General features: G+C 67.5%; 54 protein-coding genes and 2 pseudogenes (1 of these 56 running past the window's edge). 32 read left to right on the top strand and 24 right to left on the bottom strand.

Annotated features, from left to right (window positions below):
* Positions 1–276: 276 nt before the first annotated feature.
* Positions 277–840 carry a helix-turn-helix domain-containing protein gene (locus AB0H21_RS25810; protein WP_358521123.1) on the bottom strand — a complete coding sequence of 188 codons (564 nt, stop codon included), beginning with the start codon at positions 838–840 and terminating at the stop codon, positions 277–279.
* A gap of 74 nt (positions 841–914) precedes the next feature.
* Here AB0H21_RS25810 and AB0H21_RS25805 point away from each other — a divergent pair, with 74 nt between their 5' ends.
* Positions 915–1,586: a DsbA family oxidoreductase gene (locus AB0H21_RS25805; protein ID WP_358521122.1), complete on the top strand. Its 672-nt coding sequence runs from the start codon at positions 915–917 to the stop codon at positions 1,584–1,586.
* Between the two features lie 361 nt (positions 1,587–1,947).
* Positions 1,948–2,052: pseudogene (locus AB0H21_RS25800) on the top strand (ISAs1 family transposase); the annotation flags it as partial.
* A gap of 111 nt (positions 2,053–2,163) precedes the next feature.
* Here the strand turns inward: AB0H21_RS25800 and AB0H21_RS25795 are convergent.
* Positions 2,164–2,316 (bottom strand): hypothetical protein, encoded by a 153-nt coding sequence (locus AB0H21_RS25795; protein WP_358521120.1) that lies wholly within the window; start codon positions 2,314–2,316, stop codon positions 2,164–2,166.
* 50 nt (positions 2,317–2,366) lie between these two features.
* Between AB0H21_RS25795 and AB0H21_RS25790 the strand changes: the two genes are divergently transcribed.
* The 9 genes from AB0H21_RS25790 (at position 2,367) to AB0H21_RS25750 (ending at position 9,528) form a co-directional block, all read left to right on the top strand.
* The gene (locus tag AB0H21_RS25790) at positions 2,367–3,023 is read left to right on the top strand and encodes a metalloregulator ArsR/SmtB family transcription factor (RefSeq protein WP_358521117.1); all 657 of its coding nucleotides are present in this window, start codon (positions 2,367–2,369) and stop codon (positions 3,021–3,023) included.
* The gene (locus tag AB0H21_RS25785; RefSeq protein ID WP_358521114.1) at positions 3,020–3,313 is read left to right on the top strand and encodes a sulfurtransferase TusA family protein; all 294 of its coding nucleotides are present in this window, start codon (positions 3,020–3,022) and stop codon (positions 3,311–3,313) included. Before AB0H21_RS25790 ends, AB0H21_RS25785 begins: the two co-directional genes overlap by 4 nt.
* A gap of 307 nt (positions 3,314–3,620) precedes the next feature.
* Positions 3,621–4,049 carry a hypothetical protein gene (locus tag AB0H21_RS25780; protein ID WP_358521113.1) on the top strand — a complete coding sequence of 143 codons (429 nt, stop codon included), beginning with the start codon at positions 3,621–3,623 and terminating at the stop codon, positions 4,047–4,049.
* On the top strand, positions 4,046–4,534 hold the full coding sequence (locus tag AB0H21_RS25775) for a methyltransferase domain-containing protein (protein WP_358521111.1): 489 nt from the start codon (positions 4,046–4,048) through the stop codon (positions 4,532–4,534). The genes AB0H21_RS25780 and AB0H21_RS25775 overlap by 4 nt, the downstream gene beginning before the upstream one ends.
* The gene (locus AB0H21_RS25770) at positions 4,519–4,653 is read left to right on the top strand and encodes a hypothetical protein (protein WP_358521108.1); all 135 of its coding nucleotides are present in this window, start codon (positions 4,519–4,521) and stop codon (positions 4,651–4,653) included. The genes AB0H21_RS25775 and AB0H21_RS25770 overlap by 16 nt, the downstream gene beginning before the upstream one ends.
* A gap of 38 nt (positions 4,654–4,691) precedes the next feature.
* Positions 4,692–5,924, top strand: coding sequence for a low temperature requirement protein A (locus AB0H21_RS25765; protein ID WP_358521107.1), 1,233 nt, complete (start codon positions 4,692–4,694; stop codon positions 5,922–5,924).
* Positions 5,921–6,460: a 2Fe-2S iron-sulfur cluster-binding protein gene (locus tag AB0H21_RS25760; protein WP_358521105.1), complete on the top strand. Its 540-nt coding sequence runs from the start codon at positions 5,921–5,923 to the stop codon at positions 6,458–6,460. The genes AB0H21_RS25765 and AB0H21_RS25760 overlap by 4 nt, the downstream gene beginning before the upstream one ends.
* Positions 6,457–7,437, top strand: coding sequence for a xanthine dehydrogenase family protein subunit M (locus tag AB0H21_RS25755; RefSeq protein ID WP_358521103.1), 981 nt, complete (start codon positions 6,457–6,459; stop codon positions 7,435–7,437). The genes AB0H21_RS25760 and AB0H21_RS25755 overlap by 4 nt, the downstream gene beginning before the upstream one ends.
* 15 nt (positions 7,438–7,452) lie before the next feature.
* Positions 7,453–9,528, top strand: a complete 2,076-nt coding sequence (locus AB0H21_RS25750) for a xanthine dehydrogenase family protein molybdopterin-binding subunit (protein WP_358521101.1) — start codon at positions 7,453–7,455, stop codon at positions 9,526–9,528.
* A gap of 5 nt (positions 9,529–9,533) precedes the next feature.
* On the opposite strand, the gene AB0H21_RS25745 is transcribed toward AB0H21_RS25750, so the two are convergent.
* Positions 9,534–10,430: an AraC family transcriptional regulator gene (locus AB0H21_RS25745; RefSeq protein ID WP_358521099.1), complete on the bottom strand. Its 897-nt coding sequence runs from the start codon at positions 10,428–10,430 to the stop codon at positions 9,534–9,536.
* Between the two features lie 274 nt (positions 10,431–10,704).
* The gene (locus AB0H21_RS25740) at positions 10,705–11,247 is read right to left on the bottom strand and encodes a carboxymuconolactone decarboxylase family protein (protein WP_358521097.1); all 543 of its coding nucleotides are present in this window, start codon (positions 11,245–11,247) and stop codon (positions 10,705–10,707) included.
* Positions 11,248–11,490: 243 nt separating this feature from the next.
* On the opposite strand from AB0H21_RS25740, the gene sigJ reads away from it, so the two are divergent.
* Positions 11,491–12,468, top strand: coding sequence for an RNA polymerase sigma factor SigJ (gene sigJ / locus AB0H21_RS25735; RefSeq protein WP_358521095.1), 978 nt, complete (start codon positions 11,491–11,493; stop codon positions 12,466–12,468).
* 37 nt (positions 12,469–12,505) lie between these two features.
* Here sigJ and AB0H21_RS25730 read toward each other — a convergent pair whose 3' ends face one another.
* Both AB0H21_RS25730 and AB0H21_RS25725 read right to left on the bottom strand, forming a co-directional pair.
* Positions 12,506–14,050, bottom strand: coding sequence for an MFS transporter (locus AB0H21_RS25730; protein WP_358521093.1), 1,545 nt, complete (start codon positions 14,048–14,050; stop codon positions 12,506–12,508).
* Between the two features lie 67 nt (positions 14,051–14,117).
* The gene (locus tag AB0H21_RS25725; protein WP_358521090.1) at positions 14,118–14,801 is read right to left on the bottom strand and encodes a helix-turn-helix domain-containing protein; all 684 of its coding nucleotides are present in this window, start codon (positions 14,799–14,801) and stop codon (positions 14,118–14,120) included.
* A gap of 34 nt (positions 14,802–14,835) precedes the next feature.
* Between AB0H21_RS25725 and AB0H21_RS25720 the strand changes: the two genes are divergently transcribed.
* On the top strand, positions 14,836–16,050 hold the full coding sequence (locus tag AB0H21_RS25720; RefSeq protein WP_358521087.1) for an acyl-CoA dehydrogenase family protein: 1,215 nt from the start codon (positions 14,836–14,838) through the stop codon (positions 16,048–16,050).
* 105 nt (positions 16,051–16,155) lie between these two features.
* Positions 16,156–16,950 carry an SDR family oxidoreductase gene (locus AB0H21_RS25715; RefSeq protein ID WP_358521084.1) on the top strand — a complete coding sequence of 265 codons (795 nt, stop codon included), beginning with the start codon at positions 16,156–16,158 and terminating at the stop codon, positions 16,948–16,950.
* A gap of 40 nt (positions 16,951–16,990) precedes the next feature.
* On the opposite strand, the gene AB0H21_RS25710 is transcribed toward AB0H21_RS25715, so the two are convergent.
* From AB0H21_RS25710 to AB0H21_RS25695, 4 genes are all read right to left on the bottom strand, one after another.
* Positions 16,991–17,740 (bottom strand): glucose 1-dehydrogenase, encoded by a 750-nt coding sequence (locus tag AB0H21_RS25710; RefSeq protein WP_358521363.1) that lies wholly within the window; start codon positions 17,738–17,740, stop codon positions 16,991–16,993.
* Between the two features lie 28 nt (positions 17,741–17,768).
* The gene (locus AB0H21_RS25705; protein WP_358521081.1) at positions 17,769–19,304 is read right to left on the bottom strand and encodes an NAD(P)/FAD-dependent oxidoreductase; all 1,536 of its coding nucleotides are present in this window, start codon (positions 19,302–19,304) and stop codon (positions 17,769–17,771) included.
* 5 nt (positions 19,305–19,309) lie between these two features.
* On the bottom strand, positions 19,310–20,158 hold the full coding sequence (locus AB0H21_RS25700) for an alpha/beta hydrolase (protein WP_358521078.1): 849 nt from the start codon (positions 20,156–20,158) through the stop codon (positions 19,310–19,312).
* A gap of 386 nt (positions 20,159–20,544) precedes the next feature.
* Positions 20,545–20,973, bottom strand: coding sequence for a RidA family protein (locus AB0H21_RS25695; protein WP_358521076.1), 429 nt, complete (start codon positions 20,971–20,973; stop codon positions 20,545–20,547).
* Positions 20,974–21,074: 101 nt separating this feature from the next.
* Between AB0H21_RS25695 and AB0H21_RS25690 the strand changes: the two genes are divergently transcribed.
* The 7 genes from AB0H21_RS25690 (at position 21,075) to AB0H21_RS25660 (ending at position 28,755) form a co-directional block, all read left to right on the top strand.
* On the top strand, positions 21,075–21,893 hold the full coding sequence (locus tag AB0H21_RS25690; RefSeq protein ID WP_358521073.1) for a fumarylacetoacetate hydrolase family protein: 819 nt from the start codon (positions 21,075–21,077) through the stop codon (positions 21,891–21,893).
* Between the two features lie 20 nt (positions 21,894–21,913).
* Positions 21,914–22,399, top strand: a complete 486-nt coding sequence (locus AB0H21_RS25685; RefSeq protein ID WP_358521070.1) for a cupin domain-containing protein — start codon at positions 21,914–21,916, stop codon at positions 22,397–22,399.
* Complete coding sequence (locus AB0H21_RS25680; RefSeq protein ID WP_358521068.1) at positions 22,396–23,352, top strand: acyl-CoA thioesterase domain-containing protein; 957 nt, start codon at positions 22,396–22,398, stop codon at positions 23,350–23,352. The genes AB0H21_RS25685 and AB0H21_RS25680 overlap by 4 nt, the downstream gene beginning before the upstream one ends.
* Entirely contained in the window at positions 23,349–25,025 is a 1,677-nt protein-coding gene (locus AB0H21_RS25675) for an AMP-binding protein (RefSeq protein WP_358521066.1), read from the top strand. Before AB0H21_RS25680 ends, AB0H21_RS25675 begins: the two co-directional genes overlap by 4 nt.
* Before the next feature lie 5 nt (positions 25,026–25,030).
* Complete coding sequence (locus tag AB0H21_RS25670) at positions 25,031–27,409, top strand: bifunctional salicylyl-CoA 5-hydroxylase/oxidoreductase (RefSeq protein WP_358521064.1); 2,379 nt, start codon at positions 25,031–25,033, stop codon at positions 27,407–27,409.
* A gap of 62 nt (positions 27,410–27,471) precedes the next feature.
* Positions 27,472–27,879 carry a hotdog domain-containing protein gene (locus AB0H21_RS25665; protein WP_358521062.1) on the top strand — a complete coding sequence of 136 codons (408 nt, stop codon included), beginning with the start codon at positions 27,472–27,474 and terminating at the stop codon, positions 27,877–27,879.
* 24 nt (positions 27,880–27,903) lie between these two features.
* Entirely contained in the window at positions 27,904–28,755 is an 852-nt protein-coding gene (locus tag AB0H21_RS25660) for a PaaX family transcriptional regulator C-terminal domain-containing protein (protein WP_358521060.1), read from the top strand.
* Positions 28,756–28,783: 28 nt separating this feature from the next.
* On the opposite strand, the gene AB0H21_RS25655 is transcribed toward AB0H21_RS25660, so the two are convergent.
* The 5 genes from AB0H21_RS25655 to AB0H21_RS25635 all read right to left on the bottom strand — a co-directional run bounded on the left by AB0H21_RS25655 (position 28,784) and on the right by AB0H21_RS25635 (position 35,621).
* The gene (locus AB0H21_RS25655; RefSeq protein WP_358521058.1) at positions 28,784–30,505 is read right to left on the bottom strand and encodes an acetolactate synthase catalytic subunit; all 1,722 of its coding nucleotides are present in this window, start codon (positions 30,503–30,505) and stop codon (positions 28,784–28,786) included.
* A 26-nt stretch (positions 30,506–30,531) separates the two neighbouring features.
* Positions 30,532–31,701 carry an acyl-CoA dehydrogenase family protein gene (locus AB0H21_RS25650; RefSeq protein WP_358521055.1) on the bottom strand — a complete coding sequence of 390 codons (1,170 nt, stop codon included), beginning with the start codon at positions 31,699–31,701 and terminating at the stop codon, positions 30,532–30,534.
* Positions 31,694–32,887: an acetyl-CoA acetyltransferase gene (locus tag AB0H21_RS25645; RefSeq protein ID WP_358521054.1), complete on the bottom strand. Its 1,194-nt coding sequence runs from the start codon at positions 32,885–32,887 to the stop codon at positions 31,694–31,696. Before AB0H21_RS25645 ends, AB0H21_RS25650 begins: the two co-directional genes overlap by 8 nt.
* Complete coding sequence (locus AB0H21_RS25640; protein ID WP_358521052.1) at positions 32,884–34,278, bottom strand: OB-fold domain-containing protein; 1,395 nt, start codon at positions 34,276–34,278, stop codon at positions 32,884–32,886. Before AB0H21_RS25640 ends, AB0H21_RS25645 begins: the two co-directional genes overlap by 4 nt.
* A gap of 140 nt (positions 34,279–34,418) precedes the next feature.
* Entirely contained in the window at positions 34,419–35,621 is a 1,203-nt protein-coding gene (locus tag AB0H21_RS25635; protein WP_358521050.1) for a helix-turn-helix domain-containing protein, read from the bottom strand.
* A gap of 204 nt (positions 35,622–35,825) precedes the next feature.
* Here AB0H21_RS25635 and AB0H21_RS25630 point away from each other — a divergent pair, with 204 nt between their 5' ends.
* From AB0H21_RS25630 to AB0H21_RS25615, 4 genes are read left to right on the top strand one after another with little or no spacing between them, the layout of a single operon-like run.
* A complete protein-coding gene (locus AB0H21_RS25630; RefSeq protein WP_358521048.1) occupies positions 35,826–36,758 on the top strand; it encodes an SDR family oxidoreductase in 933 nt (310 codons plus the stop codon).
* Positions 36,755–37,207, top strand: a complete 453-nt coding sequence (locus AB0H21_RS25625; RefSeq protein ID WP_358521045.1) for a MaoC family dehydratase N-terminal domain-containing protein — start codon at positions 36,755–36,757, stop codon at positions 37,205–37,207. Before AB0H21_RS25630 ends, AB0H21_RS25625 begins: the two co-directional genes overlap by 4 nt.
* Entirely contained in the window at positions 37,204–37,626 is a 423-nt protein-coding gene (locus tag AB0H21_RS25620) for a MaoC/PaaZ C-terminal domain-containing protein (RefSeq protein ID WP_358521043.1), read from the top strand. Before AB0H21_RS25625 ends, AB0H21_RS25620 begins: the two co-directional genes overlap by 4 nt.
* The gene (locus tag AB0H21_RS25615; RefSeq protein WP_358521041.1) at positions 37,617–39,155 is read left to right on the top strand and encodes a long-chain-fatty-acid--CoA ligase; all 1,539 of its coding nucleotides are present in this window, start codon (positions 37,617–37,619) and stop codon (positions 39,153–39,155) included. Before AB0H21_RS25620 ends, AB0H21_RS25615 begins: the two co-directional genes overlap by 10 nt.
* 263 nt (positions 39,156–39,418) lie before the next feature.
* Here the strand turns inward: AB0H21_RS25615 and AB0H21_RS25610 are convergent, their stop codons facing one another.
* The 5 genes from AB0H21_RS25610 to AB0H21_RS25590 form a co-directional block, all read right to left on the bottom strand.
* Positions 39,419–40,930, bottom strand: a complete 1,512-nt coding sequence (locus AB0H21_RS25610; protein ID WP_358521038.1) for an MFS transporter — start codon at positions 40,928–40,930, stop codon at positions 39,419–39,421.
* 199 nt (positions 40,931–41,129) lie between these two features.
* Positions 41,130–41,774, bottom strand: coding sequence for a helix-turn-helix domain-containing protein (locus AB0H21_RS25605; RefSeq protein ID WP_358521036.1), 645 nt, complete (start codon positions 41,772–41,774; stop codon positions 41,130–41,132).
* A 296-nt stretch (positions 41,775–42,070) separates the two neighbouring features.
* Complete coding sequence (locus tag AB0H21_RS25600) at positions 42,071–43,093, bottom strand: LLM class F420-dependent oxidoreductase (RefSeq protein ID WP_358521034.1); 1,023 nt, start codon at positions 43,091–43,093, stop codon at positions 42,071–42,073.
* A gap of 47 nt (positions 43,094–43,140) precedes the next feature.
* Positions 43,141–44,037: a PaaX family transcriptional regulator C-terminal domain-containing protein gene (locus AB0H21_RS25595; protein WP_358521031.1), complete on the bottom strand. Its 897-nt coding sequence runs from the start codon at positions 44,035–44,037 to the stop codon at positions 43,141–43,143.
* A 64-nt stretch (positions 44,038–44,101) separates the two neighbouring features.
* On the bottom strand, positions 44,102–45,658 hold the full coding sequence (locus AB0H21_RS25590) for a carboxylesterase family protein (protein ID WP_358521028.1): 1,557 nt from the start codon (positions 45,656–45,658) through the stop codon (positions 44,102–44,104).
* Positions 45,659–45,777: 119 nt separating this feature from the next.
* Here AB0H21_RS25590 and AB0H21_RS25585 point away from each other — a divergent pair, with 119 nt between their 5' ends.
* Complete coding sequence (locus AB0H21_RS25585; protein ID WP_358521026.1) at positions 45,778–46,308, top strand: cupin domain-containing protein; 531 nt, start codon at positions 45,778–45,780, stop codon at positions 46,306–46,308.
* A 252-nt stretch (positions 46,309–46,560) separates the two neighbouring features.
* Here the strand turns inward: AB0H21_RS25585 and AB0H21_RS25580 are convergent, their stop codons facing one another.
* Positions 46,561–46,992: a nuclear transport factor 2 family protein gene (locus AB0H21_RS25580; protein ID WP_358521023.1), complete on the bottom strand. Its 432-nt coding sequence runs from the start codon at positions 46,990–46,992 to the stop codon at positions 46,561–46,563.
* 220 nt (positions 46,993–47,212) lie between these two features.
* Between AB0H21_RS25580 and AB0H21_RS25575 the strand changes: the two genes are divergently transcribed.
* The 6 genes and pseudogenes from AB0H21_RS25575 to AB0H21_RS25550 all read left to right on the top strand — a co-directional run bounded on the left by AB0H21_RS25575 (position 47,213) and on the right by AB0H21_RS25550 (position 54,377).
* Positions 47,213–48,388: an acyl-CoA dehydrogenase family protein gene (locus AB0H21_RS25575; RefSeq protein ID WP_358521022.1), complete on the top strand. Its 1,176-nt coding sequence runs from the start codon at positions 47,213–47,215 to the stop codon at positions 48,386–48,388.
* 381 nt (positions 48,389–48,769) lie between these two features.
* Positions 48,770–49,074, top strand: a pseudogene (locus tag AB0H21_RS25570) (hypothetical protein); the annotation flags it as partial.
* Positions 49,075–49,242: 168 nt separating this feature from the next.
* Positions 49,243–50,499 carry an ABC transporter substrate-binding protein gene (locus AB0H21_RS25565; protein WP_358521019.1) on the top strand — a complete coding sequence of 419 codons (1,257 nt, stop codon included), beginning with the start codon at positions 49,243–49,245 and terminating at the stop codon, positions 50,497–50,499.
* A 55-nt stretch (positions 50,500–50,554) separates the two neighbouring features.
* Entirely contained in the window at positions 50,555–53,377 is a 2,823-nt protein-coding gene (locus AB0H21_RS25560; RefSeq protein WP_358521016.1) for an ATP-binding cassette domain-containing protein, read from the top strand.
* Positions 53,374–54,117 (top strand): ABC transporter ATP-binding protein, encoded by a 744-nt coding sequence (locus AB0H21_RS25555; protein WP_358521013.1) that lies wholly within the window; start codon positions 53,374–53,376, stop codon positions 54,115–54,117. The genes AB0H21_RS25560 and AB0H21_RS25555 overlap by 4 nt, the downstream gene beginning before the upstream one ends.
* Positions 54,114–54,377, top strand: coding sequence for a hypothetical protein (locus AB0H21_RS25550; RefSeq protein WP_358521011.1), 264 nt, complete (start codon positions 54,114–54,116; stop codon positions 54,375–54,377). Before AB0H21_RS25555 ends, AB0H21_RS25550 begins: the two co-directional genes overlap by 4 nt.
* A gap of 204 nt (positions 54,378–54,581) precedes the next feature.
* Here AB0H21_RS25550 and AB0H21_RS25545 read toward each other — a convergent pair whose 3' ends face one another.
* The 3 genes in view from AB0H21_RS25545 to AB0H21_RS25535 are tightly spaced (at most 26 nt apart) and all read right to left on the bottom strand, a layout consistent with a single transcriptional unit that may run on beyond the window.
* On the bottom strand, positions 54,582–55,481 hold the full coding sequence (locus tag AB0H21_RS25545) for an NmrA family NAD(P)-binding protein (protein ID WP_358521010.1): 900 nt from the start codon (positions 55,479–55,481) through the stop codon (positions 54,582–54,584).
* Positions 55,482–55,507: 26 nt separating this feature from the next.
* Positions 55,508–56,320, bottom strand: a complete 813-nt coding sequence (locus tag AB0H21_RS25540) for a fumarylacetoacetate hydrolase family protein (protein ID WP_358521008.1) — start codon at positions 56,318–56,320, stop codon at positions 55,508–55,510.
* Positions 56,317–56,444 carry the 3' end of a CoA transferase gene (locus AB0H21_RS25535; protein ID WP_358521006.1) on the bottom strand. The gene runs 2,470 nt beyond the window's last position, so the window shows 128 of its 2,598 coding nt (coding positions 2,471–2,598); its start codon lies off the right edge, out of view — the gene reads right to left on this strand; the stop codon is at positions 56,317–56,319. Before AB0H21_RS25535 ends, AB0H21_RS25540 begins: the two co-directional genes overlap by 4 nt.

The raw sequence follows: 56,444 nt of genomic DNA, 5'->3' as shown, positions 1-56,444 counted from the left end.
CCGCAGACCGAGCACTGCTGGGAGCTGCGGGCCGCCCCGATGACATTGGATGCGCTGGTGGCCGGGTCCGCCGCCTTCATGGAGCGGGTCTGTCCAATCAAATCAATCAACCTGCGACAGAGCCGTCGTTCTTACAGCCCCGGAGAGGTAAGGGCGCGGAGCCGATGCTCCGTGCGGCACAGGACACCCACGACGCGCCCGGCGGGGTTGCAGGACCAGACCTTGGTCAGTGCCAGAGGAGCCGGATCTACCGGGCGACTTAGGCGGAGAGCCGGGCTATGGCGCAGGTGGCAGCCCCGGGGCGACGCCGGTCAGCCACAGGTCCATCAGTCTGAGGCCTCGCACGACGTCTTCGTCGACAACGATCGCGACACTCGTCGCGACGTCGACGAAATCCTCGGCAGTCACCCCGGGAGCCAGCGACTGTGCGACGGGCGAAAGAGCAAGCAGCTGCCGTGTCGCGTCGACGACGCGTCCACGGCATTGTGAATCCGCTATGGGTTCCAGTCCTGCGCTCAACAACGCAGCGCCGAGTCCACGGTCCGTGATGGCCTCTTGGACGAGCCGGTGCGCCCATGCCCGCAGAGCGGACGATGTCGGCTTGTTGCGTCCGAGCTCTTCCACGTACTCGGCCAGTGTGCCTGCCTTCGCGGAGAAGACCTGCCCCAGCAGGTGAGCGCGAGTCGGGAAGTGACGATAGAGCGTTGCGGAACCCACGCCTGCTTCGCGCGCGATCCGGTCGAGGGACACTGCTGGACCGTCTCGGTCGATCACCACCCGCGCGGCGGCGATGATCCGCGCGCGGCTCCTGATGGCGTCTGCCCGCTGTGTTGCTCGCATGCGCGTCTCCGTTGCAATTGGGGAACTTCCCCATATAGTAGGAGATGTGGGGTATCTCCCCACTTACAGGATAGGTGAACGGAGCCATCGTGAAGAGTGCGGTTACGGCCCGAGTGGCTGTCGATGTCTGGGTGGACGTGCAGTGCTCCTGGTGCTACTTGAACAAGCGCCGGCTTGACGCAGCCATCGCCGAGGCCGGTGTACCGGTAGACGTCCGGTACCACTTCTTCCAGCTTGGACCTGATGCACCGGATCGCATCGACAAGGAACGATTCCTTCGCGAAGAACGTGGGATGGACGAGGCGACTCTCCGACAGGGCCAGGCGCATCTGAACAGGCTGGGAAGCGAGTACGGGATCAGCTACGACTGGGATCGCATGCTCCCGACGAACTCGCGCCGCGCGCACCGGCTTCTCTCCTGGGCTCAGGAGGAAGGGCGGCGGTCCGAGATGCTGGACCGCGCCTTCCGCGCCTACTTCACCGAAGGCGCCGATCTCGCCGACCCGGACACCCTGGCTCGACTGGCTGCCGACGCGGGTCTCGATGCTTCGCTTGCACGAGCCGTGGTGGAGTCCGACGAGAGAGACGACTCGCTCGAACGCGACCGAGCAGAGGCACTCCGCCTCGGGCTCACCGGCGTGCCCCTCATCGTGATCGCGCAACGATACGGCCTGTCGGGTGCGCAGTCAGTCGAGGCACTGACGGGGATCCTCCGCCGCGCTGCTTCGGAGGCTGCTCATGGCTGAGGATCCTGGAGTCGGTCTTGTCTCTCTCGCTCAGGGCCCGACGTGTGTCGGCGGTGTCTGCGACGTCGACGTGAGCGTCGAAGCCGCCGCACTGGAGGACAGAACCGAGAGCCAGGGCGCCACCCGCGTCTGGATGAGACATCCCCCGCGGGAGGACTGAATACGGCCCTGGCAGCGGTGGCGCCAGCCCCGTTTTCCGCACATGGCCGATCGTCAGCGGAGATCTCGCGGGTCCCAGGTGATGCGGATCATGTGGCACATCGCCGACCTGCACGGCTCGGGCAGTGGCAAAGAGGTGGCCTACGCCATCACGAACCTGCCCGCTCACCTGGCCGGACCCGCCCATCTGGGCACCTGTGTCCGCCGGCACTGGGGGGTGGAGAACCGCGAGCACTACGTACGGGACGTCACCTTCCGAGAAGATGCCAGCCAGGTGCGCACCGGCCAGTTGCCGCAGGTGATGGCGACCTGCAGGATCCTCGCGATCGGCGCGTTCCGCCACGTCGGACACATCAACATGGCACACGCCCGGCGGCACTACCGAAACGACCCTCGCCGCCTGCTCACCCTATTCGACCTATGAACTCAAATCACCCACGAGCGAGCACATCTTCAACATGCCGGGGCCGGCCGGCTCCGACGGCCGTTGGCCGTACATGCCGGGATGGGTGGCGTAGGTCCGTTGCCAGTGCTCGCGCTGGGCGGCGGCGAGGTCGACGGAATCCTTCACGTAGCTACACTATTCCATGGATTGATGGATCAGACGGATGCGTCGGGTGGATGAGCAAGGTAGAGCTGTACGACGCGTTCGCCGTAGTGGGCAAGGCACTGGCCAGCGGACGGCGGCTTGAGCTGCTGGAACTGCTGGCCCAGGGCGAGCGCCCGGTCGAGGCGTTGGCGAAGGCGGCCGGGCTCGGAATGACCAGCGTCTCCAACCACCTGCAGGTGCTCAGGCAGGCCGGGCTGGTGGCGACTCGCCGGCAGGGCACCCAGGTGTTCTACCGGCTCGCGGGTGAGGACGTGGCCGCGCTGTGGGCGCTGCTTCGCCAGGTCGGTGCCGCCCACCTGGCCCAGGTGGAACACGCCCGCGCCGCCTACCTCGGCCCCGGCGACACCGAACAGCTCACCCTCCGGGAACTCCGGCGACGCATCGCCGACGGCGGGGTGATGCTGATCGACGTGCGCCCGCCAGAGGAGTACGTCGCGGGACACATCCCCGGCGCCCTCTCGGTTCCGTTGGACGAGCTTCTCGAGCGGCTGGAGGACCTGCCCGCCGACGGCACCGTGGTGGCCTACTGCCGCGGCGCCTACTGCGTGCTGGCCCATGAGGCGGTGCGCGCCCTCATCGCTCGTGGCCGCCGAGCCGCCCGTCTGGCCGATGGGATGCTGGAGTGGCGGCTGGCCGGACTGCCGGTCGCCACCGGGAGCGCCGCATGACCGGCGAGCAGGGCGACGCGCCGGTGGTGCTGGACGGGGGAGACCGTCGCTGTGTCGCGCTGCTCATCGAGTTGCGCCGCCTGGTCGAGGGCCTCGCCCCCGGCGCCGTGGTGCACGTGATCGCGAGCGACCTGGCCGCCCCGATCGACCTGCCCGCCTGGTGCCATCTGACCGGCCACGCCTACCTCGGCCCCGTGCCCGGCCACTGTCGCCCTGCCTACGCCGTCCGGGTTCAGACCGGCGCCCGCGCCACCCATGCGCAGGCCCCTTGGCGCCTCACCGGCAACTGAGGAGCGCCAGGGGCGCAGGCTGTGTGGGGCTGCCTCGGCCACGGCAGTTGTTCAATGCTGGCGCGTCGTTGCCTGATTCTGCCCTTTTGGCGAGGGGAGGCGAACACGACCTCGGTGCCCGTTGTGTATCGGGATATGCTCCCGGCGACCAAGCGATCGGTCGTTGTCTCGTCGTGATGTGGTCGGGCGTCGCACCGAATCGGCGTGCGCGAACCTGGGCGCGGCGAGCACGCGCCGGGTGGAACGTAACCGATGCCGTAACGCGGTGCCGGTCGGCGGCAAGGCCGCCTTCTGAAAGGAACCCGTCATGACCTTTCCACGACCGGACCTGGACCCCGAACTGCGCGAGTTCCTCGCCCACATCCCGCCCGGCCCCCAGCTCACCGCCGAGACACTGCCGCAGATACGCCGCCGGGCCGCCATGCCCGCGGAACCGTTCCTGGAGGGCCGCGCGATCGAGCGGCGCGAGGTGAGCATGACCGCCCCGGACGTCGCGCGGATCCCTCTGTCGGTCTTCAGTCCCGCCCGCCGTACCGGCGCGTCGTGCGTCTACTGGATCTGGGCCTACGGCGGCCAGGCCGAACCGCACGTGTGGGCGGGCGGGTTCCACGGCTTCGACGCCCTGCATCCGCGGGCCCGCCTGTCCGTCGCCGCCCGTCGTACCCGCAGTGAGTGGATCGCCCGGATCCTGACGCCGACCGTGTCCTCGACCGCCCTGGAAGGAGCCGGGCGATGACGTCCGGCGACCGCTCGGCGTTCCTGCGCGAGTTCCTGCGCGCCCCCTTCACCGTCGGCGCCGTCGCACCGAGCGGCGTGCCGCTGGCCGACCTGGTCACCGCGCCCGTGCCGCGGGACGGCGGCCCGCTGGTCGTCGAGCTCGGCCCCGGCACGGGCGCGTTCACGGCGATCATTCAGCGGCGGCTGGCCGGTCGCGGCCACCATCTGGCGATCGAGGTCAACGAACGGTTCGCCGAGCGTCTCGCCTCCCGCTACCCGCGGGTGGAGGTCGCGGTGGCCGACGCCCGCGCGCTGGCCGAGACGCTGGCCGAACGCGGTCATCACCAGGCGGACGTGATCGTGAGCGGGCTGCCCTGGGCGGCCTTCACCGCCGACCGGCAGGGCGATCTCATCTCCGCGGTCACCGACGCTCTCGCCCCGCACGGCGCGTTCACCACGTTCGCCTACGCGCACACGCGGCCCGCCGGTTGCGGCAGTCGCTGAACCTGCGCTTCGAGGAGGTCGTGGTCAGCCGGACGCTGTGGGCCAACGTGCCACCCGCGTTCGTCTACTTCTGCCGTCGGCCGCGTGTCCCGGCGCGGCCGTACGCCGTGGCCTCCTAGAGGCCGATCCGGGTACCGAATCTCGCGAAGGATGGATCATGGCTGTGCGAAGCGGGGAACGAGGCCGTGGCAAGCGCCTGCCGGGTGTCCGCACCACCGATGAGAACCATCGGGCGACGCCCTTCGAGCTGTTCTTCGACCTGGTCTACGTCTTCGCGATCACGCGGATCACGGGCTCCATGGCGCACGAGCACAGTGCTCACGGCGTGGTGCGGGGGCTGCTGATGCTCGCGCTGCTGTGGGGCACATGGTCCGGTTACACCTGGCTGGGCAACCATTCGCGGGCCGACGAGGGCCTGCCGCGGGCGGGGATGGTCGTCGCGATGACGGCGATGTTCGTGGTCGGACTGGCCATCCCCGAAGCGTGGGCCGACGGGCCTGGAGACCTGCACGGGCCCCTCGTCCTGGTGTGCGCCTATCTGCTGGTCCGCTGGGTGCATCTCACGGTCTTCGCCGTGGCCGCGACCGGGGACGCCGGGTTGCGGCGCCAGGTCGCGATCACCTGGCTGCCCATGTTGGCGGGCGGAGCCCTGCTGGTGTCCGGGGCGCTGGCAGGCGGCGGGCTCCAGTCGCTGCTGTACGCGGCCGCCGTCCTGGTGGACTGGGTCGGCATCTACCACACCGCCAGGGGCGGCGCCTGGCGGCTGCGCAGCCCTGCGCATCTGAGCGAGCGTCACCACCTGTTCGTCATCCTGGCCATCGGCGAGTCCGTCATCGCCGTCGGCGTCGGCGCCGCCGACCAGCCCATCAGCACGGCCCTGGTGTTCGCGGCCATCTTCGGCTTCGCGATCGCGGTGTGCCTATGGTGGCTTCACTTCGACGTGACGGCGCACGCGGCCGAACAGCGGGTGCGCCGGGCACGGGGCCAGGCAAGGGTCAGCCTGGCCGTCGACGCCTACACCTACGGGCACTTCCCCGTCATCGCCGGCATCCTGCTGGCCGCTCTGGGCGTCGAGGGCGTCATCGCGCACGCGGCCGACAGCAGGCCACTGGGCGCGTTCTTCGCGCTCGCCCTCTACGGCGGCTTCACGCTGTACCTCGCCGGGCATCTGCTCATCGAGCGCCGCATGCACCACACGCTGAGCCGTCCGCGGCTGCTGGCGGCCTGCGCCCTCCTGGCGGCCGCGCCGGCCGCCGTCGTCCTGCCGCCGCTTGCCGGGCTTGCCGGGCTGGTGGCCATCCTCACCGCCCTGATCGTCGTCGAGACCATCCGGTACGCGCGCGCCGCCGTTCCCCCGCCGCCCTGCGGCCCTGAGGAAGGAAGACCATGACACACGAGACCCGCGGCGTGATAGCGCTGCGCGTCAACAACGCGACGCATCGGTTGTGCCTCGACCATCGCAGGACCCTGCTCGACGCGTTGCGCGAGGATCTCGGCCACACCGGTCCGAAGAAGGGCTGCGACCACGGGCAGTGCGGCGCCTGCACCGTGCTGCTGGACGGTCGGCGGGTGGTGTCCTGCCTGACGCTGGCGGTCGCCGCCGAGGGCGCCGAGATCACCACCGTCGAGGGCCTCGCCGCCGATGGCGAACTGCGGCCGATCCAGGAGGCCTTTGTGCGCCTCGACGGCTTCCAGTGCGGTTACTGCACCTCTGGGCAACTGTGCTCGGCCGTCGGGATGCTGGCCGAGCATGCAGCGGGCTGGCCGAGCGCGGTCACCGCCGACGTCTCGCCTGACGGCCCGGTTACCGAGCTGGACGCGGTGGAGGTGCGTGAGCGGATGAGCGGGAACCTGTGCCGCTGCGGCGCGTACCCGTCGATCGTGCGCGCGATCCTCGAAACGCGGGCGGAAGAGGTGACCGGATGAAGGAGTTCGCCTACCGCCGCGTGACAGAGGTCCGGGACGCGCTGGCCGCCGGGCACGGCGGCGCCCGCTACCTCGGCGGCGGCACGAATCTGGTCGACCTGATGAAGTCCGGCGTCGAGACGGCCGCCGAACTGGTGGATGTGCGGTTTCTTCCGCTCGGCGGCATCCGCGAGACGCCTGACGGCGGGTTAGCCGTCGGCGCGACGACGACCAACAGCGACGTCGCGGCGCATCCGCAGGTGCGGCGCCGGTATCCGGCGCTGAGCCAGGCGGTGCTGGCGGGCGCGTCGGGTCAGCTGCGCAACATGGCAACGGTGGGCGGCAACCTGATGCAGCGGACCCGGTGCGCCTACTTCGCCGACCCGTCGCAGGCGTGCAACAAGCGGGTCCCCGGGAGCGGGTGCGCGGCGATCCGGGGGGCGCACCACAACCACGCCATCCTCGGCTGGTCGCCGTGCTGCGTGGCCGTCCATGCCTCCGACATGGCGGTAGCGCTGGTCGCCTTCGACGCGGTCGTGCGCTACGAGACGCTCGACGGCGGGGCGGAGATCCCGCTGGAGAGGTTCTACCCACCCGTCGACGACACGCCCGAACGGGAGACGGCACTGCCCGAGGGAGCCCTGATCACGGAGGTCGTGCTGCCGAGCGCGGCGGTCTCGCCGCGCTCGCGCTACCGGAAGGTCCGCGAGCGCGCGTCCTACGCCTTCGCCACCGCGTCCGTCGCGGCCCATCTGGAGGTCGACCGGGGATCCGTCCGCGGTGTGCGGATCGCCCTCGGGGGTGTCGCGTCGCGTCCCTGGCGCGCTCGCGTCGCCGAGTCCTTCCTGCTGAACGGTCCGGCCACCGCCGATCGGTTCCGCGCGGCCGCCGAGGCCGAACTGGCCGCCGCCGCGCCGCTGCCCGGCAACGGCTACAAGGTCCCGCTGGTGCGCCACCTCATCGCGGCCGTCCTGACCGGCCTGGCCGAGCCGTACTGAAAGAGAGATCTTCGTATGAACACCTCCACACGCGACGGCGCCATCGGGGTCGCCCGCCCCCGGGTGGAAGGACGGGCCAAGGTCACCGGCGCCGCGCGCTACGCCGCCGACGAGCCGGTGCCGGGCCTGGCCCACGGCGCGCTCGTCCTGTCCACGGTCGCCCGCGGGCGCGTCCGCGACATCGACGTCACGGCCGTGCACGACATGCCGGGCGTGCTGGGCGTGATCGACCACACGAACGCGCCCCGGCTCAACCCACAGGCCGGGCACTTCTTCGGCCCGGACGGTGGGCTGCACCTGCTGCAGGACGAGGTGATCCCGCACGCGGGCCGCCCCATCGCCCTCGTGGTGGCCGAGACACCCGAACAGGCCCGCGCGGCGGCCCAGGCGCTGCCGGTGACCTACGACGAGCAATCGCACGACACGTGCTTCTCCGCCGGTCACCCGGCGGGCCGTCCGGCGTTGACGCTCTTCGACGCGCCCGCCGACGTCGGCGACGTGGAAGCCGAGCTCGCCGCCGGCGCGGTGGTCGTCGACGAGACGTACCGCACACCCGAGGAGCACTGCAGCGCCATGGAGCCGCACTCGGCGACCGCGTGGTGGGAGGGCGAACGCCTGCAGGCCGTCGACAGCGACCAAGGACCCTTCCAGATCGCCCTGACCCTCGCCACGCTCTTCCATCTGCCCGCGGAACGGGTGCGCATCCGCGTCGACCACATCGGCGGAGGATTCGGCTCCAAGACGATGTGCGGTCCACAGCTCATCCTGGCAGCGATGGCCGCGACCCGGTTCGGGCGGCCCGTGCGCGTCACGCTGACCCGCACGGAGGTGTTCCTGGCCACCGCGCAAAGGCCGGCCACCGACCAGCGCGTCCGGATCGGAGCCGACGCCGACGGACGCCTGCGGGCCATCCACCACCACGCCGCCTTCGAGATCTCACCGCTCGCCGAGTACATCGAGGGATGCACCGAGCTCACCAAGACGCTCTACGCGGCCCCCGCGATCCGCACCGCGCTCACCGCGGTCCCGCTCGACATCCTGCCGCCGTACTCGATGCGCGCCCCCGGCGCCGCGCCCGGTTCCTTCGCGCTGGAGTCGGCCATGGACGAACTGGCGGAGCGGCTGGGAATGGATCCGCTGGAGCTGCGGCTGCTCAACGAGCCCGCCGTCGGGCCCGTGTCCGGCCTGCCGTTCAGCAGCAGGAACCTGGTCACGTGCCTCGGCGAAGGGGCGCGCCGGTTCGGGTGGGCCTCCCGCGACCACCGGCCGCGCATGCGGCGGGAGGGACCCCTGCTCGTCGGCACCGGCCTGGCCGCCACCTCCTTCAGCATCGGCGCCTTCCCCTCCAGGGCGTCGATCACCGCCGAGCCGGATGGCACGTTCACCGTGGCCATCGGCGCCGCGGACCTCGGCACGGGCGCCCGCACCGCGCTGACCGCGATCGCCGCCGACGCGCTCGCGGTCGGCATCGACAAGATCGGGCTGCGCATCTCCGACAGCGACCTCGGCCCGGCGTGGGGTGCGGGCGGGTCCCGGGGGACGGCATCCTGGGCGTGGGCGATCACCGAGGCAGCGGCCAAGATACGCGGTCCCGAACGGCCGGTGACGGCCACGGCGGACACCGCGCAGTTGCTCGGCGAGCTGGCCTCCCGCGAACGGCACGCCTTCAGCGCCGTCTTCGCCGAGGTCACCGCCGACTCGGCCACCGGCGAGGTGCGCGTGCGGCGGCTGCTCGGAATGTTCGCCGCGGGCCGGGTGATCAACCCGCTCATGGCCCGTAGCCAGGTCATCGGCGGCATGATCGGCGGGCTGTCCATGGCTCTGCACGAAGAAGGCGTCCGCGATCCGGTCACCGGACGGCACGTCAACGCCGACTTCGCCGGCTACCACATCGCCGCCCACGCCGACGTGCCCGACATCGAGGCCGACTTCGTGCCCGACGACGAACCCGGCATCCCCTGGGGCATCAAGGGCGTCGGAGAGATCGGCAACGTCGGCACCGCGGCGGCGATCGCCAACGCCGTCTGGCATGCCACAGGGGTCCGGCAGCGCCACCTGCCGATCCGTCTGGACCGCGTACTGGAGGGCTGACGCGCTCAGCGCATGGCCGCCGTGGCGAAGGCGCGCAGGCGCAGGGCGTCTTCGCTGGGGGATGCGCCGAACTGGCGACGGTACTCGCGGCTGAACTGCGAAGGGCTTTCGTAGCCCACGCGGCGACCGACGGTGGCGATGTCGGCCGGGGCCGCGGCCAACTGGAGTCGCGCCTGCTGAAGCCGGATCTGCTTTTGGAACTGGATCGGGCTCATGGCGGTGACGGCCTGAAAGCTCCGGTAGAAGGCCGAGACGCTCATCCCGGCCAGCCTGGCCACGTCCTCGACCCGGAACGGCTGCGCGTAGTGGTCGCGGATCCACTGCACGGCGCGCGCGACGTGGCTGAGGCTGCTGTCGGGCAGACCGAACTGCCGGACGATCGTGCCCTGGTCGCCGGTGATGAGCCGCCAGAGGATCTCGCGCTTGAAGAGCGGCCCGAGTACGGCGATGTCGTGGGGGCGGTCGAGCAGGCGCAGCAGGCGGACGACGGCGTCTAGGAGCTCGGCCGAGGCGGTGCTGACGGCCAGGCCGGGCGGTGGTTCGGCGCCCACCTTCGGCAGGTCGCCGGGCGCCGCCTGCAGCAGCAACTCGGCGACGGCCGCCGGATGCAGGGTCAGCCCGACTCCAAGCCCTGGCAACTCCGGGCTGGCCTTGGCGAAATGACTCGTCACAGGCAGGTCGACCGAGGCGATGAGGTACTGCCCTTCCTGGTACTCGTAGATGCGCTCACCCAGTGCGAACCGTTTCGCTCCCTGCGCGACCACGGCCAGCACCCTGCCGTACGTCGTCGGCGTCGGAGGCTGGGGTTCGTCCGCCTTGAAGATCAGCACGTCCTCGATGGGGGTTCTCAGATCGGGCCGAGCATGGCGCTTGAGGAGATCGCGCAGTTCGTCGAGGACCACGATGTCGATCCAAGCACCACCCGGGACCCGCGACAAACCCCCGGACTCTCAAGATCACCGCTATGGCTGCGAGATCCGTCCACGGCGGGCACGCGTGACGCGACGCTGTACCTGCTCCAGGCCGCTGGCGTGACGGTGACCGGTGGTACCTGCCCCGGAAGCGGCCCGCCCCGAAGGGACGGGTCGCCCTCGGCGCGCCGCTGGTCCTCACTCGGGAGTCGGCCGTGCTCAGGGTGAGGCACGATCGCGTGTCCTCACCCTGAGCCCGTTGGTGTTACTTGGTGTAGTTCTGTCCGATGGGCTTGCCGGGGATCGGCTTGGCGACCAGGGCGACGGGGATGAAGAAGCAGATCTGGGCGATCACCAGGGTTAGCGTCCAGAGCGCCTTGTCGTCGTAGTGAGCGGATGCCCTGGCGAACAGCTCGTCGGGGACCCGCTCCCCGAACGGGTTCGGGGTGAGGACGGCCTCCACGAGCTCCAGTGCGACCCGTTCGGCGTCGGTGAAGTAGGGGGCGTCCCGCCAGGACGACACGGCGGTGATGCGCTCCTCTGTCTCCCCGGCCTCGCGGAGGCCGCCGCTCTGCCGGACGGTGTGGTACGTGCTGCCAGCGATCTGCCCGGCGCGCAGCTGCACCAGGCCGATGGTGGTCTGCGGAATCAACCCGTTCCCGATGGCCTTGGACATGGCCGCGGCCATTCCCGTGATCTCGGGAAAGAGCTGGATGGGGTCGGGCAGGCGCGACTTGAGGTCGTCGTGCTCGGTCGTCGAGGGTGTCGAGGGTGTCGAGGGTGTCGAGGGTGTCGAGGGTATGGACATCGTGAGGTCTTCCCTTCTGAGTCTCAGCGGTGTTGTGAGGCTTGGGGCCTGGTGGGGGTGGTCTCCGTCACCGAGCGGTCGGCCGCGGGGACGATCACGCGTTCCGACGGTGATCCGCATGCCGGCCCGGTCGCCGAGCCTTCCCGCGTACTGGCTGGTGTCTCAGTAGTCCGACGACACAGCCGCCGGGAATGTGAGGCGACGCGCCGACGTCACATTCAGAGGCGTCATCTCGTCGGTCTGGTGAAGGCAGACACGACCAAGGGAGCCGTCGACACCATGACCACCCGATCCGAGCCAGGACACGGCCGGCCCGATGCGAGCCTGACCGTGATCATGAGCGAGCGGCGTCAGCTGATCAATCTGGCGTACCGGCTCCTCGGCTCCCTGGCCGACGCCGAGGACGTCGTGCAGGAGACCTACGCCCGCTGGTACGCCATGTCCCGGGAGCGGCAGGAGGCCATCGCATCCCCCGGCGCGTGGCTGACGAAGGTCGCCGGCCGCATCTGCCTCGACGTGCTCGGCTCGGCGCGGGCCCGGCGGGAGCGCTACGTGGGAGAGTGGATCCCCGAGCCGCTGCCCGAATCCACGGAGTGGATCAGCGGGCGTCCGGGCGGCGCCACGGCCGACCCGGCCGACCGGGTCACCCTCGACGAGTCGGTCACCATGGCCTTCCTCGTCGTGCTCGAATCGATGACCCCGGCCGAGCGCGTCGCGTTCATCCTGCACGACGTCTTCCGCTACCCCTTCGCCGAGGTGGCCGAGATCGTCGGACGTACCCCGGCGGCGTGCCGCCAGCTTGCCTCCTCGGCCCGCCGTCGCATCCGCGCCGCGCAGGCTCCCGCGACGCCGGCAACCCACCAGGCCCGCATCGTCAGGAACTTCAAGCAGGCATGGGAAGCCAAGGACATCAACGCCCTCATCGGCCTCCTCGCCCCCGACGCTACGGGGATCGCCGACGGCGGCGGCCTGGTCAGCGCCCTGCTTCACCCGATCGAAGGCGGCGAGCAGATCGCGCGCCACGCCGTCGACATCGCCGGCAGAGCGCCCGAGCTGACGATTCTTGAGCGTACGGTGAACGGTCAGCCCGGTCTGGTGGCGCAGCAAGACGGCGTCACCGTGATGGTGATGGCGTTCGACGTCGTAGGCGACCGGATCAAGCACATCTGGGCGGTACGCAACCCCGACAAGCTCCGGCTGTGGACGGAGCCACAGCACTAGGACCAGCGAGCTTCGCAGGCCTCCGAGTCCAGCGCCGTCAATCGTCCGTCGAGTTCCTGCATGACGACTCCACAAGCCGGCGTTGGTCCCGATCGAGGCTCATCGTTTTACTCGTAGGGTCGGCTACATCGAGGCAGTCGTCGGTGGGAGCCGGCGCCGCAGGCACCATCCCGAGTTCGGCGTCCGCCGAGCGTCCAGATGTCGGCTGAGAGCGATTGTCCGGGATGCAGAGCGCCGCGAGGAATGCCGGAATCATCGCGAGGCCGAGGATGAGGAAGCCGATCGTGTAACCAAGCTCGGTGGGGTAGCCCGTCGATCCCACGTGGGCGGTGACGATTCCCGCCATCATGGCAGACCCAACAGATCCGCCGATGGTTCGGATGTTGGCGTTCATTCCGCTGGCCACGCCTGTCTGGTCCCGGGGTACCGACGCGATGATCACCCCGGCCAAGCTCGAGAAGACCAAGCCGGAGCCGGTGCCTTGGGCAGCCGTGGTCACGACAAGATGCCATGTCGTGTCGTGCCAGAGGGCGATGCCCAAGTACGCAAGGCCGAGCACCACAGTGCCGGTGAGCACTACGGGCCGGACTCCGAACCTGGTGACAAGCGGCGCCGTGAAGAGCGCGACGACGAAGCTTCCGATCGCTGATGGCAGGAGTACGTGACCGGACTCGGTGATCGTGGCGCCGAAGCCATAGCCCGTGGAAGCGGGCGTCTGCAGGAACTGGGGAAGGAAGCCGAACGAGGCGAACATGGCGAACCCGACGAAGCCGCCGACTACATTGGCCGTCCAGACTCCGCGCCGTCGCATCATCCGCAGATCGATCATCGGCACGGCGGATCGGTTCTCGACAAGCACCCATCCGACACCGAGGAGGACGGTGACGCCTAGCAACCCGACGATCTTGGGGGAGGTCCACCTCCAAGCACTTCCCTGGCTGAGGCCGAGGAGCCCGGCCACCAACCAACCGGCGAGCAGCAGTCCAGCGACGAGCGGCAGCCGACCGCTCGTGCGTACGGGTGACTCCGGTATGAACAGGTAGGTAGCTCCTGCAGCCGTCATCGTCGTCAGCATCGGAAGCCAGTACAGCCAGTGGTAGCCCAGGTGATCGACGATCGGACCCGCGATGACGATGCCAAGCCCGAAGCCGACGGCGGTCAGCGAGGACAGGATGCTGAGGGCGGCGCGAACTCTGCCGCCGAACTCGTCCCGGACGATGCCGAACGCCAGGGGCACCACGCCGCCGCCCGCCCCTTGCACAACACGGGCGGCGATCAACCAGCCGATCGATGGCGCGATGGCAGCCATGAAGGAGCCCAGCATGAGGGCCGAGAGGGTGAGGCACAGAATGCGGGACTTGCCGACCGCGTCACCGACGCGGCCGAGCAGTGGTGTGGAGATCGAGGCCGACAGCAGGTACGCGGTGAGGACCCACGTGACGGTCCCCTGATCTGTGTCGTACTGCTGCTGTATCTCCGTGAGAACGGGGATCGTCAACGACTGAAGCAAGGTGAAGGACGCAACCGAGATGGCGAGGATCGCGAACGTCAGCCCCGGATTCTGATAGCGACTGGCGCGCACGGCCCTCCTCGGTGTTGCTCGATCAACAAGCTAGGCGCGCCGGCCGATATTTTCAAGTGCGATTTGATTATCTGCTGCTCGAGGCGTCCTTGGCGCCTTGGTCTGCCGGCAGCAGCTGGGACTTCAGTGTCCCCGACAGCCAGTCCGTGAACTCCGAGCGGTCCCACGCTCGCTCGCGATGGAGGGCGTGCCACAGCCGAGGATCGTTGAACACCCAAAGGATGTCGGCGGCGCGCTCCTTGGTCATGCCGGGAGCGAGATCCCCGCGCTCAAGTAGCAAGTCAACGATGTTCGCTGCTCCGACGTATCTGCCTGAGTCGAGCTCGTCGAGCATGGCACGTAGTTCGTCGGAGTCGGAGCTTGCGGTCACGAGCGCTGAATGGATCGACGAGACCGCTTCGAAGACCTCCGCAAGCACCTCTGCGTAGACATGAAGGACCTCTTCCGGCGTCGCGGCCTGTCTTGCTCGCTCGCCGAGCGGACCTTCGCGCGGATGGCGCGGATCGTCGCCTCCCACGACGGCGGCGTGATAGGCGGCGCGCATCAGAGCCGGCTTGCCGCCCACCGAGTTGAAGATCGTGGCCCTTGCGACTCCGGCTTGCCGGGCGATGGCGTCGATGGACGTCCCGCCGTATCCGTCGCGAGCGAACAAGTCCTGTGCGGCGCGGATGATGGCGAATCGAGTAGCGCGCGCGCCCTCCTGGCGGAGGTCGGATCGGTAGGGGCGGTTGACGTTCGCTTCTCGATTCATCAGACTGCAAGTCCAATCAATTAGGGAGTACAGCATGGTGGATATCACGAAGGTCGCACCGGCGGACGACCTGATGGCTCGGTTACGCGCAGTCGTCGAGGCGCCCGAGTACGCGGCGCGCGTCGTCGCCTCGGATCGCGAAGGCTGTATGGCGATCGACAACGTGCGGGAGTTGCAACGTATCGGGGTCACAGGCCTCCCCCTGAGCGATGAGTTCGGCGACGGCGGACCTCCTGTCGCGCTGCTGATCGATGTAATGGAGCTTCTCGGGAGGCATGACGCCTCAACGGCTGTCGCACTCAACATGCACTGGGTGGGGGCGAGAACCCTCGCAAAGATGCCGTCCTTTCCGCGGAGGGATGAGGCCTTGGCCGCGATCTCGTCGGGAGAGGCGACCATCTGCGGCGCCTTTTCGAATCCGTCGGCCGAGTTGGACTCGCGCCGGGCCCGGCTCGGGTGCCGGCGCGAGGGCGACGAGGTGATCCTCAACGGACGTGCGGGGTTCGGCTCGATGAGCGATGCCGCGGCGTACACCATGCTGGGCGGCATGGTCGAGGGGAGCGACCCGAACGACCCGACGATGATGATGACCATTGGCCGGCTGGGTGAGCCGGGGCTCATCAAGCACCAGAACTGGAGCGCGATGGGAATGCGCGCCACCGGAAGCAACGACATCGAGTGCCGTGAACTGCGCATACCCGTCGACGACTGCATCCTATCTCCGGTCAGCGGGATCGTCCGCGGCCGGGAGCGCGACTCGACGGTCGTCGCTTTCGGCATCACGGCCATCTGGCTCGGCTTGGCGCAGGCGGCATTCGACTTCACGATCGACCATGTGCAGCACCGATATGGATACATGGCGGAAGGCGCGTTCAATCCCACGTCGCCCAAGTTCAGAGCCGATGAGGCCTGGGCGCAGGTCGGGCTGGGACACATGGATCACTGGCTCGGGACGGGGCGCGAGTTGCTCCACCGGACTGTCGCGAAAATGGACGCGGAGGAGGACGTGTCCACTCGAGAGCTGGTCCGCACCCTCTACCACCTCCGTCGAATGGCGGAGGAGGTGTCCATGGGGGCCATGAAGATCTGCGGAGCGCACGGCTTCGTGACCGCTCGACCCTTGGAGCGGATCTTCCGTGACCTGATCGGCGGAATCGTCATGGCGTGGAAGACCGATCAGCTTCAGCAGACGCTCGGCGTTGGTGCCCTCGGTCGTGAGATCGCGTTCACCGGTCCCGCCGGATCATGATCGGAGGCGATCCGTCGTTGACGTACGGCGGTGACTCTGTAGTCTTTGATTCAAATAGCCTTTGAATCATGGTCGGGCGCGTGTTCTGAGAGAAGGGAGCGGGTCGTGCGGCTCGAGGGTAAGACGGCTGTCGTAACCGGTGCCTCGTCCGGACTGGGACGAGCGATCGCGAGGGCTTTCGCCGGCGAAGGCGCCTATGTCTACGCCGTGGGGCGGCGCACGGACCGACTCGTGAGCTTGATCGAGGAAGTGGGCGGTCGAGGCTCGGCGATCACCGCGGACGTCTCTCGGGCTGAGGACATGGATCGCCTCTACGACCAGGTACGAGCCGATGGCCGGAGCCTCGATGTCGTGGTCGCCAACGCAGGGGGGACCACGCTGGCGACGCTCGAGGAGATCACCCCTGAACTGCTCGATCGCGAGTGGGGAAGCAATGTCAACGGCACGCTCTATACGGTGCAGAAGGCAGTGCCACTGTTGAGGTCGGGGGCGACCGTCATCCTCATGAGCTCGACTGCCGCGGATAAGGGAACCCCCGGAGTCGGTCTCTACGCCGCCGGGAAGGCGGCGATTCGCTCGTTCGCACGGACCTGGGCGAACGAGCTCAAAGACCTTGGCGTGCGGGTCAACTGCATCTCGCCTGCCGCGGTTCAGACGGCCTCGCTGCATGGGGCGCTGAGTGATCACCGGCGAGCACTGGGCTCGAGGCGTGAAGGCGAAGTCGTCGACACCGATGCGCTGACGCAGCAGGCGTACCAGGGTTTGGTGAGTCGCATCCCGTTGGCCAGGCTTGGGGAACCCGACGAGGTCGCACGACTGGCCTTGTTCTTGGCGACAGAGGATTCGGCCTTCATCACCGCGACCAACGTCTACATCGACGGCGGATTGACGCAAGTCTGAGAGCGCACCTGCCGGGTCGTCGCGTCGACGTGGGGTTCGCTCAGACCGCTGTGTAACCCCCGTCGACAACGAGTTCGGCTCCCGTGATGTACGACGATTCGTCGCTTGACAGGAACAAGATCGCGTTGGCCACCTCGGTGACCCGCCCTTCGCGCCGGAGCGGCACCCCTTGCAGCAGTTGTCGCCGCTTCTCAGGGTTCTGTGTCGTCCCCGAGGTGACCATGGGCGGGAGCAGGCCCGGATGGACGGAGTTCACTCGGATGCCGTCGGCACCATGTCGCGCGGCCGCACCCTTGGTGAGCAGCCGCACGGCGCCCTTCGACGCGTTGTAACCCAGGTGGAGCCCGGCGTGCCCGACAAGGCCCGCGATCGAGGAGACGTTGACGATCGAGCCGCCCCGGCCGTTCTGCATCGCGCGCACCCCGTGCTTGACCCCGAGGAAGACCCCGGTGCAGTTGACGCCCATCAGGCGGCTCCACAGGTCGATGTCGTAGCCATCGCCGGCGACAGCACCGCTGATTCCCGCGTTGTTCACCAGGACGTCGAGCCGGCCGGCCTGAGCCAGCACACCATCGACGGCGTCGTGCCATGACGACTCGTCGGTCACGTCGTGACGGATGAACATCGCGTTCCCGCCGGCGTTCCGAATCTCCGCGGCGACCTGCTCCCCACGCTCGTCCAAGGTGTCGGTCACCGCGACAAGCTCGGCGCCTTCAGCGCCGAAGAGGCGAGCGCTCGCGGCACCGACGCCGCCAGCGGCACCCGTCACCAGCGCCACCTTCCCTGACATGCGCATCACAGCAGAACTCCGTTCCAGATCAAGTAGTCGCCTCTTGCGTCAGTACGTATCGCTCAGGCGCGAACACCGCGTTCCGTTCGCGAAAGGCGTGCGCGAAATCGGGCCAGACGACGGTGAGGTCGCCGCTTCTGGGGTCCACATACCAGTTCCTGCAGCCGCCATCGAGCCACACCGTGCCGGCGCTGCGCCGGCGGAGGAACTCGGTGTACTCGATCGCCGCGGACCGCCTGGGCTCGATCGTCCCGACACCGCGCAGCGCCGCGAAGCGGAGGGCGCTGAGCACGTAGTCGATCTGGGCCTCAATGACGAAGATCACCGAGTTGTGGCCAAGTCCGGTGTTGGGGCCGTCCAGGACGAACATGTTCGGGAAGCCCGGGACCGCGATCGAGTCCAGCGAGCGCATTCCGTTCATCCAATGATCCGCCAGCGGCCTGCCATCCGCGCCACGGATGAGGGGCGCCACCCGGGGCTCGGTGGCTTCGAACCCGGTGGCGAGGATGACGCAGTCCAGTTCGTAGGCGTTGCCGGCGGCACTGACGGCCTCGGTCGGCGTCAGACGCGCCAGGGCCGCGTCCTCGACGGTGACATGAGGCTTGGTGAGTGCCGGGTAGTAGTCGTTGGAGACCAGGACGCGCTTGCATCCCAACTCGTAGTCGGGCGTGAGTCTGCGCCGGAGGTCGGGATCCGAGACCTGAGCGTGCAGATGGTCGAGCGCGACCCTCTTCGCCGTGGACAGATACGGCTCAAGTTTCCGGCGCGCGGCGTAGGACGCTTCGAAAGTCCAGAACAGGTCGGCCCGCAGAGCGCGGCGGGTCTCCGGATCGCGCGCGAACATCCGGCGCTCGCCATCGCTGTAGAGCCGGTCGCGCCTCGGGTTGACGTACGGCGCACTTCGCTGGAACAGGACGAGCCGGGACACGACATCGACGATCGACGGGACGATCTGGATCGCCGACGCTCCCGTGCCGACCACCCCCACACGTCGGTTCGCGAGGGATGCCTCGTGGTTCCACCGTGCGGAGTGAAATATCGTGCCTTCGAAGTCCTCGATCCCACGGACGTCGGGCAGTCGCTCGTCGGCCAGGTGGCCGGTCGCGACGACCAGGAAACGGCCGCGGTAGATCCCACGCGGTGTCTCGACGACCCACCGCCGACGTCGCGAATCCCAGTGCGCGCCGGTCATCTCGGTGTCGAGACGCAAGTGAGGGGTCAGGCCCTCGTTCTCAGCGGCGCGGCGCAGGTAGTCGAGGATCTCGGAGCCTGGCGAGTACACGCGAGACCAGTTCGGGTTGGGCAGGAATGAGTACGAGTAGAGGTGGGAGGGAACGTCGCATGCCACGCCCGGGTAGGTGTTGTCGCGCCACGTGCCGCCGACGTCGCCGGCCCGTTCGAGTACGACGAACGACTGCTCGGACCGACGCTGGAGTCGGATGGCGAGCCCGAGACCTGCGAACCCGGCCCCGACGATGACGACATCGACCTCGAGGTCTGTTGCGTTACTGGACAGCGGGGGCCTCCGATCGAGTGGCATCGGCCTGCGGCCGGGCGTGATCATGTGAATCAAGGCATGGGCATGTCGAGTAGCCCTCCGGCCGGAACTCGGCCGGGATCGTTACTGAAGGTGGATATCAACTGGAAGATCTGAGCGGGCCGCTCGACCATCACCGCGTGCCCCGCGCTGACTTCGGCGTATCGCGCGTCCGCGATTGCGCCCCAGAGCAGCTTGCTGTGCCGAACCGGGACCATCTGGTCATGAGCCGCGCCGATCACGAGGGCCGGCGCCGAGATGTCGCCGAGAAGGTGCTCGATGTCAATGGAGCGGCTGAGCTCCATGTGTGCGTCCATGCTGTCGGTAACGGAGACGGCTGCGATGAGGTTGGCGATCTCCGTCGGCGTACGGGCTGCCAGGTAGGGGCCGCCGTAGGCGCAGTAGGCCGAGAACTCGGCCAGAACGGTCGAACCTTCGTTCCTGAGCGCTTTCCATATGTCGTTGCGAACGCGCTGCTGGTGATCCGTCTTGGCCCAGCCACAGATCAGCGCCAGTTCGGTGACCGCGTTCGCGTGCTCGGCCGCGAAGGCGGCGGCGACAACGGCTCCCAGCGAGTAGCCGCAGATCGTCGCCGGCGTATGGGGGAGGGCGGTTCGGACTACCGCGTCGACCTGGCTCACCAGTTCGGACAGCGAGACCTTGCCCCTGTCGGGCGAGATCGCGAAGTCGATGCCGACAACGCGGCGCTGCGAGGCCAGCATGGGCATGAGAAACGCGAAGTGTGATGCGGCGCTGCCGCCGGATCCGTGCAGCAGGACGATCGGGGGCAGCGCACTGGGAGCCGCCGGTGTCGAATCGATGTAGGCGACGCGGGCGCCGAGCACGTCGACGTACCCCAGGTGTGGGCGCGAGGTCGTCACCGCGAATCCTTTCTGCTGAGCAGGCGCGGGCTCTGGGGCCTGGCGTCATCACTGAGCCGTGCGGTCGCTGCTCGGCCGACGGTACTCGCAGCAGGGGCCATTTTTCTAGTCGTATTCGAATTTTGGCCCTAGGCTGACCACGCCGGGAAGTTCCCGGTTTGCCGATGAATCGGAGAAGCCGATGGGTGGCTTCGCGGTCACTGAGGCTGGAGACCTCTCATCTCGGACGTCGAGGTGGACTTGGCGATGCCGCAGGGCTCGAGGCGATCGTTCGTGTCCTTCGCGGCGGAACGGATCGAGGTTTCGGCTCTGACCGGCGACATGGCCGACACCTATGACGCAAGTAGAACGTTCGTTGTCGATGGCGAACGACTTGAGGGCGCTTCCTAGCGCGGGGGAGCGATGAGCCGCTGCTCGGGGATCACGGCCACGCCGACGATCTCGATCAGCGCTTCCGGCTGCCAGAGCTCGGTCGTGCCGATTCCGGCCATGGCGGGGTACACCGGGCCCGCGAGCTCGCGCCACACTTCGCCGATCTCTCGGCCATGGGCCTGATAGTCGGGGATGTCGGTGAGGTAGATGGTGATGCTGACCAGGTCTTCAGGCGTTCCGCCAACGTGGCGCAGCGTCGTCAGCAGGTTCCCGAAAGCCTGGCGAAACTGGGCGACGATGCCGCCCGGCACGATCCTCATGTCCTGGTCCAGTGCCGTCTGGCCGCCGAGATAGAGCGTGTTTCCGCTGAGAGTGCCGTGTGAGTAGCCGCGCGGCGGCGGCAGGGTCGGCGGGTTCACCGCAAGCGGTCCGCGGACGGTCATGGGTATCTCCTCGCGCCGGATTTTCAAATCGGTATTGACTCTTCTACAACGTTCGTGGAGATTGTGCAACGCACGATCCGCTCGTTCGAAGGAGATACGAGGTGCGCTTCGCGACGGTCTCTCTACCCGACGCCACGACGACGGCCGCCGTCCTGGACGGCTCCGAATGGCGTGCGCTACCTGCGGCGGACCTCTCCGAACTGATCCGAAAGGTCGCTCTGGCCGAGGCGCCTGAACTCGCTGGGCAGGCACTCGACGAGGCCAAGCCCACCCAACTGCTCCACACCCCGCGCAAGGTCATTTGCTGCGGCCTCAACTACTCCGAACACATCCGCGAAACCGGACGTGACCTGCCGGAGTATCCCACGCTGTTCGCGAAGTTCGCAGACACCCTGACCGGCCCCGACGCCGACATCAGCGTCCCGGACGGTCTCCAGGTCGACTGGGAGGCCGAGCTCGCCGTCGTGGTCGGAACGACTCTCCACCGCGCGACCCGCGACGAAGCTCTCGCCGCGATCGGCGGGTACACCGTGGCGAACGACATCTCCATGCGGAGCTGGCAGTACCGCTCATTGGAATGGTTGCAGGGGAAAGCCTGGGACGGCACGACGCCGATCGGCCCTGTCCTCGTCACCCCCGACGAGATCGACCCGGCCGCGGGTCTGGACATCACCTGCCGAGTCAACGGCGAAGTCGTGCAAGAAGACAACACCGGCACCCTCGTCTTCGACTCGGCGGACCTGCTCGCCTATGTGTCCACCTTCACGCGCCTCATGCCCGGCGATGTGATCCTCACCGGAACGCCCGGCGGTGTGGGCGTCGCCCGGACTCCGCAGACCTTCCTCGCGGACGGCGATGTCGTCGAAACCGCGATCGCCGGCATCGGTCGCCTGCGCAACGTCATTCGGGTCCATCCCTAGCGGCCCTGACAGGAGAAGCCATGGAGCCTGACTTCAGCAAGTACCGCCTCGAGGGCGACAACTCCGCATATGCCACCGAGACCGGCTTGGTCGTGCCCATTGTGACCCGTGCCGGCCACGAGGTGGGCGACACCGGACAGTCCGCCGGCGCGCATCGAAGCTCCGGCGTGAGCATCCAGCACACGCCCGCGACGAAACTGTGGTTCGGCAAGGTTCGAAACGAGAGTGGCTATCGCTCCGTGCCGCATCATCACGGCGAAGCCGAAACGGGCGGGTACGTCCTCTCCGGCCGAGCTCGCATCTACTTCGGTGACTCGTTCAGGGACTACATCGACATGCAGGAGGGCGACTGGGTCTTCGTGCCTCCGTTCATGCCTCATGTCGAGTGCAATCTCGACCGGAACAAGCCACTCGTCTGGATGACGACGAGGACACCCGAGAACATCGTCGTGAACCTTCCTGAGGTCGGCGACGACGCCCTTCCGGACTGGACGACCCGGCCGTGAGCGCAGAGGAACCGACCGGATCTCCGACATCGGAGACCTTCGCAGCCGCCGTCACCCTCACGCCCGCGACGCCACAGTTCTTCGATCACGCCTGGACGGCCGTGGCCCAAGACTGTCCGTGGCCCAAGGCTTACGGCGGAGACATGGTGGCACAGGCGGCGGCCGCGGCCATGCTGTCGGTCGGCGGCCGGGACGCCGGCAAGGTCCTCCACTCGATGCACTCCTACTTCATGCGGCCCGTCGACATCGGTGGCGAAGTCCGGTACGAGGTCGAGGTCCTTCGGGATGGGCGCGGGTACTCGACCCGGCAGGTGCGCGGCTACCAGAACGACAAGGTCGTGTACGTGAGCATGGCCGGCTTCGCGGCCGAAGCGGAGGGCGGCACCTACCGGGCACAGATGCCTGCCGACATCCCAGGCCCCAGCGATTTGCCCACCTCCGAGGCGTACCTCCGTGAACGCGCCGTGTCCGCGGAGACGTCGATGACCCAGCGGTCCAAGCGTTACTGGCAGCGCGGCCGCAGCTTCGACATGCGGCACGTCCCGGGACCGGTGTACCTCAGAGTCGAAGGCGCGACGCTACCGAACCAGGCGGTCTGGATTCGCCCGTTCGACGCGCTGCGACCCGTTCCCGGCCTGACTCGTGCCCAACGCGACCTCGCCGCGCTCGCGTACGTATGCGACTACACGATCCTCGAACCGGTCCTTCGCGTTCTCGGTCTCCCGTGGGCGTCCCCTGGCCTTGTCACGGCAAGTCTGGACCACGCCATGTGGTTTCACCGCCCACTACCCGAGGGCGCACTCGATGGGTGGCTCCTGTACGCGCAGGAAGCGGTCAGCGCGGCGGGTGGCCGGGGCGTCGGCCTCGGTCGTTTCTTCACGCCGGATGGCGGCCACCTGGCCACGGTCGTCCAGGAGGGCCTGATCCGCACGACCGACGGAGGTTCCCGATGAGGTCCGATCTCGCCGCGCTCAACCCGTCCTCCTACGACGACACCTTCGCTCGCGACCATCTCCCGCCGCTCGAGCAGTGGCCGGTTCTGGAGTTCACCACCGACGACCTTCGGTATCCCGCTCGGCTCAACGCCGCCACCGAGCTGATCGACGCGGCGTGCGAAACCCATGGCAGCGACCGAGTGGCGCTGCGGACTCCAGACGGCGAGGTCTGGACCTATGGAGAGTTGCGGAAGCGTGCGAACCAGGTCGCGCAAGTCCTGACCGAGGACCTTGGTCTGATCCCGGGTAATCGGGTGCTTCTCCGGTCACCGAACAATCCGTGGACGGTCGCGGTGTGGTTGGGCATCCTCAAAGCCGGCGGGATCGCGACCACGACCTTCGCCGCGTTACGTGCACGCGAACTAACACCGATCGTTGAGAAGACGCGGCCCGCGCTCGCGCTCGTGGACCACCGGTTCGTCGACGACGTCACGGACGTACGCGACAGCGTGCTGCCGGGCCTCCGGATCGTCGCCTTCGGCGGAACCGGCGACCGTGACCTGGTCGCCCTGGCGGCAGCCAAGGATGGAACGTACGCCGACGTCGAGACGTCGGCCGACGACGTGGCACTGCTGTGCGCGACCTCCGGGAGCACCGGCGTCCCGAAGATCACGATGCACTTCCATCGCGACGTCCTCTCGATCGACAACACGTTCGGTAAGCACGTACTGCGCCTCACGTCCGACGACCTCGTCGCCTGCACCGCGCCTTTCGCGTTCACGTTCGGGCTCGCCATGCTGGTGGTCTTCCCGCTCCGCGCCGGCGCGGCGGCTCTGCTCACGGAGTCGCTCACCCCGCCCCTGCTCGCCGACGCCATCGCCGACGCCGGTGTGACCGTTCTGGCAACGGCGCCCACCGCCTATGGGCAGATTATCCGGTCGGGCAAGCTCCCCCTCCTGAAGAACCTGCGTGCTGCGGTCAGTGCGGGCGAACACATCGCGCCGTCGACCTGGCGGCGCATTCGTGACGAGCTCGGCCTGGCCGTCATCGACGGAATCGGGGGCACGGAACTCCTGCACATCTTCATCTCCGCTCAAGGAGAGGAGATTCGGGAGGGAGCGACCGGCCGGGCCGTGCCCGGCTACCGGGCTGCGATTCTCGGGCCCACCGGCGAAGAGCTTCCGCCTGGCTCTCCTGGCAGGCTGGCCGTGATCGGGCCGGTCGGATGCCGCTATCTGAACGACGAGCGGCAGACGGACTACGTCGTCGGCGGCTGGAACGTGACGGGTGACACCTTCGTCCGCGACGAGGACGGGTACTTCTGGTACCAGGCTCGGACCGACAACATGATCGTCTCGAGCGGTTACAACATCGGCGGCCCAGAGGTGGAGGCCGCGATCGATGAACATCCCGACGTCCTGGAGTCGGCCGTCGTCGCTGCGCCCGACCCGGAGCGCGGCTCGATCGTTTGCGCGTTCGTCGTAGTGAAGCCGGGGGTCTCCGGTGACGCCGCGAAGTCCAGGGAGATTCAGGAGTTCGTGAAGCGCACCATTGCGCCCTACAAGTATCCGCGCGATGTCCGGTTCGTCGACACCCTCCCGCGCAACACCAGCGGGAAGCTTCAGCACTTCCATCTACGACGCATCGTCGAGGCCGAGGCCTCCGCCGCTGGCACGCTCCGAGAGGACTGATATCGATGAGGATCGCAATCGTCGGCGGCGGACCGGCAGGACTGTACTTCGCCGCACTGATTAAGCAGCTCGACCCGACGCACGTGGTGACCGTGTGGGAGCGCAACGCGCCGGATGACACCTTCGGCTTCGGCGTCGTCTTCTCAGACGAGACGCTCGGCAGCATCGAGGGCGCGGACCCTGTCGTGCACAAGCTCATGGAGGAGCGATTCGCACAATGGACCGATATCGACATGCACATCGACGGGCATTCGCTGACCGTCGGTGGGCAAGGCTTCGCTGCCATGGGTCGCCGCGAACTTCTGGAAATCCTCCAGCAGCGCGCCGCCGAGTCGGGTGTTGAGATCAACTTCCGAACCGAGGCCCCCGACGTCGACTCGCTGCGGGTGGACTTCGACCTCGTCATCGCGGCGGACGGCGCCAACTCCAAGGTCAGAACCCAGCTCGCAGACGCATTCGAGCCGTCGCTCGACCGTCGCAGGAACAAGTACATCTGGCTGGGCACCGACCTGGTCTTCGAGGCGTTCCAGTTCTTCGTCATCCAGACGGAGTGGGGAACGATGCAGGTTCACGGCTATCCGTACTCGGCGGAAGGCTCGACCTTCATCGTCGAGATGCATGAAGACGTCTGGCGCGCAGCCGGCTTCGACGCGACGGCGACTCAAGAATTTCCGCCTGGAGTCTCAGACGAATACGCGGTGACCCGCATCCAGGAGATCTTCTCCGACGCGCTCGACGGGCACCGTGTGCTCACGAACAACTCCAAGTGGCTGAACTTCACGACCGTCAGGAACGGCAGCTGGTACGACGGGAATGTCGTACTGCTCGGCGACGCGGCGCACACCGCGCACTTCTCGATCGGCTCGGGCACCAAGCTGGCGATGGAGGACGCCCTCGCCCTCGCTGCCTGCCTGCACGAGCACCCGAGTGTCGCCGAGGCGCTGGCGGCCTACGAGGCCGAACGAAAGCCGGTCGTGGAGTCCACCCAGCGCGCCGCCCAGGCCTCCTTGGAGTGGTTCGAGAACATCGGCCTGTACGCCGGGCAGGACCCGGATCAGTTCTGCTTCAACCTGCTGACCCGCTCGCGCCGCATCACCTTCGAGAACCTCAGGGAGCGCGACCCCAAGTTCGCGCACCGGATCGAGGCGCGGTTCGCACACAACAACGGCCACGACCAGACGCCGGCCATGTTCCAGCCGGTACGAATCGGGGACCTCGAGTTGGCCAACCGGATCGTCGTCGCTCCGATGGACATGTACTCCGCGACAGATGGCATGGCGAACGACTTTCACCTGACCCACCTCGGATCCAAGGCTCTCGGAGGAGCCGGACTGGTCATGACGGAGATGGTCTGCGTCTCGGCGGAAGGACGCATCACGCCAGGGTGCACGGGCCTGTACAGGGACGACCAGCGCGACGCGTACGCCCGCATCGTCGACTTCGTCCACGGCAACTCTCGGGCGAAGATCGGCGTGCAGCTCGGGCACTCCGGCCGCAAGGGCTCGACGAAGTTGATGTGGGAGGGGATCGACCAGCCGCTCGACGCGGGAAACTGGGAGGTCATCGCGCCGTCGCGGCTGCCATATGGTCCCGGCTGCCATGTCCCTCGGGAGGCGGACGAGGCGGATCTGAGGAAGGTCGTCGATGACTTCGTCGCGGCCGCTCGCCGCGCCGTTGAGGCCGGCTTCGACCTTGTCGAGGTGCACGCCGCCCACGGCTACCTGCTCTCCTCGTTCCTGTCGCCGCTGGCGAACCACCGCACAGACGGCTACGGCGGGAGCCTGGAGAACCGGCTTCGCTTCCCTCTCGAGGTGTTCGATGCCGTCCGCGCGACCGTTCCGCCATCGATTCCTGTCACCGTTCGCATCTCCGCGCACGACTGGCTGCCGGGAGGGAACACAGACGATGACGCCGTCGGCATCGCACGTGCCTTTGTCGACCATGGCGCGGCGGCGGTGCACGTCTCGTCCGGCCAGGTGGCGAAGGAGGAGCGCCCCGCTTACGGGCGTTCGTACCAGACGCCGTTCGCCGACAAGATCCGTGCCGGCGTCGCGGCCGAGGCTGGGGCGAGGGTGATCGCCGTTGGTGCCATCTCCTCGTACGACGACGTGAATTCGATCCTGCTCGCGGGTCGTGCCGATCTGTGCGCGCTGGGCCGGACCCACCTGTACAACCCGCATTGGACGCTTCACGCGGCAGCCGAGCAGGAGTTCCGTGGGGAGGGCGCGACCTGGCCACCACAGTTCGCCGCAGGCCGGCGTCGGCCACCGACGTCGCGCACCGACAAGGTCCCGCCGCGGCTGTCGCTCCTCCGCTCGTCGGCAGCCGACAGGGTGCATCAGCGGTGGCGGCCGCGCAGGGACCTAGCCGTCACAGTCTCATGAGGCCGGCGCCACCGCCGGGCCGGTATCGTCCCCGAGGGGTTTCGTCGACGCGCGTCGAATGGATGGATACCGACGCGGCCGGCATCTATCACAACACGGTGGTCACGCGTTTCGTCGAGGCCGCGGAGGCGGACCTCATGCGACGTCACGGCATCACGGGTTACTTCCCCGTGGCCCCGCGCGTGCGATACGAAGTCGACTTCGATCAGCCCTTGTGGTTCGAGCAGGTGGTCACCACTGTCGTAGAGCTCGAGAACATCGGACGATCATCGATCACGTTCGCCTTCGAGGTGTGGGGCCATGCCTTCCGAGGTCGATCACGGGCACGAGCAGCTTCCGGACGGTACACGTGCGTTCACGTCCAGGGAATGCACGAGGATGGGACCCCGCACAGCGTGCCATGGCCACGGCAGTGGGTGGAGGCACTTCGGACCCCGGTGCCAGGGCCACCCGGCATCACCGATGGATGACGCCGATCGTGCAGAATGTGCGAAGTGACCGAACCTGACGCTGAGCGTGTAGGGCGCCCACACCTGAACCGCACCTTCCTGGTGAGCTTCCTCGGTGCTGTGGTGCGGCGCATGGGTGGCTGGATGCCGACGGCAGGCGCCATCGACTTGATGGGCCAATGCGGGGTCGACGCAACGAGTGCACGTACCGCCATCTTCCGGCTCAAGAAGCGCGACTGGCTGGTCGCGCAGGCGACCGGCGGGATGCGCGGCTACGCTCTGACGGAGCTCGCGGCTCGGTCGCTGGACGCCGGCGACGACGTCATCTGGCACGCCCGGAAGCCGGCCGATCTCAAGGCCGGCTGGTGCATCGTTCACTTCTCCGTTCCAGAGGCCGCACGCGCGCGGAGGCATCAGCTGCGAGCTCACCTCGCGTCCCTGGGATTCGGAAACGTCGGGACCGCCGTATGGATCGCTCCGGCGCGAATGCTGCCTGCGGCCGAGTCCGCCATTGCCGAGTTGGAGCTTGAGCGTCACTCCGCGGTCTTCGTCGGAGACCACGTCGCCGGCCAGGATCTCGGGGTCCTGATCCAGGAAGGTTGGGACCTCGAGTCGATCGATCGCCGATACCACGAGTTCATCGCGAGGTTCTCCGGCCTCGCCGAGGATCGTCGAGGGGGCGATTCGTCGAGACCTCGGCAGGCGTTCGTGACCTACATGTCAGTGATCGATCACTGGCGGAAGTTGCCGTTCCGGGATCCGGGTCTCCCGCGGGAAGTTCTGCCGCCACAGTGGGCAGGGCACGAAGCCGTCGCTCTCTTCGAGCGCATCGTCGAGCGCTTCGAGGGGCGGGCGCTCGCCTACGCCGCTCGCTACTGGGAACCGCCCGGCGACTGACGATCACACATGGCGCGGATGCGAGCACCTAGCGAGCGTTGATGACCTCCTCCTTGCCATCGAAGATCCGCGCCGGGCCGAAAGCAGTGGGGTCGACGATCGCATCGATGACGACGGGCACACGCGTCTCGAGCGCGGTCTCGAGCGTGGGGCGGATGTCCGCCGGTTCGCGGAGGTCCATTCCTACCGCACCGGCAGCGCGAGCGATGGCCGCGTGGGCTACCGGCATGAACTCGATCGCACTGGTCGTGCTACCGAAAAGGAGATTCTCGGCGTGCCGCTGGTATGCCAACTCTCCGTTGTTCAGGACGATGACGACGACCGGGATGCGTGCGCGCACCGCGGTCTCCAGCTCAGACCAGACGTGGGCGAACCCACCGTCTCCGACCAGCGCGACGACCCGGGCGTCCGGTCGTGCGAGCTTCGCGCCGAGCGCCAGCGGCATACCCCAGCCCAAGCCGGCGAGCCCACGCGGCGTGAGAAACCGCTGACCGGGCGCACGAGATGTCAGGTACGACGACATCCAGATGGCGGAGTAGCTGGCGTCGCAGGCCACGATGTCATCCGGCGACAGCAGACGGTCGAGCTCCGTCACAAGGCGCTCTGGTCTGATGGGGCTCTGCTCGGCGCTGATCAGCGAGGCGACGTCGGCGCCGCGTTCGGCTCGGCCACGTGCGATCCGCGCGATGAGACCATCTCGCCGCGAGAGTCGCTTGCTCAGGTCCCGGACCGTGAGTGCCGCCGTGAGATCCTCCAGGGCCGCGCGCGCGTCACCGACCAGGCGAACGGCCTCGTAGTTCCTCCCGATCTCGAACCCGTCGACGTCGATGTGAATGTAGGTGGCGGTTCGAGACGTCAGACCCCACTTGTCAGTGCCGTTCTCGTTCGTCCGCGTACCGACGAGAAGGACGACGTCGGCTTCCTCCAGGAGCGACAGGTTGCGCCGAGTCGGACCCGCCTTGCCGGCGAGGTTCGCCGCGACGCCGAGCGAGAGCGGGGCGGTCTCATCCACGGCCCCCTTGCCCATATTGGTCGTGGCGACCGGCAGGTGCGCGACCTGGACCAGACCGGCAAGCGCGCCCTCGGCGCCCGACAGGTGCACGCCTCCGCCGGCCATGATGAGAGGCGACTCAGCGCCGGCGAGAAGCTCTGCCGCCCGTGCGACGGCGTCGGCGTCCGGACGCGGGCGATCGAGCGGGAAACCGCCGAGCCGGTGCGTCCTCGGCAGGGTCGCCTCGCCCGCCTCCAGCTGAAGCACATCACGTGGCAAGAGCAGCACGACCGGCCCGGCACGGCCTGACGTGGCAGCGACGATCGCGAGATCGACATAGTCGTCGACCCGCGCAGGATCGTCGATCCGTCGTGTCCACTTCGACACCTCGGTGAAGAGCGCCGCGTGATCCAGCTCCTGGAAGGCGTTGCGATCCCGGTTCGACGCCGGCACCTCTTGGACGAGCACCAGCATCGGCACCGAAGCCTTCATCGCCTCGGCCATCGGGGCTACCGCCAAGGCCGCCGCCGGGCCGTTCTGCAGCGCGAGAACCCCGATCTTTCGTGACGTGCGGGCGTAGCCGTCGGCCATGACCCCTCCGGCGTTCTCCGTCCGGTAGAGAACCTGCCGAATCCCGCGGCGTTCGGCGGCGAGCATGAGCGCGGTCGGGTTGCTCTGCCCGAAGATGAGTTCGACGCCGTGGCGAACGAGAGCATCCGCGAGGGCGTCCGCAACGGTTCGGCGTGTGGGTTCTGACATGTCCCGTCCTTGAGGTGGAGCTGGGTTCAGAGCGATTTGCTGATGATCGACTTCAGTACTTCGCTCGTGCCGCCATAGATGCGGGTCACGCGGGCGTCCGCGTAGAGGCGCGCGATGGGGTAGTCGAGGACATAGCCGTAGCCGCCGTGCAGCTGAAGACACTTGTCGACGACACGGCCCTGGACCTCGGTGCAGAACAGCTTCGCGATCGCGGCATCGACCGCCGTCAGCCTTCCGGCGTCATCGAGTTCCAGGCAGCGATCGATCAATGCTTGCGCGGCCATCGTCTCGGTGTGACATTCGGCGAGTGTGAACTTCGTGTTCTGGAAGCCCGAGAGCGGCGTCCCGAAGACGTCTCGTGAGGAGGTGTAGCTCTTGGCCATCTCGATCGCGGCCGCCGCGGCGGCGTAGGCGCCGAACGCGATCGAAAGCCGCTCCTTGGCGAGGTTGTGAGCCAGGTAGCCGAACGCCTCGTTCTCCGCGCCGAGCAGGTTCTCGGCGGGGACGCGAACATCGTTGAAGAAGAGTTCGGCGGTGTCCTGCGCGCGGAGCCCGATCTTCTGAAGCTTCCTGCCCACCGAGAATCCTGGAGCCGACGAGTCCACCATCAGAATGGAGAGCCCGTACCGCTTGTCGTCTTCCTTCGGCGGCGCGGTCCGGCAGACCACGAGGACCAAGCCGGCGTTGGCGCCGCCGGTGATGAACGTCTTGGAACCGTTGAGAACGTAGTGGTCGCCGACCCGCTTGGCCGTGGTCCGGATGCCGGCGACGTCGGAACCGGTGTCAGGCTCGGTGATCGCTATCGCGGTCATCGTGTCGCCGCTGACGAACCCTGGCATGATCCGAGCGAGCTGTGCTTCGTTCGCATAGCGGAGCAGGTAGGGGAGCACGATGTCGACGTGCACGCGCAGCGCGCCCAGGACCACGCCGTGCCGAGCGGTCTCCTCGGCCAAGACGGCGCTGTATTTCATGCTGGAAATGCCGGAGCCGCCCCACTCCTGCGGCACCTGAATGCCCAGGATTCCCAACTCGCCCAGACGGCGATAGAAGGAAAGGGGTACCGAACCCTCCTGCTCCCAGGTGTCATACTCAGGCACGACGTCGTGTACGACAAGTCGACTCACGAGTTCTCGAAACGCCTCGTGCTCCTCGTCGTACACGCGCCGGGACGGCGCCTGCCCGCTGTGCTCAGCCACGCTCGGCACCGACGATCGCGACGAAGGAGACACAGTCGCCCGGGCTCCCCCCGAGGTTCTGAGTGAGCCCGTATCGCCGTCCCTTCGGCTTGATCTGACGGTCCTCAGGTGCCTCGCCTCGCAGTTGCAGCCAGCACTCGAACAGCATGCGCAGACCCGAGGCGCCGATCGGGTGGCCGAAGCTCTTGAGGCCGCCGTCCGGGTTCACCGGCAGCTCGCCGCTGAGCGTGTACCTGCCGGCCATGGTGTCGCCGCAGACCTGACCACGCTGCGAGAAGCCGAGGTCCTCCATGAGCACCAGCTCTGTCGGCGTGAAGCAGTCGTGGACCTCGGCCATCATCAGCTCGGCCAACGGGTCTTCGATGCCCGCCTGCTTGTAGGCGTCCTGCGCGGAGCGGACGACCTCCTCGAACGTCGTGTAGTCGTAGTCGGGATCGATCGGACCGGTGCCCGGGCCCGCCGCGAACGCCAGCGCCTTGACGAACAGCGGGTTGTCGGTGTACTTGTACGCATCCTCGGCACGGACGATGAGAGCCGCCGCCGCGCCGTCGCTGACTCCGGAGCAGTCGAAGACACCCAGGTCACCAGCGACGCGCGGGGCGGCTGTGATCTTCTCCTCCGGCACCACCGCGCGATACTGAGCTCTTGGGTTGCGAGCGCCATTGGCGTGGTTCTTCCACGCGACCCGTGTCATGGCCTGCTTGAAGGCTTCTCGCGGAACCCCGTACTTCGCTGAGTAGGCGGGCGCCAGCATCGAGAACCGGGCCGGGGCCGTCAGCGTGGTGGAGGTGCCGTCAGACGGCGGGTTGGCCCGGGTCAGTCCCGAGTATCCCGAGTCCTTCAGCTTCTCCACCCCGAGTGCCATGACGATGTCGTAGGCGCCCGACGCCACCGCGTAGCAGGCGTTGCGGAAGGCCTCTGACCCGGTCGCGCAGAAGTTCTCGACTCGCGTCACGGGCTTGTAGTCGAGCTTGAGCGCCGACGACAGAGTCATTCCGGAGAAGCCGGAGTTCATTGTCCCGAGCCAGAACGCATCCACCTCGGACTTGGTGATGCCGGCGGACTCGAAGGCCTGGCCGGCTGCGTCGACCACGAGGTCGGAGGTCGATGAGTCCCAATGCTCAGCAAACCTCGTGCACCCCATGCCGACGATCGCGACCCGATCCTTGATCCCGTGTGACGTCATGCCTGCTGCTCCTCCCGAGTCGGTCGAGCCTTCCAGAAGTAATTGCGAATTCCGTTTGCGTCAGATATGTGACGGAACGTCATCTCCACGCGCTGTCCAACCGCCAGCGAATCCGCGTCGAGGTCTGTCAGCTCGCACTGAAACCGGCCGCCCCCATCGAAGTCGAGCACGGCGCCGATCACGGGCGGAGCGGGTGAGTAGGCGAGATAGTCGACGGTGTAGGTGGCGATTCGACCCGGTGTGTCGGCAAGGCGCACTGACCGCATCTGATCCACGGTTCCACACGACATGCACACCCGCTGCGGTGGCATATGGCGCACCCCGCACGCCTGGCACTCACTGCATGAGAACCCGAACTTCCACTCGAGCTGTCGGTTCGAGGCGGGTGCCACAGCTCGATCCGGATCAGGGCGTCGCGGCTGTTGCCGCTGCAGCAGCCCGCGCCAAGTCAGGAAGTCGGCGTAGGAGACGTCGCCAGACGGCCCGCTGATCTGCGTGGCCAGCGAGTCGCGACCGACGCGAGGCCCGAGCGCCTCCGTGGTGCGGAACAGGAGGGTGTCAGAGCCGTCGGCAAGCAGCGTGACCGCGAGGATCTCGCCTGGTCCGGCGGTGTCGAGCATGGCTGAAAGCGCGAGCCCAGGCTGTGCGGTGCCGCAGTTCCCGATCTGGGACATGAGGTCCGCCGTCGCCGAGTCGGGCGTGACTCCGGCGTCCTTGGCGACTCTCTTCGCTGCTCGTCCGGAGAGGCCGACGATCGCGAACCGGTCGATATCCGCCGCCGCGATCCCGGCCGCCTTGAGTGCGCTGTCGATCGACTGCCGGCCGAGGGCCGCGTACACGTCCTCGCCGAATCGCTCTTCCCAGGACGACGACCACTTCTCACCCGGCGCCCGCCAGCGATCCAGGAACTCGCGCGAAGCCGACCCGTAGCCGATCAGTTCGGCGACCAGTGGAATCGCTGACCCGTCGCCGACGACGAAGGCCGCGGCGCCGTCGCCGCCTTCCGCCTCGTCGACACTTCCGCTCGGCCCCAGCCGGAGATCGGAGAGGGCGACGAGCGTCGTCCCCGGCCTTTGGATTCCGCCGAGGAGTGCGGCGACGCCGGACCGGACCGCCCCGTTGGCGTCCCCGGCGTGCGCGTCCGGACGCATTCCGAGCGCAGCGTGGACCGTCGTCGCGTTGGTCTTGTCGGCGTACACAGGCATCGTGGTCGCCAGGAGGACGCCGTCGTAGAGATGGCTGGTACCGGCGCCGGGGCCGGCCCGCCGCGCCGCCTCGACCGCCATGGTCGTCGTGTCCTCGTCATATCCGGCCACGGTGCGCACGCCGCCACGCCGCGGCGATCCGAGCGCGGACGAGATCGTCTCGCGGGATAGCCGCCAGTAGGGCACGTATGTGCCGTAACTCGAGATACCCCACGGTCCGCGCACGGATCCTCCAAATTCAAAGTTCCATTGAATCGTGGGACCAGAGTACCCCTCAGTTAGTACTCGTCAACATCTTGGCCGGATGTGAATCCCTCGCGGCAGGCTCACGCGCCTGCGGCGGCCAGGCCGAGCGTCGTCAGGTCCTCCGCGACCCCGTCTCGCCGAGCGATGGCGGGACTGATCGCCGCTTCGTTGGTCAGGGCGAAGACCATCCCGGCGCGTAGCCGGCACTCGACCGCCGAACGGTGTGGCGCGGCGAGACCGATGAGGCGAGCCAGCTCGTCGACGTACATGCGTTGGCGTCTGCGTCGCTCCAGCTGATGGGATTGCGGCAGTGATGCGGACTCGGTCGTCTGAATGACGACGACGTCGCGATGCACGACCGCCAGTGAGGCGTACATCTCGACGATGCGCCGGACCGCGTGACGGGCATCCTGCGAGTCGCGTAACGCGGCTGCCAGTCCGGCGGAGATCTGCTCGCCAACGCGGTTCACGACGGCGGCGAGAAGGGCTTCTTTGCCGTCGAAGTGCCTCGTCACCGCCGAGGCGGTGATTCCGACTCGCGATCCGATGTCCGCGAGGGAGACGGCGACGAAGCCCCGCTCGGCCATGAGTTCGGTCGCGGCCGCGAGCACCGCTTCGCGCCGGGTGATGTGGACGAAGCGGGGGCTCTCCGGCAGGCGGTTTTGATCGAATGTGGGGTTATGGGAGGCGAGGGGAGCGGCTTTCAGTGCGCCTACGACGTCGGTCAGCAGGCGGGTCTTGAGCGGTAACGTGCCTGGCCGGGCGAGTGCGGCATGGGTCACGGCTCCCGCGACGCATCGCGAACGAAGATCGGCGTCGCCCCCCGACTCCTGAGAAGTGAACCCGGCCGCCGGGATGAGGTCGGTCGAGTCGAGTCCGAGCTCCGTCCGGCGGCGCCTCAGTCTTGTCAGGCCCTCCTCGGGCAGGTGGTGAGCCTGCCGGCTGTACACGACCAGCGCGTCCGGCGTCCGCAAACCCGCTGTGACCAAGGCCGACACGGCGTCCAAGGGACGCCCGTCGGCGCCTTCCTGCCGGCGCTGGGCGAAGACGTCGAGATACGAACCTGCGACCGCTTCCAGAAGGTGATGCTTGCCGGGGAAGTAACGGTAGACGGCTGGACCGCTGAAACCCACGGCTGCGCCGATGTCGTCGATGCTGACCTGGGCATATCCCCGTTGACGAAAGAGGCTCGCCGCGGCGGTCACGACCTGACCGCGGCGGTCCCGGCGCTTCGTCGCCTCGCGCTGTTCGCCGCCGTCGAACGTGTCTGCTTCGCTCGTCAACTGGGTCGACTTCCTGTCGGTGGGTGGTTGGCACGCGGGTGTCGATCCTATTGTTCATCGCGGATCGTTAACGATCGTTGACATTTGCGCTGCGCCGTAGGTAGCGTGCGCGGCGCGGTCGAGCGAGCTTCGCGACCGTCCCTCGCGGCGTCTGTCGCCGCCTGTCGCCGCGTCTGCTCGCGGCCCGCGATCTCAGGGGAGAGCATGGGAGCACTGACCGGAAAGACCGCCATCGTCACGGGCGGAGGCCGCGGGCTGGGAAGGGAGCACGCCCTTCTGCTCTCGCGTCTCGGCGCCAGTGTCGTGGTGAACGACAACGGTGCCGGCCCGGATGGCGCATCCGCGGCAGAGACGCCCGCGCACGACGTCGTGGCCGAGATTCAGGCGAACGGCGGACGCGCGGTCGCGCACATCGGGAGCGTTTCCGATTGGGAGTCCGCCGGCGAGATGGTTCGGCTGGCCGTCGACACCTATGGCGGCCTGGACATCCTCGTGAACAACGCGGGGATCCTCCGAGACCGCACCATCGTGAACATGACCGAGTCCGAGTGGGACTCGGTCATGGACGTCCATCTGAAGGGGCACTTCTGCCCGCTGCGTCACGCGGCCGCGTACTGGCGAGAGCGATCCAAGTCGGGAGAGCAGGTCGCGGCCTCAGTGATCAACACCTCCTCGCCGTCCGGTCTGCGGGGAAACCCGGGTCAGCTGAACTACGCGGCCGCGAAGGGCGGGATCGCGATCATGACGCTGGTGGCCGCTCGTGAGCTTGAGCGGTACGGCGTCCGGGTCAACGCGATCGCTCCGGTCGCCCGCACCCGGCTGACCTTGGCGGCGCCCGGTTTCGGTGAGGCGGTCACCGAGGAAGCCGGCGGTTTCGACCAGTGGGCACCCGAGAACGTCTCACCACTGGTCGCCTACCTCGCTTCCCCAGGCTGTTCGCTGTCGGGGCAGGTCTTCACGGTGATCGGCGGACACGTCGGCCTGCAGCGGAGCTGGTTCGAGGAAGAGTCGTTCGACCTTGACCGCCGCTGGACCGTCGAAGAACTCGCCGAAGCACTGGCACACCTGCCCGCCGGTCCTCCGCCGTTCGTGTCCTCGATCGACGCGCAGCGTCAAAGGACCGGTACGCAGTCGTGACCGCTCGCGAGACCGTTCTCGGCACCCGGCTCCCGGCGTTCAGCATCGCGGCCGAGCGAGGTCAGTTGCAGTTCTTCGCGAAGGTCGTCGGCGAGACCGACCCGGTCTACTTCGACGTCTCGGCCTCGACGGCAGCCGGCTATCCCGACCTGCTGGTGCCTCCGACGTTCCTGTTCTCCCTCGAGCTCAAACGGCCCGAGCCCTACCGCGTGCTCGAGGTGGTCGGTGCGAACTTGTCGCAGGCACTGCACGGCGAACAGAGCTTCACCTATCACCGGCCGGTCTTCGCAGGTGAGCTGCTCTGTTTCGCACCGCGGATCGTTGACTACTACACCAAGAAGGACGGGGCTTTGCAGTTCGTCGTTCGTCGCACGACCGTGACCCGACAGGACCACGTCGTGGCGGAGCTCGAGAACACGCTGATCCTTCGTGCCGGGACCTCCTCGTGAACGCGGCCGGTGCCGGGCCTTTCGTCGGCCAGATCCTCCCGGCGCTTGAGGCTCCGGTCCTGACCAGGACCGTCCTTGCCCTGTTCGCCGGAGCATCGAACGACCACAACCCGATCCACATCGATATCGACGTCGCAAGGGCGGCCGGGCACCGCGATGTCTTCGCGCAGGGCATGCTTTCCATGGCGTTTGTCGGGAGATGTCTGACGCAGTGGGTCCCCCAACACCGGATCCTGCGTCTCCGAGCGAGATTCACTTCGATCTCGCCGGTGCACGCGAGGCCGACGGTGACCGGGCAGGTGATTTCGATCGAAGACGGAGTGGCCACCGTGGAGCTGAAGGTGGCACTGGCCGATGGCACCACGACCATTGCCGCCACTGCCGATGTGGCCCTCGATGAAGGGTCGCCGTGTATCTGACCCAGGGACTGCATCGCTCGCTCCAAGCCGAGCCGCAGGAAACCGCGCTCGTGAGTCGGGACCGCTCGTGGACGTTCACCGACCTGGTGTCCCGCGTCGCCCGACTGGCCGGTGGCCTCCGTCGGCATGGAGCTCAGGACGGCGACCGGATCGGCGTCCTGAGCGAGAACTCCACCCTCTTCGTCGAGCTTGCCCTGGCCGTTCCGTGGGCAGGCTTGGTGCTCAGCCCCGTGAACCTGCGTTGGAGCCGGCAGGAAGTGCTGTACCAGTTGCGGGACGCGGAGATCGACGTCCTCGTCGTCGACGCCGAACACCGAGAGACAGCGGCTGAACTCCAAGCGGCTCGTCCGCGGATGCGGCTGGTGGTGCAGGGCTGTGGTGCACCGACCGAGCGCGTCACGGATCATGAGCAGTTGATCGACTCGTCCGAACCTGTCGAGGACCGGCGCGGGCCCGCGGATCGCTTGGCGGCCCTCGTCTACACGGGTGGCACGACGGGAGCGCCGAAGGGCGTCATGCTGACGCATGGCCAGATCGCGACGTCATCGTTGGGAACGATCGCGACCCTCGGTGCGGATGCGGGTCCGCATCGGTTCCTTCACGCGGGGCCGCTGTACCACATGGCCGCACTCGGCGCGCTCTACACCCAGGTCGCCGTCGGCTCCACGCACGTCGTGATCGGACGCTACACGTCGGCGGAACTCGTCGATGTACTTCGCGAGTTCGAGATTTCGTCGACGACGCTTGTGCCTACCGTCGTGCGGCGCGTCCTCGATCACCTGGAGTCCACGGGCCGGCGTCTGCCCTCCCTCCGGTCACTCGCCTACGGTGGAGGGCCGATCAGCGAAGCCGTTCTCGCGCAGGCGGCCCGAGTGCTTCCCGCCGTCGCGTTGAGTCAGCGGTACGGGATGACCGAGCTGGGGCCGATCGCCACGATCCTGGGACCCGCGGACCACCGAGACCCATCGCACCCGGAACGACTCCGCTCAGCCGGCAAAGCCGCGATGCATGCCGAGGTGAGAGTCGTCGACCCGGACGACGAGGAGTTGCCGACCGGTGCCGTCGGCGAGATCGTGGTCCGCGGCGCGAACATGATGACCGGTTACTGGCGGCGGCCGGAGGAGACCGCCGCGGCTCTACGCAATGGCTGGATGCACACGGGTGACGTCGGTTACCTGGATGGCGCCGGGTATCTGTATGTGGTCGACCGTCTGAAGGACATGATCGTCAGCGGGGGTGAGAACGTCTACAGCACGGAGGTCGAGAAGGTCCTGGCGACCCACCCCGCTGTCCACGAGTGTGCCGTCGTCGGCGTTCCAGACTCTGAGTGGGGCGAACGAGTCCATGCCGTCTTGGTTCTCAACGACGGCGCCGGCGTCACTCTCGATGAACTGCGCGAGCATTGCAGCGCTCAGATCGCCAGGTACAAGGCGCCGCGATCGTTCGAGGTTGTTCGCTCGCTCCCCGTTTCGCCGATCGGCAAGATCCTCAAACGTCAGCTCCGGCGGGACGCAGAGGAGCGCAGGTAGGGCCCTGTCGCGTCCCGATCCCTGTCACCTGCCGGCGGCGGGCGAAGGCATGCATCCGCCGGTACGGCGGGAAATCCGCAGGCAGGTCGGCCTGCGTGACACCGTTGTCGACCACGTAGCGCACTGCGCCGGCACCACGCGGGTGGCAGTGGCCCTCCCGGCCGACCGCCCGGCGGCAACAGGGCCTCCTGGAACTGCTCGTCGGCTTCGACGACCCCGAGCTACCAAGAGGCCCTGCCTTCATGCGCCGACCGCACCTACGGTCAGTGGGCGACCACCGGAACCGGAACCTCGCCGTCCTCGACGCCTTCGCCCGGGCGGCCGGCGTTGACGAAGGTCACGGCGACGATCGCGGCGAGCACGATGATGCCGACACCGAACCAGGTCGCGCTCGCGTAGCCGTGCACCATGCCCTGCAGCTGGACCAGCTGCTGGGGCTTGGTCGCCGCGGTGGCGATGTGGTCCCTGAGGTAGGACGTGGTCGCCGAGGCCGCGATCGTGTTCAGCAGGGCCGTACCGACCGCACCGGCCACCTGCTGCGAGGTGTTGACCATCGCGGAGGCGACACCGGCGTCGCGCGGCTGTACGCCGAAGGTGGCCAGGGACATGGCCGGCATGAACGCCGTACCGATGCCGAGGCCGAGCAGCAGCAGCGCCGGCAGCACCAGAGCCGCGTACGACGAACCGATCTCCAGCTGGGAGAACAGGAACATGCCGACCGCGGCGACCAGGAAGCCGGGACCCATCAGCAGCCGCGCCGGGAGGCGGGTCATCAGCCGGGTGCCGATCTGGGTGGAGCCGATGATCATGCCGACGATCATCGGCAGGAAGGCGAAGCCGGTCATGACCGGCGAGTAGCCCTTCACGACCTGCAGGTAGTAGGTCAGGAACAGGAACGTGCCGAACATCGCGATGACCGAGAGGCCGAGGGAGAGAAAGACACCGCCCCGGTTGCGGTCGATGATCACGCGCAGTGGCAGCAGCGGTGCCTTGACCTTGGACTCGGTGAGCACGAAGGCCACGAGCAGGACCACCGAGGCGACGAACAGGCCGATCGTCAGGGAGTCGCTCCAGCCCTCGGACTCGGCGCGCGTGAAGCCGTAGACGAGCGAGACCAGGCCGAGGGTGGAGAGGACGACGCCCGGGATGTCGAGCGGCGAGCGGTTGGTGCCGCCCTCCGGCTCACGGATGGCGAAGTAGGCGCCGACCGCGGCTACGCCGGCGAACGGGATGTTGACGTAGAACGTCCAGCGCCAGTCCAGATACTCGGTGAGGAAGCCGCCGAGGATCAGGCCGACGGCGCCGCCGCCACCGGCGATCGCGCCGTAGATGCCGAAGGCCTTGGCACGCTCCTTGGCGTCCGTGAACATGACGGCGAGCAGCGAGAGCGCGGCGGGGGCGAGCAGGGCGCCGAAGACACCCTGGAGGGCGCGGGCACCGAACATCACCGCCCCGCTCTGCGCCGCGCCGCCGATCGCGGAGGCCAGGGCGAAGCCGACCAGGCCGAGGACGAAGGCGCGCTTGCGGCCCCACAGGTCGGCCAGTCGGCCGCCGAAGAGCAGGAGACCACCGAAGGCGAGGGCGTAGGCCGTCACCACCCACTGGCGGTCGCCGTCCGATATCCCCAGGTCCTGCTGGGCGGAGGGGAGCGCGATGTTCACGATGGTGGAGTCGAGGACGATCGTCAGCTGGGCGAGCGCGATGAAGACGAGCGCCCGCCAGCGGCGTGGGTCGAGAGCGGGAGCGCCGGGGGCGCTTCGGGCTGTTTCAGACATGGAGATACCCACTTAGGGACTTCGTTACGGAAAAGGAGTGAAAAAGGGTGTCGAAAGGTACGGCCCGTCGACGGTGACGGCCGGAGAAGGCCAGTGGCCGGTGCGGAAGGCCTGCGGTCGACAGGAAGATCTGCCGATGGCGCGGAGGGCCCGCCGTCGACGGCTACGGACTGATGGAGCCCGGGAACCGGCTAATCGTTCAGGGGCGGCGCAACTCCTCCATGGTCACGGCCGTGCCCGGCAGTTCGGAGCGGGCCGGGGCCCGCAGCCCGTCCAGGAACAGCTGCAGATGGCGATGGACGAAGCGGCCGGCGCTCACGCACCCCGTGCCGGCTGGAGGCCGGCTTAGCTGGGCCACGGCCACCATGAGGTCGCCGACACCCACGTCGGGGCGGAGTTGACCGGCCGCCTTGGCGCGGTCCGTGATCTCCTCGACAAGCCCCTCGTAGCGCTCGCGTGCTGCTACCAGGTCGGGATGGTGCTGGTTGAACGTGCTGGAGACCATCGGGCACAGCACGCTGATCCGCTCGTCGGCGGCCGCGTGCGCGAAGTGCGACAGGGCCTCGAAGGCGTCGCCGGCCTCGGCGAGTGCCCGCTCGGCGATCTGGGACGTGCGGTCGATGACCGAGCAGACGACCTCGCGGACGAGCGCGTCACGGTCGGGGAAGTGGCGGTACACCGTGGCGTTGCCGACACCGGCCCGCCGGGCGATCTCGTCGAGCGGCGCGTCGGGGCCGAACTCGACGAACATCTCCAGGGCGGCGGTGACGATCCGCTCCCGGTTGCGCAGGGCATCGGCACGCGGCCGGGTCGCTCGGCGTTGCACGGGGGGCGTGGTCTGCACGGCGTACTCCTCGGGCGAGTGGAGCGCGATCCGGGGACTAAGTCCCCGTTTCGCTCGGACACAGGGCTAAACGGGGAATCAGTCCCCGGTTATTTCCCCACTTCCGCCCCACTTCATGTGATCTGAGTCACTTTCGCCATGCCGGTCGGCCGGACCCCGACGACCGGCCCCACAGGGCCCTGCAGCCTGACCGGCTGAGCTGATCACCAGTCCTGCCGCGCCACCTGGCGCCGGGGTTCGCTGCCGACTGCCCGGTTACTGTCCGATGAATCTGCGACGGGGCCCGATGTTCCGGATCAGAGAAGGAGCTCAGCTAGTGTCCGCATCGCGCGCAGGTCGCCAGAGATGAGCATCGTCGTCACCAGGGAAGCGGACCAAGCCTGCAGGTCATCGGCGACCTTCTCCTTCGGCCCGACAAGTGCGACCTTCTCGACAAGCTCGAGGGGGACGGCCGCCGTCGCTTCGTCCTTGTGCCCAGACAGGTACAGCTGCTGGATGTGAGCGCATTCGGCCTCGTATCCCATACGTTCGAACACGGCCGCGTGGAAGTTCGCGCCCTTCGCGCCCATGCCTCCGATGTACAGGGCGAGCCGTGGGCGGAGCCGGTCCGCGGCGGCTTCGATGTCGCTGTCGATCGCGACACTCACCGGACAGACCACCTCGAAGTCCCGAGCCGACGATGGGTCCGTCCTGGCCCGAAAACCTTGGGCAAGGCTGTCGCGGTACGCGTCGTCCGCGTAGGGCGAATAGAACAGCGGCAGCCAGCCGTCGGCGATCTCCCCGGCCAACGCGACGTTCTTCGGTCCCTCGGCCGCGAGCAGGATCGGAATCTCGGGCCTCACCGGATGAAGTGTCGACTTCAAGGCCTTTCCCAGGCCGGCGCCCCCTTGGTAGGGCAACTGGTAGTGCCGGCCATCGAACGACACCACCTCGCGGCGCATCGTCTGCCGCAGAATGCTCACATACTCTCGAGTCCGTTCGAGCGGGCGAGGAAACGGCGCGCCGTACCACCCTTCGACGACCTGGGGCCCCGACGCGCCGATGCCGAGCACGAAACGTCCACCGGTCAGGTGGTCCATCGTCATGGCCGCCATCGCCGTTGCGGTCGGCGTCCGTGCGGACATCTGAGCAATGGCGGTCCCGAGACGGACCGTCGAGGTTCCACTGCCGAGCCACGCGAGGGGAGTCAGGGCGTCCGAGCCCCAGGCTTCACCGGTCCAGACCGAGTCGAAGCCGAGACGCTCCGCCTCGGCGACTAGTTCGCGCTGCCCCTGAGGCTGTCGAGCTCCCCAGTACCCCAGTCCGAGTCCTAGCTTCATGTATCGAGACTATCAAAATTCGAACCACCTTTGAATTTTTCCTCGGCCTAGAGCATCGAGAGCGCGTACGTCTCAGCCGGCCCGCGCAGCTTCTGGTCCAGACGAGAGAAGAGGTCTTCCGCGATGGAACCGGCCCACGGGGAGGGCAGCAACGCCAACGGAAGGCCGGGGTCGAGGTACGGCAGCCTCCTCCAGGTGGCGAGCATGGGGACGTAGTCGCGGAACGCCGCGGCCGGATCGACATCGTTCGGTTGATGACGCTCATCAGCCGGCGTGAATCGATCGATGAATGTGGCGTACATGCCGGTCAATGCGTCCAGGTCCCACCACGACGCGACCTTCTCTCGAGGGTCGCCGACCGCCACGAACTGTGCGCGGAAGATGTCGACGTAGTCGGTGACTCCGAGGCTATGCAGGGCTGCCTGCGTTTCACGCTCGAGGTGGGCGGGTGCGATCCACATGCCAGGGCTTACGGTGCCGAAGCCAAGGCGGATCAGCGCCGTCCGGATCCGGTGACGGCGTTCACGCTGGTGTTCGGGGACCGAGAATCCGACGACCACCCAACTGTCCTCCGGGAGCGCGCGGCCGCGCCCGAAGACATGCTTGTCGCCATCGAGAATGATCCGGACGCTACTAGGGGTGAGTTCGTAACCGGCCCGTCCGGCGCGTTTACTGCTCCGAACGAAGCCGCGCCGTTTCATGCGCGAGACCGCCGAACGGGTGAGAGGCTCCTCGATCCCGAGCTCTCTCCCGAGGCGCACGATCGCGGCCGAGGACAGCCAGCCGTCTTGGGTGCGCGAGTAGAGACCGAACAAGCTGAAGATCAACTGCTGTGGAGGGACCTCGGCCCCGATGTCGGCCGCGATCTCGCGCGAGGTCGCGGCTTCGGACACCGCCGCTCCAAGCGCATCTTCGTCTCCGGAGAAGCTTGGCGACGGGGTCATACGAGGTCTCCAGTCTGAGGTTCCGTCATGGTGCCTTGGCAGACCGAGCCTAGGTCCTTCCGTGTCATGGCCGAGCGCTGGACGCAAGAAGATCGCGCTCGCGAAGGCCGAGGCCGCGCTCGACCGTCGTCGCCTGACCGCCGATGCGAGCAACGCCGGCGTCCTTGGCCCAGCATGACCACTCGAGTCCCGGAAGGCGAGGGACGCCGCTCCGCACGAAGGAACCGACGACCTCCATGAACTGCTGGGCGACAGAGCCGAGGTCGTCTGGGGTCGCGTGACCGAGCATGGCCGCGCCGGGCATCCACCGATCGAAGGTTCCGAACAGGAAGGGCAGATCCACACAGTGGCACGCACCGAACTCCGACCCCGACCAATCGAAGCGATAGAGGAACGTCGACGCGTCGGCGCTCGTCCGCTCCGCCGCCAGATCGAGGAGTGGTGCCATCATGACCGCGTCTCCGTTGATCGCCGACAGCAGGTCGGCGGGCCGGGCGTCCGGCCGGCTGGATCGATAGTGCTCCAGCAACGTCCGGGCGCCGTCGCCGAAGCGGGGCGCCAACGCCGAGATGACCTCCGTGTCGGAGATCGAACCGCCGGCAGGGTTCAGCCGGGCGAAGCCCTGGAGTTCGTCGCGTGTCCATCCCGCCAGCACGTCGAGTTCGGGGCGGGCCCGCAGGAAGGCCTTCGTGCCGCCGGTGGGCACGTCCACTGCCCCCGCCACTCCGAACGGAGGATTGACGTCGCCGGCGAGAGCGCGCCGGCGCAGGAACTCGACCTGAGCGTCCAGGAGAGCGTCGACCGGCAATGACCTGAGCGAGTCGAGGCGAACGGGATGGTCAACGCTCTCACCGAGGACGGCCAGGTACTCCGCGGCCAACGATTCCGACTGCTGTGGCGGCTGCACCCAACCGTGCGAACCGCCGCTCTGAAGAAAGAGGCGCCGAACCAGGCGACCGGTGCGAGAGGAGCCGGCGAGCAGGACGGCGGACTCGGCTCCTGCCGACTGACCGCCCACCGTGATCGCGGAGGGATCGCCGCCGAAGGACGCGATGTTCGCCGCGACCCACTCAAGCGCGGTCATCTGATCGCTGAGGCCCGCATTCGCGCACGATTCGCTGCCCGATTCCAGGTCGCGAAGGTCCAGGTACCCCAAAGCACCCAGGCGATAGTTGGCGGTGACCACGACGATGTCCCCGGTGGCGGCGAGTCGAGCGCCGTCGTACCAATCCCACGACGCTGAGCCACTGACAGACGCGCCACCATGAAGCCAGAAGAGAACGGGGCGGTTCGTGGCGCCGGTCGGCGTCCAAATGTTGAGGGTCAGTGAACGTGCCTCGTCATAGGTCCCGGACGGGCGCCCCATCAGCCGCTCGACGCGGCTCGGTGGCTGTGGGAACGAGGGGGACGCCATCGTGGCGTCGACGGTCCGGTCGACGTCGTCATGGTCGTCTGGAATCGGGGCCGCGGGCGCGAACCGTCGGCTCCCCACCGGGGGGGCGGCGTACGGGATACCGCGGTAGGCATCGACTCCGCCTTGGCGTCGGCCGCGCACGAGGCGACGGCCCGACCGCACCTCGACGGCGACACCCTGTTCTGTCTTGTGCTCTCCGGCTGTCATGCCCGCAATATAGCCGCAACGTGACGACCGAGAGGAGAGCGCACCAATCTGCTACCGAGTCATATAGTGTCTCCATGTCGAACGACACGAAACGGTCATAGTCTCGAGTTAGGAGTGCCATGTCCGATAAGCAGGACGGTTGGGGGCACGTAGACGGCATTCTGTCCGACGGTGTCATCGTGCGGACGCCCGGTGAGGGGGCCATCCCGACGCCTCCGGAGGGCGACTTCATCAATGTCCTGGTCGACGGGTCGCACACGCGCGGACTTGCCTCCTTCTTGGAGTACCGCATCGCACCGAACGGCGAGGGGCCGCCCGCACACTGGCACCCGGGGCACGATGAACTCTTCTACGTGGTTCAAGGCGAACTAGGCCTCCTGGGTGACACCAAGCGGAAGGTCTACGGTCCGCGGGACTTCGTCTTCATCCCTCGCGGAGTCGTGCACACGTTCTGGAACCCCACGGGCGAGGAGACGATCTTCGTCAGCGGTTGGTCGCCCGCGGGAGCCGAGCAGGCCTTCATCAAGGCGCACGAACTGCTGCTGCGCTATGGGGTGTCAGACTTCCAGGGAATCCCCGGGGACGTCATCGCGGCGGAGCTCTTGCCGCTCATCGGCACCAACCCCGCTCCGGCGGATTGGCCGAAGTAGTTCGAGCCGGCGACCGTGTCGGTCGTCATGCTTGTCGGGGCGGCGCCGGGGCCGCCCCGACAAGCGAAACTCGGCGTCACTGAGGGTAGGTGCGATACCGGCGCTGGGACGTCAGGGTGCCGGACCCGGCCATGTCCTCGGCGTCGTCGATCTTCACGCAGAGCGCGGTCGCGAGGGCGTTCAGGTCTGTCGTACAACGGATCTTGAACGCCCTCGCCCTGTTTCCGCAGGCGATCCCTCAGACTCGATCGTCTAGGCGAGCGAGGCGCCGAACGCGGCCTCGACCGGCCGCAAGTCCATGAACTCGCGCACCTCGGTCACCTTGCCGTCGGTGACCTTCATGAGGAGCGCCACCTCGACCTTGAGGGCCTTGCCGTCGGCGAGCACCAGGTCGTCAGAGTTGTGGACCGTGACCATGCCTTGGCCGTCGTCGGCCATCACCTCGACCGTGGACGTGCGCGAGCGCGAGTGGTCAAGGCGTGCCTGCAGCTTGCCCATGTACTCGCCGTACAGCTCGGCCTTTCCCGAGTAGGTCCGCGCGTACTCGAGACCGCTGCCCATCAGCTGCCATCGGATGTCATCCGCCAGCAGTTCGTCGAAGGCCTGAGGGTCAGGATCCGATCCCGGGTCTCCGAGGTGGCGCAGGATCTGGGCGATCTCGCTCGCGGATCGGGACGTGCTCATCGGGTGTCTCCCTCGTTGGGTGGCTACTGATGTGACTAGCGTAACCGTGACGATCGCAAGAGAGACAGTATGAAGTCGGCACGGGCGCCTGACGTCCGGTAGCGACGAGTTCGTCCCGATGTCTAGATATAGCTCTTTCCTTACGGTCATAATGCAAACGCGATGCTGCGGTCGGTCGAACGATCGCTTGCCCCCAAGTAGCCAGGAGAGGGAGTCGTCGATGTCCACCACACTTGAGCCGCCGGTGCAGCGCTCAGGAAGCGCTGACCTTCTCGTAAGCCGCGTTGAGCGCATTGCCGACGTCCTCGCGGCCGGAACGGCGTACGCGATCCGGGAGAGTCGGCTGGCCCCTGAAGTCATCGAAGCGCTTGGGCAGGCCGAGCTCTTCTCCATGCTGACGCCTGCGAGGTTCGGCGGTCTCGGTGTCGATGTCCAGACGGCCGGCCAGGTGATCAGGGCCGTCGCTCGACACTGCGGTTCGGCGGCGTGGGTCGTCATGATCGTCAACGGGTCCAACTCGTACGTCGGCCGCTTCCCGGAGGAGGCGCAGCAGGAGACGTTCGGTGCGAAGGCGTCGGCTCGCTTCGCTCAGGTCCTGTCGCCGGCGGCCACGCTCAAGCCGGTGGACGGGGGCTACCTTCTGACCGGTCGATGGGGATTCGCCTCGGGCATCCTTCACGATGACTGGGCGATGCTCGGCAATGCCGAGCGGTTGGTGATCGTCCCCGCTTCCGCTGTTCGGGTCGAGGTGACCTGGGACACGATCGGCATGCGGGGGTCGGGCAGTCACACGATCGTGACCGATGAGCTCTTCGTTCCCGAGCACATGACAGCGCCCTTCGGAACCGTGATGGGCACCGAGCAGTGCAACGATTCGGACGCGCCGGTGTACACGCGCTACGCGCCACTTCCTGCCTCCGCCGTTCTGGTCGGCTCGGTGCTGGTCGGCTTGGGTGAGGCCGCATGCCAGGCGGTTGCGAAGGGGTCGGTCAATCGTGCCGTCGTGATGAGCCGGCACGCCAGCCAGGCCGACTCGGAGACGTTCCGTGCGGTCTTGGGGGAGTGTGCGCTTCGGGTCGAATCGGCGCGACTCCATGTGGCAGAGACGGCGCGCGTCGTCGACGAGGCTGCCGAGAGCGCCGCTCTGCTGCCTCCCGCACGCCTTGGGGTGCTGGCGGCGAACGTCGCGCAGGCTGCGCGCATGGTGACCACGGCGGTGGACGATCTCATGTACCTCGGCGGGGCCAGTGCGTTCGCGAACTCGAGCCGCCTCGGGCAGATCTGGCGGGACGTCAACACGGGCGCGAGGCACGGCGTGCTCAACCCGTTCGTCAACTACGAGGCCGCGGGCGGCACCCTGGTCGACCCGGCGCTGGAGGCTCCCAAGCGAATTTGAATCAAGGATGCTCCGGGCCTGTGGTGGTCGCGCAGGTGGCCGAACCGTACGACACGACCACGATGACCGACTGCATTCGCAGCCTCGACGAACACCCTTGAGTATCTGCTTGGTGGGCTCGCCGATCCCGCGACGGCCGCGTCCTCGCGTGATCGGCTGGTACCGGCCAGTACACCGCGCCGGTGACTCGGCCGCCGAAGACCGGGTCGCCGCCCATGCTCATTCGCCGTGCCGGCCGGTCACCTCGACCACGTCGCGGATGCCATCGACGCCCAGGCCACCGGGAACGGCCTGGCCGGTGACCGGCGCGGCGGTGTGGACCCCTGGCTCCGATACCTGACCGGCAACGCCGAGTTCCCGCGCTACGACGTGGCGCCGGCGGCCGGCCGGCCGATCGCCACCGGCGTCATCGAAGGAGCCTGCCGCCCCTCATCGGCGACCGCCGCGACATCACCGGCACCCGCTGGGGTCTCCCCGCAGTCGAAGCCATCCTCGAACTCCGAGCTCTGATCGCAATCGGCGACTTCGACACCTGCCGGCGCTTCCACCTCGCTCGAGTCGAGTGCACCAGACCCCCGACCAGGCCGAACACGACGTCACCGCCTGATCAACCCGGTCCCTCAGGAAGAGCCACATCCGCTCTGATTCGCCCCTCGTGTCCAGGGCTGATGCGTACCACTGTCTGACGTGCGGGGAAAAACAAATCGCCTTCAAATTTAACGGCGGCAGATCTGTTGCGAACGTCACAGAGGGGCTATGGTCCTTCTCACTGCCCGCCGGTGCGAGGCCAACCGTGATCCCTGTCCACCCGAGACGCGGCGTGCCGGCGTACCTAGTTGATCTAGGAGACTTCTGTGATCCGTGCAAAAACCACACTCCCCCTCATCGCCGCGGGCCTGCTGGCAGCGGCAACGCTCAGTGCGTGCGGAAGTGACAACACCGACGCGCCCAAGGCCGGCGGCGCGTCGGAGTCAGCTCCGGCGGACGCGAAGTCTGCTGACCCGAGCCTCGACCCCGTGGTGATCGGCTTCCGAGGCCTGGAAGGCGGAACCCTGTCGCTCACCGACATGCGCAAGGGTTTCGAGAGCGCGGTCGACTACGTGAACTCCGAGCGCGGTGGCATCAACGGTCACCCGCTGAAGGTCGTGACCTGCAAGACCGACGTGACACCGGAGTCGTCCGTCAACTGCGCCAACAAGTTCGTCGGCGAGCGCGTCGTCATGGCGACCCAGGGCGTCGACTACGCCACGGACGCCGCACTGCCGATCCTTCAGAAGGCAGGCATCGTCGACACCAGCGGCTTCGCCTACGGTCCCCTGGAGAACACCGCGGTCGGCGACGCATACGTGGCGTACGCCTCGAACGAAGAGGGATACGCGGCCGGTGTCGTCCAGCTCGCCAAGATGGGCGCCAAGTCGATGGCCATGGTGCTCGCGGACGTGCCTCCGCTGCACACCGCGATGGACAAGGTGATCGTGCCGGCTGCGGAGCGGCTGGGCGTCAAGGTGACGCCGTTCTTCTTCTCCAGCCCGACGGACTGGACGTCCTTCGGTGCCACGGTCCTGGCGTCCGACCCGAACGCGATCGCCTTCTACGGCGTGGACGCGGACTGCATCGCGGCTGTCCCCGCATTCCGGTCGCTCGGGTTCAGCGGCATCATCCAGGCGGGAACCTGCGCTGTGATGGCGGACAAGTTCAAGCCGTCCGAACTCACCGATGTCATCGTCGGCAACTCCATCTACAACGCTTCGATGGCCCCGATCCCGGACGACGTTCAGGCTGACATCCACATCTTTGAGCGCTACACCAAGGACGACGGCATCGAGAACAGGGGCCAGGCGATGCAGGGTTTCCTCACGGGGACCTGGGTCGCAGACCTGCTCTCGCAGGTGAAGGGCGACCTCACCGCAGCGTCTGTGAAGTCTGCGATGAAGACCGCCAAGGGGCGCCTCTTCTTCCGCACCACGGGCTACGACTGCTCGAAGCCGAGTTGGCCGGGCACCACGGCATGCAGCACGGGGTTCTTCTTCACCAAGGTCAACGACGCGGGGAAGAGCGAGGTACTCCCCGGACAGCCGGTCGACGTCAGCGGGATCCTTCCGTCGAGCTGATCGGCTGACATCGAGCGAGTGGCACCCCTCAGAGGCAAGACAGGAGCCCATCTCCGTGACCGAGTACCTGCTATTTGTCGTCCTCGGGCTCAGCGTCGGCGCTGTATACGCAGCACTCACCCTGGGCGTAATCGTATCCTACCAGGGCGCCGGCGTGATCAACTTCGCGGCGGCGGCCATGGCGACGGTTCCGTTGTTCGTCTTCGACGATCTGACGAAGGGGCGACTGACCCTGCCCCTGCCATGGGTGCCCTCGCTCGATCTGGGGGAGCCGCCTCCCATGGCGATCAGCGTCCTGGTTGCTCTGCTTGTCGCGGCTGCGATCGGAATGTTGGTCGAGCTGTGCGTGTCCCGGCCGCTGCGCAATGCGCCGGTCCTCGCCAAGGTCGTCGGCGCCATCGGTGTCATGCTCACCCTGCAGTCCGTGGTCGGACTCAAGTTCGGCACCGATGCGCGCAGCCGAGTGCCGCTCCTGCCGACCGGTGTCGTCGAGATCGGCGGGGCGAAGGTCCCGCTTGATCGACTCTGGTTGATCGGCGTGGTCGTGGTGCTGGGCCTGCTGCTCGCACTCTGGTCGAGCAAGTCCCGCGCGGGGCTCGCGATCCAGGCGGCCGCCGAGAACGAAAGGGCCGCGGCCTTCGCGAGACTGTCTCCGTACCGCCTCGGGATGCTGACGTGGGTGCTGGCGTCCGTCTTCACAGCGCTCGTCATGATCCTCGCGGGCCCGGCCACAGGCGTGCTGACCCCCGACATCCTCTCGCTGCTGGTCGTACCGGCGCTGGCCGCCGCCCTGATCGCGCGCCTGCGGTCCATCTGGTGGGGGCTGGTCGGAGCGCTCGCTCTGGGAGTGGTGCAGTCGGAGCTGCAGTTCCTGTCCAAGACGAAGCCCTGGTGGCCCGACTTCGCGACGCAGGGCATCTCTGACGCGGTGCCGTTCCTCGTGATCGTGATCGTCCTGTTCTTGTTCGGACGCTCGATTCCGACTCGAGGCGACGAGGTGCTGTCCTCGCTCCCAGCCGTGATCCTGCCCAAGAACAAGCCGGTGAACGTCCTCGTTCTGGGGCTCGCCGGGCTTGTTCTCATGCTGGTACTCAGCGGTACCTACCGATTCGGGTTGATCACCAGCCTCGCGATGTCGTTGATCGCCCTGTCGCTCGTGGTTCTCACCGGGATGGTCGGCCAGATCTCGCTCGCTCAGGCGGCCTTCGCCGGAACTGCGGGACTCTTCCTCTCCAAGATCGGGACAGGGCTCCCGTTCCCGTTCTCCATGATTCTCGCTGCTCTGCTCGCCGCGGGCGTGGGATGCATCGTCGGCCTTCCTGCGCTACGGATCCGCGGCGCGCAGCTAGCCGTGGTCACGCTCGCGGCGGCGGTCACGGTCGAGAAGTTCATCTTGTCCAACCCGGACATCGCCGACTCGACAGCGAACGTGATCCCCACGCCGTCCTTCCTGGGTATCGACTTGTCCGTCCAGGAGGGCACGAACATCGCCAGGGCGGAGTTCGGCGTCATGGTGCTGATCGTGGTGACCGTGGCGTTCGTCCTGGTCGGCAACGTCATGAGGTCAGGCTCCGGTCGAAAGATGCTGGCCGTCAGGTCGAACGAGAGGGCTGCGTCGTCGATCGGCATCAGCGTGGCAGGCGTGAAACTGACGGCGTTCGCCTTGGCATCGTTTCTCGCAGGCCTTGGCGGCACGCTCATCGGGTACAGCCGCGGTCAGCTGAGCCCAGTGTCATTCGCCGTCTTCGTGGGGCTGTCGCTGCTTGCCATCTCGTACCTGTCCGGGATCACCAGCGTGAGTGGCGCCGTGCTGGCCGGAGCCTCCGCTGTTCTCGGCATCGTGTTCGTCTTCTTCGATGAGCACCTGCATCTCGGGCCTTACTACGCGCTCCTGACCGGGACCTCGCTGATCCTGACCGTGATCCTGAACCCCGAGGGACTGGTCGGAAAGATGCGGTCCGACACTCGACGGGTTGTCACCGCGATCCGGCGGCAGTGGGCACCGCGGCGCCGGGAGACCGAGGTACAGGTCGCGCCTCAGCCCACGTCCCTCAACCGAACGAAGAGAACGCGAGAGATCGGCGACGTGGTTCTTCGGGCCGATGGGATCACCGTTGCGTACGGCGGCCTGACGGCTGTCAACGACGTATCCGTGACGGTCCGCTCAGGTGAGATCGTTGGGTTGATCGGTCCTAACGGGGCCGGCAAGACGAGTTTCATCGACGCTGTCACGGGCTTCACCCCTGCCAAGGGAAAGATCACCCTCTCGGACGACGTCATCTCAGCTCAGTCACCGCATATGCGGGTGAGGCGTGGTCTGGTGCGGACCTGGCAGGCCGGTGAAATCTTCGACGACCTGTCAGTCGCCGGCAACGTTCAGGTGGCGGACGATATCGGCAACGACACCTGGAAGTTCCTCCGCGACTTCGTCCGTCCGACCAGGCCCGCCTCGGAGGATGTCCGCCGCGCCATCACTCTGATGGGGCTCGACGACGTAGCCGATCGCCGGCCGAGTGAGCTTCCGTTGGGGCGGCAAAAGGCGCTCGGTGTCGCGCGTGCGCTCGCGCTTCGGCCGAAGGCGCTGCTGCTCGACGAGCCGGCCGCCGGCCTGGACACATCCGAAAGCCTGCATTTCGGGGAGCTACTCAGAGATATCGCATCCACAGGCGTCGGCTGCCTTCTCATCGACCACGACATGCACCTTGTGATGGGTGTCTGCGATCGCGTCTATGTCGTCGAGTTCGGCCGGCTCATCGCCCAGGGCACACCCGATCAGGTCCGCAACGATCCACGAGTCATCGCGTCGTACCTCGGCACCACCGACAGCCCCGGCGGCGAGGGGATGGCGACCATGCCTTCGCAAGGAGTGACCCCATGACGGAGCTGATCAACGCTCGGCAACTCGAAGGCGGGTACGGTCGACTCGCCGTGATTCGTGGCGTCGACCTCGTTCTAAAGCCTGGTGAGGTCGTGTGCGTCCTCGGCGCGAACGGCGCCGGCAAGAGCACATTGCTCCTGACGATCGCCGGGGTTCTTCCACTGATCGCCGGCGAGTTGGAGGTGCTGGGCGAGCCGGTACGCGGAGGCAAGGCGTTTCAGGTAGCTCGACGAGGCGTCAGTGTCGTCCCCGAAGGCCGCGGGCTGTTCTACCGCCTGACGGTTGGCGACAACCTTCGACTCCGGCGCCATCGCGGCTCCACGATCGCGACTGCCCAGGTACTCGACTACTTTCCCGCTCTGAAGCCGTTGCTCGGACGGAAGGCGGGACTTCTGTCCGGCGGTGAACAGCAGATGCTCGCGCTGGCGGGCGCCCTCATCGCCGACCCGAAGTTGATCATGCTGGACGAGATGAGCCTGGGGCTGGCGCCGATCGTGGTCGAGCAACTGCTGCCGATCGTACGAACGATCGCGAACGAGCGCGGCATGGGTGTGCTCTTGGTCGAGCAGCACGTGCGCGCCGCCCTCCAGATCGCTGACCGCGGCATCGTGCTGGCTCACGGACAGGTCGTCGCTGAAGGTACCGCGGAGTCGCTCCGGCATGACGCCGAACTCCTTGAGGCCAGCTACCTCGGCGACCGCGACGCGATCGCCGAGGCGGAAGGAAATGGACTGCTGTGAGCAGCAAGCTTGCTCGTCGCGCGCTGTGGCGTCTCGCGTTGAAGCGGATCGCGGCGAATCAGGCCGACCGATTGGCTCTCGAGGTAGTCCTCGCCGGCGTCCTCTGGTCGCCGGCCGGATCCGTGGCACCGGGTATCTCGATGATCGACCTGCGAAAGTCGATGGAGGAAGACATCGCTGCGAGGTGCGCGGTACGCGACCTGGAGTACTACATGGCTTCCGGGCGCGGCCGCGGGTGCGCCCGCTCGATCCGCGGTTGATGTCCGACCTCGGGGGCGAAGACCTTCCTTCGCGAAGGCCGAGGCAAGTTGTCCATGTCGCCTCCGAGGTAGCCGGCTGCGAGTTGAGCGGCTCGGTTCGTGGCCACTGCCGCGATGCGGGCAGTGGCCAGCACCGCGGCAGACGAATACGTCAAGGCCGACGGCCTGCGGCAGAACTCATTTCTGCTTGCGCGCCGTTGGCGCTCATTCCGCGTAGTGCTGGGTCGCCCATGTCCTGAAGTCGATCGGCGACAGGCCCATCGAGCGAGCCTGCGCGGGTCGCGCGGGAGAACCGACGATGTTGAGCCACTCCTGGGCTTCGACTACCGGCTCAGGCAGGCCGGCCGCCTTGGCCTGGTCTGGGGTCAGGCTGCGGGAGACCACCCGCTCTCCCCAGATCTGGCTGAGGACGTCCGCGATCGCGCCGACGGTGAGCACGTCGCCCGCGAGCTCGAGCTCGACCTGGTTGAACCGGCTCGGATCCATGAACGCGGCAGCGGCCGCCAACCCGATGTCATTGGGAGCGATCAGCGGCAGTTCGGTCTCCGGTGCGAACGCGGTGACAATCTCACTGTCGACGACCGCGCTGCGCTGGAAGAACGCGTGATCCATGAAGGTGGGCGGCTTGACGAGCGTCCAGTACTCAAACCCGGCTTTCGCGACCAGCTCCTGGGTCGCCGCCTTGGACTCGAAGTAGTCGACCATGCTCCAACGACCCTCGTTCCAGCCGGGAGCCGCTCGATGGTGGGAACCGACTCCCGAGGCGGAGGTGTGCACGAACTGCCCGACACCGGCCCCAAGCGCGGCCTCGACGAGGTTGCGTCCCTGGTCACGCTCGGACTGAAAGTCGATGCCGCCATCCATGGGCGTCTGGACTGAGAAGACGCCGCGCACACCCTGACACGCTTGCTCCAGGGCGCGGCGGTCTCGCAAATCGCCTTTGGCGAGTTCGGCTCCCGCGGTCCGAAGCGCGCGAGCTCCCTGGCTCTCGGTGTCACGGACAAGGGCCCGCACCGGCACGCCCGCCGCCAGCAAGGCGCGCGCTGTGGCACCGCCCTGTCGGCCGGTGGCACCGCTGATCAGGATCGGACGGTCGTCGTTCAAAATCCCTGCTCCTTCGATGGTAAGCCCTAGGGCTGGGCCACAATGGTGTTCCGGAGTGATCCGATTCCTTCGACCTCGCACTCGACGACGTCGCCGTCATCCACGAGCACGACGCCCGGGGTCCCCAGCGTGATGACGTCGCCCGGCGTCAGTGTAAGGATGCGGGAGGCGTGGCTCACGACCTCGCCAACCGTGAACTTGAAATCGGCAGTAGTGCCGCGCATCTTCTCTTCGCCGTTGACCAAGGTTCTGATCGTCACACCGGCCTTGATCTCGTCGTCGGTCAGTGACGTCTCGATCCATGGACCGAACGGTGAGAACGTGTCGAAGCACTTGGCGACCACGGCGCCGGAGACCAGTCGAGGCAACTCCTCGGGCCATTGGCCCGTCGGATGCAACAACGACGGCGCGGTCACGTCATTCATGACGGTGAACCCGGCGATCGTACCCCAGGCCTGCTCGGGTGTCAGATTCTTCGCGCGCCGGCCTATCACGACCGCGAGTTCTGCTTCGGCAGCGAGTGGACCGCCCACCAGTTCCGGGATGAGAATCTGAGATCCGTCGCCGCCGGGCGGGTCACCGGCGGCCTTGACCGCCAGATACGGACTGTGGTCGACCGTACGCCGATCGCCCTCCTTGTAGAACGCTCGCCACATCACCAGGATGTTGCGAGGCTCTGTGGGACTCAGAAGCCGCACGTCAGAGAGCGGTACGGCTTGCCCGGTGCGTCCAGGCTCTTCGCCGAACACATGCCGATCGAGGGGGAGGAACGCTTCGTCCTCCACCAAGCCGAAGCGCACGGTGCCATCGAACATCTTCGCCCGAGCCAGTCGCGTCACAGCGCACCGTCCCGGCGAAGAGCCTCGATCTCAGCCGAGTCGAGTCCGAGAAGCTCCTTGAGCACGGCATCGGTGTCCTGCCCGTAGTTGGGGCCTGACCGATCCCATCGGCCGCCGATGTACG

Origin of the sequence: Sphaerisporangium sp. NPDC051011, from assembly GCF_040653595.1 — a bacterium.
In the GTDB taxonomy this organism is placed as follows: domain Bacteria; phylum Actinomycetota; class Actinomycetes; order Streptosporangiales; family Streptosporangiaceae; genus Sphaerisporangium.
Note: the sequence above shows the minus strand (reverse complement) of the source record. Positions and strands in the feature narration are given on the sequence as shown.

What these genes read in the sequence shown, in the direction of transcription:
- AB0H21_RS25810 (WP_358521123.1), bottom strand. Translation starts at nt 840, where the DNA reads ATGCGAGCAACACAGCGGGCAGACGCCATCAGGAGCCGCGCGCGGATC.
- AB0H21_RS25590 (WP_358521028.1), bottom strand. Translation starts at nt 45,658, where the DNA reads ATGACAGCCGGAGAGCACAAGACAGAACAGGGTGTCGCCGTCGAGGTG.
- AB0H21_RS25595 (WP_358521031.1), bottom strand. Translation starts at nt 44,037, where the DNA reads ATGACCCCGTCGCCAAGCTTCTCCGGAGACGAAGATGCGCTTGGAGCG.
- AB0H21_RS25720 (WP_358521087.1), top strand. Translation starts at nt 14,836, where the DNA reads ATGGTGGATATCACGAAGGTCGCACCGGCGGACGACCTGATGGCTCGG.
- AB0H21_RS25685 (WP_358521070.1), top strand. Translation starts at nt 21,914, where the DNA reads ATGGAGCCTGACTTCAGCAAGTACCGCCTCGAGGGCGACAACTCCGCA.
- AB0H21_RS25575 (WP_358521022.1), top strand. Translation starts at nt 47,213, where the DNA reads ATGTCCACCACACTTGAGCCGCCGGTGCAGCGCTCAGGAAGCGCTGAC.
- AB0H21_RS25645 (WP_358521054.1), bottom strand. Translation starts at nt 32,887, where the DNA reads ATGACGTCACACGGGATCAAGGATCGGGTCGCGATCGTCGGCATGGGG.
- AB0H21_RS25765 (WP_358521107.1), top strand. Translation starts at nt 4,692, where the DNA reads ATGGCTGTGCGAAGCGGGGAACGAGGCCGTGGCAAGCGCCTGCCGGGT.
- AB0H21_RS25740 (WP_358521097.1), bottom strand. Translation starts at nt 11,247, where the DNA reads ATGTCCATACCCTCGACACCCTCGACACCCTCGACACCCTCGACACCC.
- AB0H21_RS25555 (WP_358521013.1), top strand. Translation starts at nt 53,374, where the DNA reads ATGACGGAGCTGATCAACGCTCGGCAACTCGAAGGCGGGTACGGTCGA.
- AB0H21_RS25580 (WP_358521023.1), bottom strand. Translation starts at nt 46,992, where the DNA reads ATGAGCACGTCCCGATCCGCGAGCGAGATCGCCCAGATCCTGCGCCAC.
- AB0H21_RS25630 (WP_358521048.1), top strand. Translation starts at nt 35,826, where the DNA reads ATGGGAGCACTGACCGGAAAGACCGCCATCGTCACGGGCGGAGGCCGC.
- AB0H21_RS25585 (WP_358521026.1), top strand. Translation starts at nt 45,778, where the DNA reads ATGTCCGATAAGCAGGACGGTTGGGGGCACGTAGACGGCATTCTGTCC.
- AB0H21_RS25755 (WP_358521103.1), top strand. Translation starts at nt 6,457, where the DNA reads ATGAAGGAGTTCGCCTACCGCCGCGTGACAGAGGTCCGGGACGCGCTG.
- AB0H21_RS25760 (WP_358521105.1), top strand. Translation starts at nt 5,921, where the DNA reads ATGACACACGAGACCCGCGGCGTGATAGCGCTGCGCGTCAACAACGCG.
- AB0H21_RS25705 (WP_358521081.1), bottom strand. Translation starts at nt 19,304, where the DNA reads ATGATCACGCCCGGCCGCAGGCCGATGCCACTCGATCGGAGGCCCCCG.
- AB0H21_RS25785 (WP_358521114.1), top strand. Translation starts at nt 3,020, where the DNA reads ATGACCGGCGAGCAGGGCGACGCGCCGGTGGTGCTGGACGGGGGAGAC.
- AB0H21_RS25665 (WP_358521062.1), top strand. Translation starts at nt 27,472, where the DNA reads ATGGATACCGACGCGGCCGGCATCTATCACAACACGGTGGTCACGCGT.
- AB0H21_RS25670 (WP_358521064.1), top strand. Translation starts at nt 25,031, where the DNA reads ATGAGGATCGCAATCGTCGGCGGCGGACCGGCAGGACTGTACTTCGCC.
- AB0H21_RS25790 (WP_358521117.1), top strand. Translation starts at nt 2,367, where the DNA reads ATGAGCAAGGTAGAGCTGTACGACGCGTTCGCCGTAGTGGGCAAGGCA.
- AB0H21_RS25610 (WP_358521038.1), bottom strand. Translation starts at nt 40,930, where the DNA reads ATGTCTGAAACAGCCCGAAGCGCCCCCGGCGCTCCCGCTCTCGACCCA.
- AB0H21_RS25675 (WP_358521066.1), top strand. Translation starts at nt 23,349, where the DNA reads ATGAGGTCCGATCTCGCCGCGCTCAACCCGTCCTCCTACGACGACACC.
- AB0H21_RS25775 (WP_358521111.1), top strand. Translation starts at nt 4,046, where the DNA reads ATGACGTCCGGCGACCGCTCGGCGTTCCTGCGCGAGTTCCTGCGCGCC.
- AB0H21_RS25655 (WP_358521058.1), bottom strand. Translation starts at nt 30,505, where the DNA reads ATGTCAGAACCCACACGCCGAACCGTTGCGGACGCCCTCGCGGATGCT.
- AB0H21_RS25750 (WP_358521101.1), top strand. Translation starts at nt 7,453, where the DNA reads ATGAACACCTCCACACGCGACGGCGCCATCGGGGTCGCCCGCCCCCGG.
- AB0H21_RS25710 (WP_358521363.1), bottom strand. Translation starts at nt 17,740, where the DNA reads ATGTCAGGGAAGGTGGCGCTGGTGACGGGTGCCGCTGGCGGCGTCGGT.
- AB0H21_RS25780 (WP_358521113.1), top strand. Translation starts at nt 3,621, where the DNA reads ATGACCTTTCCACGACCGGACCTGGACCCCGAACTGCGCGAGTTCCTC.
- AB0H21_RS25600 (WP_358521034.1), bottom strand. Translation starts at nt 43,093, where the DNA reads ATGAAGCTAGGACTCGGACTGGGGTACTGGGGAGCTCGACAGCCTCAG.
- AB0H21_RS25695 (WP_358521076.1), bottom strand. Translation starts at nt 20,973, where the DNA reads ATGACCGTCCGCGGACCGCTTGCGGTGAACCCGCCGACCCTGCCGCCG.
- AB0H21_RS25725 (WP_358521090.1), bottom strand. Translation starts at nt 14,801, where the DNA reads ATGAATCGAGAAGCGAACGTCAACCGCCCCTACCGATCCGACCTCCGC.